Consider the following 52550-nt stretch of genomic DNA (forward strand, 5'->3'; position numbering starts at 1 on the left):
GAGGCGGTTCACACGGCGTCGAAGGACACGGGAGTTCTTCGAGATGGGTGAGGTGGCTCTCGGCATCCGAGGCACGGCACGCTTAACCCGGTTCCGGTCGCACACCGACGGGAATGCAGACGCACGTCGTCCCGGTCGGGTTCGACTACGACCGATTGATAGCGCCGCTGGTCCGCGACCAGTTCGACGTGGACCGCGTCGTGCTGCTGGAGGGCGCGGTGGGCAGCGAGGCCAACGTCGAGTACTCCCGGAACCTCTCGCAGAAGCTGGAGACGGACTTCCGGAACCTGCTGGGCGCCGAGACCGAGCGGGTGCCCGTCGCCGACGTGTACGACTACGACGCCGCCTTCGAGCAGGCGTACGACCTCATCAACGAGGAGCTCGACGCCGGCCGGGAGGTGTGGGTGAACGTCTCCTCGATGCCGCGGCCCGTCTCGTTCGCGTTCGCCACCGCCGCCCACTCGGTCACGCTGGAGCGACAGGCCGACCGCGACCGCATCCACACCTACTACACGGCACCGGAGAAGTACCTCGAAACCGAGCTGGCCGAGGAGCTTCGGAGGGGCCGCGACCTGCTCGGGGACCTGCTCGACGGCGTCGGCGACGAGGTCGACCAGGTGGCCGGCGTCGACGCCGACCGGCTCCGCGAGCGCCTGTCGGCGGCGACCGACTTACTGGGGGAGTTCGACGAGCGCGGGACGACCATCGGCGCCAAGGAGGTCGACGGCCGCCACATCATCGAGCTCCCGGTCGCCTCCTTCTCGAACGTGAAGCCGTTCGAGGAGGTGATCCTCTACAAGCTCGGGGAGGACGGCGAGTTCGAGTCGGTGAGCGAACTCGCGAAGGCGCTGGCCGCGGAGCTGAACGAGGAGTACACCGACTCGTTCCGCTCGAAGGTCATCTACAACGTCGACCGCCTCGGCCCCGGCGGAAAGGGGTACGTCGAGCAGGAGTCCCACGGGAAGTCCTACCGGACGCGCCTGTCGCGGATCGGGGAGCTGTGGGTCCGCGCGCACGCGGCCGAGGACGCGTCGGATTACGAGCGGTAGGTCGCGCGGGCGAGGTCGCCGGGGGCGGGAGCGACGCCGACCTGACACCGACGCCGGCGCGACCCGCCCGGGCGTCGAACTCAGAACTCGAAGCCGCGCGGCGCCGCCGAGGGCGCCAGCGGCGTCGCCGGGAGGCGGTCGGGCACCTCCGGGTCGTTGAACGCTCGCGGCGCCACGTCGTTCGGGCCGTCGGGGTAGCACACCGACGCCAGCGCGTGCAGTTGGTCCCGGCCGACGCCCAACTCGAACTGCCCGCCGCCGTACAGCCTCACGTCGCGTTCGCGCGCCCACTCCAGCGTGTCCGACAGCGCCTCCAGCGTGCCGAACCGCGAGGGCTTGATGTTCAGCCACGCGGGCTCCCACGGCAGGGCCTCGACGCTCTCGATGTCCGTGATCGGGTAGTCCCACGAGACGCGGTGCTCTTGCCCCTCGAAGACGTGACGCGTCTCGTCGGTGATCGCCGGGTCCTCGATGACCGCGTTCGGGAACGACTCCAGCACCCACTCGTAGAACGTGGCGTCCGGCTCCTGGTCGACATCGGTTCCCTCGTACAGGCCTTTCAGATCGAGGACGCGCACCTGCTCGGTCGGCAGGGCCGAGACGACCTCGTCGGTCCAGTCGTCTGTCGGGTCGAGCTTGAACCCGATGCCGGGGACGCGGTCGGCGATGGCGGTCACGCGGTCGGCGCTCGGCGGGTCTCCCAGCCGCGTCGACGCCGCGAACGTGACGGGCTCGCGCTCGCGCCCGAGGATGCTCGCGAGGTCGGTGTCGGACTGCCGGAGCGCCAGATCCATCGCGGCCGACTCGACCGCCCAGCGGCGGTAGGCGTGGCCCGTCTTCCGCTCGGGCGCTCCCATCGGAAACAGGTCCACGTCGTCGAGACGGCGGGAGAACTCTCGGAACGTCCACTCGCCGGCGAACGCGTCCGCGAAGTCGACGCCGTCGGCGGTCGTCCGCGGGTCGCGCTCGGGGGTCGCGAACAGCGCGTCGTGGTCCAGCGCGTCGTAGGTCACGTCCTCGCCGCGACCGAGTTCGCCGTCGCCGCGGAGGCGGACCGTCGTGCTCACGCGCTCGAACCCCGAGGAGGTGTCGCGGGCGCGTCGGCGGAGGGCCACCGACTCGATCGTCAGCGGGAGGTCGGCGATCGCGCGAAAGAGGGTGGGTGTGCTCACGGTCGAACCCTCTCTCCCGCGGGGGATAGTCCTTCCCCGCGGTCGGCGTGGCCTCGCCGAGACCCGACCGTCGGCGGTCAGGGCCGAAGTGCGCCGGCCTCGAACAGCTTCACTCTGGTCGCCAGCGCCAGGAACGTCGCCGTGAGCGTGAGGACGACCGCCCCGGCGGCGGCGATCTCGTGGGTGGGCGACGGATGGGTGAAGCCGACGCCCGACTCCAAGACCACCTGTCCGGGCATGAGCGTGTGGTGGGGCGTCCCGACGATCGGGAGGAGGTAGTCGACCACGTCGTTGAGGCCGTACCACGCGACGGCGACGGCGACCGCCCGCACGGGGAACCCCGAGATGCGGTAGAGGAGGAAGCCCTCGACGGTCATCGCAAGATGGGAGAACAGGAGAAACAGGTACATCGGCAGCGGGGTCGCGGCCGTGAAGCCGTCGGCGAACGCCAGCAGGACGAACGGCGTCCACAGCCCCAGCTTCCAGCAGCCGAAAAAGGCGAGCGCGTTCACGTACTCGTTCGACCGGTCCAGCCTCCACAGGCCGAGCGCGAGCGCGATGAACAGCGTCGCCACCGGGGAATCCGGCACGAAGACCCACATGCTAGGCGGCGTGCCGCCGAGCTGCCACGTGATCAGCGGGTCCGACAGCGGCAGCGGGTGGACGCCGTAGTACCAGAAGCCGAAGGCGGTGCCGACGAGGTTGACCGCCACGACGAGCGTCGCGAGCCGGAGGCCGACGTTCTCCAGGGTCCGGGGGAGCGGCGCGACGTACCACGGGAGGTCCGGACGCTCGGGGAGGCCGTCGTCGTCGGTCAGGTCGGCGAGGGGGCTCATTCGGGTGTGGCGTGTGTGGCGCGTCCGCGGCTTAGCCGTGGCGGTGTGCGGCGGCGGCCCGCGGTCGTCTCGCGGGGATGGCGTGGGGCAGCCGCGGGGGATGCCGCCGAACCACCGCCGATTAAGCCGCAGCCGGCCGACGGTTCGCCAAGCCCGTGGCCGACGACACCGAGGCGCGACGGACCCGCAACCCCGTTCCCGAGACGCTCGCCGAGTTCTACCTCACGACGCCCGCCACGCTCGCGCTGCTGCTCGTCGCCAACGCGCTCGCCTTTCTCGTCGGGGTGCGCTACTACGTCGAGACGATGCCCGCGGTGGCGACGTACCTGTGGCCGCTGTACGCCGACTCGCCGACGGCGATCGCGCTCGGGACGCTCGTGCTCGCGGCGCTGGTGCCGTTCGCCGGCTACCGTCTGTCGGCGGTGCCCCGGACCGCAGTGCTGTCGGCGCTGTCGACGCTCGCGGTCGTCTGGCTGGTCAAGATGGGCCTGTGGACGTTCCTCGCGCTCAACGTCCCGTTCGTCAGGCCGGACCTCCCCGCGGACCTGTACGTCGGCCTCGACGCCGACTCGCTGTGGGCCTACTGGGGCATCCTCGCCACCCACGCCGCGTTCCTCGCGGAGGCGCTCCTCCTCGCCCGCGTCGGTCGGACCTCCCGGCCGATCCTCGGCGGCGTCGCGCTGCTCGCGGTCGCGAACGACCTCTTCGACTACGGCTTCCTGCTCGGCCTCCCGCTCGCGAACCACCCGCCGGTGCGGTACGACCCGGGCTGGACGCTCGCACTCGGGAGCCTCGCGGCGACGGTCACGGCGGTCGCGGTCGCCGCCGCCGTCCTGCCGTCGGGCGATGCCGCCGACCGGCGACGCGGTGCTTAAATACGCCGAGCGGTTACCTCACGTGTATGGACTCCGCGGTGCTGCTCGATCTCTTGGGCAACGAGAACCGCCGGCGCATCCTCCGGCTGCTCTCGCATAAGCCCTGTTACGTCACCGAGATCAGCGAGTACCTCGGCGTGTCGCCGAAGGCGGTCATCGACCACCTGCGGAAGCTGGAGGAGACGGGACTGATCGAGAGCCACACCGACGACCGCCGGCGCAAGTACTTCCACATCGCTCGCGACGTGCGCCTGGAGGTAAACGTCTCGCGCCACGGCTTCGGCACGAAGTCCGCGTACCCCGCGAACCCGAGCCTCGACATCCAGGGTCGGTGCCCGCACATGCACATCGACCTGGAGCTCCGGTCGACCGGGGACGGCGCCGGCGACGACCGTGACACCGACGACGGCGCCGTCCGAAGCGGTCGCGGCGGTCACGCCGACGCCGACGCTGCCGACGCTGCCGACGCTGCCGACGACGCCGAACGCGACGACCGGCGGGAGGACGGCGACGACGATCGACCCGACGAGCTAGCCGCGCTGGCCGCCGAGTTCGACGAGCTTCAGGACCTGGAGAACGAGCTTTCGCTCGCCCAGCGGTGGGTTCACGGCCGGATGGCCGATCTGCTCGACAGGGTGAACGACCGCCTCGGCGTCGACGCCGACTCCCGATTCTACGCGAAGCTGCTCGCGGCGGTCACCTCGACGGACGGCAGTCACCGCGCCGTCGTCGAGGAGGTCGACGCCGACTCGGAGGCCGTCGAAGACGGCCTGCGCCGGCTCGCAGACGCGGACCTGCTCGCGCGCGAGGCCGGTCGCTGGCGGCTCGTCGAGTAACGTCGGCCGACGCGTCTCGCGCGACCAGGAGCTACTCGACGGCGCGAGTCAGACCCGCCCGGAGGTCGCGCCCGAAGTACACGCCCGCGACCGACAGGAGGACGCCGACGGAGACTCCCACGCCCGCGAGGGTCGCGCCGGCGCCTGCGGGCGACAGGCCGTACTCGGCGAGCAGGTTCGCCCTGAGGAGCACGCTCCCGCTCGTGAGCGTCCCGAGGAGGAACGCCCCGCCGGCCGCGAGCGCGCCGGCGACCGCGGTTTCCAGGTACGCCCGCCGCGAGCGCCCCAGTCCGAGGAGGAACGCGGCGGCGAACAGACCGAGGTAGCGGGTGAGCCCGCCGATCAGCGGCACCGCAGAACCGACGACCAGCCCGCCGACGAGGGCGGCGAGCGTGAGGAGGAAGCCCTTCGCCGAGAACGGCGTCCGTCCGAGCAGCGATCGCGAGCCGGTCGACCCGGCGTCGTCGGTCGCGGTCGACTCCGCGACCGCGTCGTCGCTCTCGCCGGTGGAGCCGCTGGCGCCGCCGTCGGCGCCGTCGCGTTCGGCGAGTTCCTGCAGCTCCGCCAGGCGCTTGCCCATGCCCGGGTGTGCGCGGCGCGCGGCCATGGGTCTTGCGCCGGTCGCGCCGCGCCCGCCCAGAGCGGCCGCCATGCTACGGCTACCGGCCGGACGAAATCCCCCGACGCGCCGCCCGCGGGGAACCGCGGACGGGCAGGTTCAAGTTCGCCCCGGCCGCTATCTGCGCGTATGACCCCAAGCCCCGGAGACCGCGTCCGCGTCGAGCGCGCGGGCGTCACCGACGAGGGCGTGTTGATGCCGTCGAGCGACGAGGAGCACCTCGTGCTCAAGCTGGAGGGCGGGTACAACGTCGGCGTCGACCGCGCCGACGCCGCCGTCGAGGTGCTCGAAGGCGGCGCCAGAGACGTGGGCGAGGACGCCGACGAGGAGGGCGACGCGTCGGTGGTCGCGTTCGACGACGATCTCCCGACGGTCGCGCTCATCTCCACCGGCGGGACGATCGCCTCCACCGTCGACTACCGCACCGGCGCCGTCACCGCCCGCTTCGACGCCGAGGACGTGCTGCGCGCCGTCCCCGACCTGGCGGGCCGCGCGAACTACCGCGGCCGCGTCGTCGCCAACATCCTCTCGGAGAACATGGACCCCGAGACGTGGACGGACCTCGCCGAGGCGGTCCGCGAGGAGATCGAGGCGGGCGCCGACGGCGTCGTCGTCATGCACGGAACCGACACGATGCAGTACTCCGCGTCGGCGCTGTCGTTCATGCTCGACACGCCGGTTCCGGTCGTGTTCACCGGCAGCCAGCGCTCGGCCGACCGCCCCTCCTCGGACAACGTGATGAACGCCGTCTGCGCCGTCGAGGCCGCCACATCCGACTGCACAGAGGTGCTGGTCTGCATGCACGGGACGCCGTCGGACGACCACTGCGCGCTCCACCGCGGGACGCGCGTCCGAAAGAACCACACCTCCCGCCGCGACGCCTTCGAGACCGTCGGCGCCGAGCCGCTGGGCCGCGTCGACTACGACCCCCATGAGGACCGCGTCGACGTGTCCTTCCGGGAAAGAAAGGCGTACGCCCGCCGCGGCGACACCGACCTCGCGGTCGCGTCCGACCTCGCGGAGGACGTGGAACTGGTGAAGTTCACGCCCGGGATGGACCCCGCGGCGCTCGACTACCTCAACGGGAAGTCGGGCGTCGTGATCGAGGGCACCGGGCTCGGGCACGTCCACACGGACCTCATCCCGCGGTTCGAGGCGCTCGTCGACGACGGCACGACGGTCGTGATGACGAGCCAGTGTCTAGAGGGTCGCGTCTGCGACCGCGTGTACGACACGGGACGCGACCTGCTGGACGCCGGCGTCGTCGAGGCGGGCGATACGCTGCCGGGCACGGCGAAGGTGAAGCTGATGTGGGCGCTCGCGAACGTCGCCGACTCCGCCGAGGCGATGGGCTGCGATCTCGCGGGCGAGTTGACCGAGGAGTCGAAGCCCTGGGTATGAGCGGGGGCGACTCCCTCGGCCACGAGTTCGCGGTCCGACAGGCGCGGGAGTCGGACGTCGACGCCGTCGTCGAGTTCACGCGGGACACCTGGGGCGACCGCCACGGCGACTACCTCCCGGACGTGTTCGGCGACATGGTCGCCTCCGACGGCCCGACCCAGCGCACGCTGGTCGTCGACGTCGACGACGGCGATGACGTGGCCGGCGTCCTCCAGTGCGTCATGCTCTCGGACACCGAGGCGTGGGCGCAGGCGATGCGCGTCAACCCCGACTACCGCGGCAACGGCCTCTCGCCGACACTCTCGCAGGCGGCGTTCCGGTGGGCGCGCGACCGGGGCGCGGTCGTCGTCCGCAACATGGTGTTCTCGTGGAACATGGCCGGGCTCGGGCAGTCGCGGTCGGTCGGGTTCGCCCCAGCGACGGAGTTCCGCTGGCTCCGGCCCGACCCGGACCCCGACGCCACCCCCGCGCTCGACGTGGTCGCCGACCCCGACGCCGCGTGGGCGTACTGGACGGACAGCGACGCGCGCGATCACCTCCGCGGGCTGGCGATGGACGACGCGGAGTCGTGGGCCTGCTCGGAGCTGACGCGCGCGGACCTCGCGGCGGCGGCCGACCGCGACGGGCTGTTCGCCGTCGTCGACGGCGGGACGCGGGCGATGTCGGCACTGGCGTACACCTACGACCGCGAGAACGACGAGGGCGTCGAACAGACGTGGGGCGTCTACCACGCCGCCGCCTGGGACGACGCCGAGGCGCTCGACGCGCTCGCGGACGCCGTCGCACGCGCCGCCGCCGAGCGCGGGATCGACGAGACGCGGATCCTGATCCCCGAGGGCGCACGCTGGGTGTCGGACGCGGCCACGACGCGCACGCCCGTCTCCGACGAGCCCGACTTCGTACTCGCGGCGGACCTCACTGACGAGTCGCTGTACTGAGCCGCAACCGGTTTCACCCGTCGGCGCGAGTGGACGGCTTATGCGCCACCTCGGCGCGGCCGCTTCGGCGACGCTGCCGCTTCAGCTCGGGCCGCTCGACCCCGGGATCGTCGGCCTGCTGAACGTGATCGTCGCCGTCGTCGTCGGCTACTTCACATATCAGGACGCGAAAGGCCGCCGGACAGACTCCCCGAAACTGTGGGCCGTCGCGTTGGCGCTGGCGTCGCTGCTGTTGAACCTCGTGGGGTTCCTCCTCGCGTTCGCGGTGTACTACGCCGTCGTCATCCGCGAGTGAACGGACGGGCGGGAACGCGACCCGTCGCGCGGCACCGACGCGGTTTTGTCGACCCCGTCACAACGCCGGAGTATGGTCCCCCTCCCACTGTTCGGTGCGCTGCCCGGCGGCGTCGAGTTGCTGATCATCGGCTTCATCTTCCTGTTGATCTTCTCGCTGTTGCTCCCTGTCGGGATGGCCTACTGGGTGTACCAGGACGCCAAGGGGCAGCGCGGCACCGACGAGGCGCTGTGGGCGCTGGCGACGGTGCTCGCCGGCCTGTTCGTCTCCGTCTTCGGCGCCGGCGCGGTGGTGCTTCTGTACCTCCTCATCGAACGCGAGTAGGCCGCGCGGTCCGGTCTCCACCGCCCGACCGCCGCGGCGCCCGCCCGCTCAGATCTGCACGACCCACGCCCGATAGTCCTCGGGCTGGTCGTACACCTCGACGAACGCGCGGTCGAGGAAGCCGGCGAGCCGGTTCGCGTCTGAGCGCGCCGAGATCCGGACGTTCGTCCCCTCAGCCTCGTCGGGCGCCTCCTGCTCGTCGACCCGGAACTCCGGGTACTCATCGAGCACGTCGTGCAGGCGGGACAGCTCCTCGTCGGTGCAGTCGAGGTTGAACGTCTTCTCGGCGAACTGGATCCACGGCGGCGCTTCCTGCTCCCCGTCGTCAGGGTCCGAACGGTCGTCCTCGTCGTCAGGGTCCCCAAACTGAAGCTGCTCGCGCGGCGGTTCGACCTCGATCGTGAGGAAGGCGCTGCCGCGCTCGCGGTGGGCCGTGACGGCGTCAGCGAACAGCTTCCGCCGGTCGGCGGACGTGTTGGCGTCGAAGCGGGTCATACGGTCCGTACGGCGAAGCGCGGTAAAAACCGGGCGCTCCGGGTCGCCCCGAGCGCTCGCGGGCGACGGCGACCGGCGCGCCCGTCCCCGCGAACCGCGCCGGATTCAGCACGCCTTTCACGGTGGCCCCGGAGCGTCCTGCTATGGCCGACCACCGAATCCTGCTGCTCGGTCCGCCGGGGGCCGGAAAGGGCACCCAGGCGACTCGACTCACTGCCGAGTACGACCTCGACCACATCACGACCGGCGACGCGCTCCGGCAGAACAAGGAGATGGAGACGGAGTACGGCACGCCCGGCGAGTACATGGACGCCGGCGAACTCGTCCCCGACCCGGTCGTCAACGAGATCGTCGTCGCCGCGCTGGAGGACGCCGACGGCTTCGTGCTCGACGGCTACCCGCGCAACCTCGACCAGGCGGAGTTCCTGAGCGAGGAGACCGATCTCGACCACGTCGTCTTCCTGGACGTCCCGGAGGATGTGCTCGTCGAGCGGCTCACCGGTCGTCGCGTGTGCGACGACTGCGGCGCCACCTACCACGTCGAGTTCGATCGGCCCGAGGAGGCGGGCGTGTGCGACGAGTGCGGCGGCGAGCTGGTGCAGCGCGAGGACGACACCGAGGACACCGTCCGCGAGCGCCTTCGCGTCTACCGGGAGAACACCGAGCCCGTCGTCGAGCACTACCGCGAGGAGGGGACGCTCGTCGAGGTGTCCGGCGAGGGCGCGCCCGACGACGTGTTCGAGCGGCTCCGCGACGTGATCGAGGGCTGATCCGACCGACGGTCACGGCGGGGGCGCCGCGGCGCGCCGAGAGTACAACCTTCTTACGTGGCTGTCGCTTAGCGGCTGCCAATGGCACGAATCGAGAAGCGCGTTCGGGAGCTCGCCTCCGAGCCCGAGATGCGCGAGGCGATCGAACTCGTCCTCGAACGCGCGGAGGGCGGCGAGGTCCAGTGGGTCGACGTCCGCGAGGACCTCACTAGCGGGCAGTGGGGTCGGCTCATCGAGCGCGGCGTCCTCGAAGACGGCGATGCGGGCTTCGCGCTCGCCGACCGCGACGCGATCGAGGCCGGGCTCGAGTCGCCCGTCGAGTCGGATGCGGGCGGAAGTACCGGCGGAAGCGGCGTCGAGATCCCCGACTCCGACGGCGCGTCGTGGAGCATCTACGACAAGGGGGCGGCCGTCGTGACGCTGCTGTTCTTCGTTGGCTACTCCTACGGCCCGGTCCGAAACGTCGTCGGCAGATCGATCGACGTGATCTTCGGCCCCCTACAGGACCTCCTTCCGCTGTACGCGGTCATCATGGTTATCGCGACGCTCACCGGGCTCTACTCCACCCTCCTGCGCGCGAACCTGATGGACATGGACCGCATGGCCGCCTACCAGGAGCGGATGCAGGATATTCAGGAGCGGCGAAAGGAGGCGAAAGAGCGCGGCGACGACGCGGCGCTTGACGCCATCCAGGAGGAGCAGATGGAGGCGATGGGCGACCAGCTCGGCATGTTCAAAGAGCAGTTCCGCCCGATGGTGTGGATCATGGTCCTGACCATCCCCGCGTTCCTGTGGATGTACTGGGGGATCGGCTTCCGCGGCGCCGAGGGCGTCTGGACTGACCTCCAGCCCGTCGTCCTCCCCATCGCGGGAGAGGTCGGGTGGACCCAGAACATCCTCGTCATGCCCACCTGGATCATCTGGTACTTCCTGTGCTCGATGGCGTTCACCCAGATCATCCAGAAGGGGCTCAACATCTCGATGTCGCCGTCGACATCGTAGATCCGGCGACCTTCCGGTGTCTCCGGTTTCGTTTCCTCGCCTTTCGTAGCGACGTGCTCGGTCGCCTCGAACCCCTTCGGCGACGTGCTCAGGCGACTCGGTTGCAGAGCGGCTCGCCGTCCCTGATCCGCCGGACGTTCTCCTTCACGAGGTTGGCGATGTCGAGATGGTACCGGTTCGTCGCCGACCCTCGGTGAGGGGAGATGATGACCTCCTCGAACCCCCACAGCGGGTGGTCCTCCGAGAGGGGCTCCTCGTCGAACACGTCCAGCGCGGCGCCGGCGATGTCGCCCGACTCAAGCGCCGACACGAGCGCGTCGTCGTCGACGATGGGCCCCCGGGCAACGTTGATGACGTAGGCGTCGTCGCGCATAACCTCGAACTCCGGGCCCGCGAGCAGCCCCTCGGTCTCGGGGGTGAGCGGGACCGTGACCGCGACGAACCGCGCGTCGCCGATCGCGTCGTGGAGGTCGTCCGGGTGGTAGCGCTCGGAGACACCGGGCACCGATTCGTCCGACCGTCGGACGCCGACCACCTCCATCCCCAGCGCGTCCGCACGACGGGCGATACCCTCGCCGATGGTGCCGAGACCGATCACGCAGAGCCGCTCGTTCTCGACGGTGAACGGTCGCTCGTACGGCGGGGCGTACCAGTCGCGCTTGACCTGACGGTCGCGGTAGACGTGCAGCAGGCGCGCGAGCGAGAGCATGTAGCCGATGGCCATCTCGCCGACGGTGGTGTCGTGGATGCCCGTGCTGTTCGTCAGCGGCACGCCCGCGGCCTCGTACGACGCCGTGTCGAACTCATCGTAGCCCGCCCGGATACAGTGGACCCACGCAACGTCGTGGAACTCCGGGCGGGGCCTGAACGACGAGACCGCGTCGGTCGGCCCTAACGACTCCCCGTCACCGACGACCTCCGTGGGGAGATCGAGGTCGTCGAAGGCTGCACGGAACGACTCCGTCGGGAACTTGTTCTCGACCGATCCGTGGATGCAGAGCCGGTCGAGCGTCTCGATGTCCGACATCTCGTCCGGCGGTGTTGATTTCCCCGTGGCGTTCCAATTCGGTTCGTGGTAATAATTGACGATTCCGGTTGACTTCGGCATGGCCTCGTACGACACGCCGTTCCCGGGGAACTACGCCGACCTCGCGGGGGCGCTCGACGGTCACGGCGAACGCGTGGAGGGCCCCGCCGAGGTGGGGCCCGCGCTCGAACGCGCCATCGAGGTCACGGAGGACGGTATCCCCGTGATGGCGGAGGTACCCACCTCGGAGGAGACCGACCGCTCACGGCATTGAATCCTCCGGCTTCCCCGTCGATCGTTCCGTACGCCTACGTCGCCCCCGACCGTCCATCCGTTCGTCGCCCACGCGCGTCCTATCGCGTCGCCGCCTTCCACTCCCTGAGTCCGACGACCGCGCCGCCGTGCTCGTCGGCGTCGGCGTCGGTCGCCGCCCACACGAACATCGACGCCACGTCCTCGGGCTCCCTGCCGCCCTGATTCCCCGTGAGCGCGGTGTCGACCAGTCCGAGATCCAGCGTCATCGCCGTTGCGTCGAGGTCGGCGTACGCCTGTCGGACGACCGCCTCGGCGCCGGCCTTCGAGATGGCATACGCGCCCATCCCCGGCTTCGGGTCGCGGGCGATCGATCCCGAGGGGACGAGGATTCGCGCGCCGTCGCGCAGGAATGGGACTGCCTCTCGGACCGTCGCGAACACGCCGCGGACGTTCGTGCGAAGCGTGTCGTCGAAGCGACTGTACGGCTCGCCGTCGAGGGGCATCTCGCCGGGGGCGCCGTGGTTGACGCCGGCGTTGGCGACGACCACGTCGACCCCGTCGCGCTCGCCCGCGCGATCGGCATGCTCGATGAGGCGTTCGAGGTCGAACTCGTCGCGCACGTCCGCCCGGAGACCAGAGGCGGATCCCGAGCGCGAGAGCGCGTCGACCGTCTCGTCGACCGCATCTCCGTCGCGCGAGCAGACGACGACGTGGGCGCCGGCGTCGACGAACGCCGAGGCGACGGCGCCGCCGACGCCGCGCGTTCCGCCGGTGACGACCGCGGTGGTTCCGTCCATGGGATCGCCAGGGGCCGCCGGGAGGTAGTGGTTGTGGGTCGCGGCGACGTGCGCAATGAGCGCTCGTTTTCCACGGAGTGACTGATCGCGGCGACGCCCGTGCGCCTATATTTATACACCTCCCCGCCGTAAAACGGTTAATGCGCGAACCTCGTGACCGTTCCTCGCTGTCGGGCGAGGAAGTGGTCGTGATCGGCGGCGGCTTCGGCGGGCTGTCGACCGCCTGCTACCTGGCCGACGCCGGCGCTGATGTGACTCTCCTGGAAAAGAACGAACAGCTCGGCGGCCGCGCCTCCGTGTTGGAGGCGGAGGGCTTCCGCTTCGACATGGGGCCGTCGTGGTACCTGATGCCCGACGTGTTCGAGACGTTCTTCGGCCACTTCGACCGCGAGCCGTCGGAGTACTACTCGCTGTCGCGGCTCGACCCGCACTACCGGATCTTCTTCAAGGACGGCGACCAGGTGGACCTGGTCCCGGACTTGGCGGCGAACCGCGAGACGTTCGAGTCGTATGAGGCGGGCGCGGGCGCCGCCTTCGACGACTACCTCCGCAAATCCGAGCGCAACTACGAGATCGGGATGGAGCACTTCGTGTACGAACACCGCGACGACCTCGCGGACTTCATCGACCCCGACGTGCTGCGCTACTCGTGGGGGCTGTCGCTGATCGGATCGATGCAAGATCACGTCGAGAACTACTTCGACCACCCGAAACTCCAGCAGGTTATGCAGTACACGCTGGTGTTCCTCGGCGGGTCGCCGCACAACACGCCGGCGCTGTACAACCTCATGAGCCACGTCGATTTCAACCTCGGCGTCTACTACCCCGACGGCGGCCTCGGCGCCGTCGTTGACGGCATCGTCGAGCTGGGCGCGGAGCTCGGGGTCGAGTACGTCACGAACGCGCCCGTCACCGCGATCAAGGGCCAGCGCGGCGGTTTTAAGCTGGAGACGAGGACCGCGGACCCCGCCGACGGCCTCCGCGGGGCGACCCCGGCCGCCGACGGCGGCGCGTCGGCCGAGGCGGCGATCACGTCCGGGGACGGCCGGAGCTACTTCCCGGATCTCGTCGTCAGCGACGCCGACTACGCCCACACCGAGCAGGAACTGCTCGCGCCGCGCAAGCGCCAGTACGACGCCGACTACTGGGAGTCGCGCACGTACGCGCCCTCCGCGTACCTCCTGTACATGGGCGTCGAAGGCGACGTGGAGGAGTTGGCCCACCACACGCTCGTGCTCCCGACCGACTGGGACGAGCACTTCGAGCAGATCTTCGAGAACCCCGCGTGGCCCGACGACCCCGCCTACTACCTGTGTGTCCCCTCGAAGACCGACGACACCGTCGCTCCCGAGGGGCACTCGAACCTGTTCGTCCTCGTCCCGATCGCGGCGGGACTGGAGGACACGCCCGAACTCCGGAGCCGGTACCGGAGCCTCGTTCTGGAGGATATCGCCGAGAACACCGGCGTCCACCTGCGCGACCGTATCGTCTTCGAGGAGGAGTTCTGCGTCGACGACTTCGCGGGGCGCTACAACTCCATGAAGGGGTCGGCGCTGGGGCTCGCGCACACGCTGCGCCAGACGGCGCCGTTCCGCCCCGGCCACGAGTCCGGCGAGGTCGACGGCCTCTTTTTCACGGGGTCGACGACGACGCCTGGCATCGGCGTTCCGATGTGCCTCATCTCGGGGCTGCTCACGGCCGAGACGATGGCCGGGTCCTCCTGAGCGCGACGATGCCAGCCGCCGCCGACTCCGCCGACTCGTCAGACCACGCCGGCCCTGCCGCGGGCGTCCGCTACCTCCTGAAGCTCTCTCGCCCGCGCTTCTGGCTGTACCTCGCCGGACCGATCGTCGTCGGCGTCGCCTTCGGCGCGACGAGCGTCCCCGAGCTGTTCGCCGCTCCCAACGTCCTGCTGTTCGGCTACTTCCTGCTCCCGGCGAACCTGTTCCTCTACGGCGTCAACGACGTGTTCGACCGTGACATCGACGAGGGGAACCCGAAGAAAACCGGGCGGGAGGTGCGCTACGGGGGCGACCGCCTCGTCCCCGTCGTCGTCGTCGCGTCCCTGCTCGCGGGGGCGGGAACGTTCGCGATCACGCCGCGGGCGGCGTGGCCGTTCCTCGCGGGCTTCTTCCTTCTCGGCGCGCAGTACTCGGCGCCGCCGCTGCGGTTCAAGACGACGCCGCTGCTGGATTCGGTCTCGAACGGGCTGTACGTCCTGCCGGGAGCCGCGGCGTACGCGCTGGTCGCCGGATCGGCCCCCCCGCTCGCGGCGCTCGCGGGCGCGTGGCTGTGGGCGATGGGGATGCACACGTTCTCCGCGATCCCCGACATCGAGCCGGACCGTGCGGCCGGCATCCGGACGACCGCGACCGCACTCGGGGAGTCGCGGACGCTCACGTACTGCGCGGCGTGCTGGCTGGCGGCCGCGGGCGCGTTCGCGCTGGTCGATCCGCGGATCGGCGCGGTGCTGCTCGCGTATCCGGCCCTCGTCGGGGTCGTTCGCGTCGCGGGCGTCGCGATCGACAGAGCGTACTGGTGGTTCCCGGCGATCAACACCGCCGTCGGTGCGGTGCTCACCATGGGCGCGCTCTCCCGGATCGTTCCGCCGGGGGCGGTGCTGCCGTGAGCCCGGAGACGCGACTGGATCGGCTGAGCGAGTTCCGAGAGGCGATGCCGGTGGACCGCCGCGAGGCCGAGGCGAGGCTCGACGCGCTCGTGCGCGAGAACCGCGTCACCATCTCGGTCGTGTTTCCGCTCGTGGGGGCGGTGCTGCTCGTCGCCAGCGCGGAGGGCGTGTTCGCGGGGACGCCGCTTTCGCCGCTGGCGTTCAACGGCGGCATGATCCTGCTCGGAACGCTCGTGATGCGCTCGCCGCTGGTCGTCGGGCTCGCACCGCTGGTCGGCCGGCGAGAGCTGGCGGGGATCGGGCTGCTGTCGGCGTACGCCTACGCGATCGAGTACGTCGGCGTGACCACCGGGTGGCCCTACGGCGAGTTCGAATATCTCGTCGCGCTCGGCCCGGAACTGGGCGGCGTCCCGCTGGGTCTACCGGTCTTCTTCCTTCCGCTGGTGGCGAACGCCTACCTCCTGTGTCTACTCCTGCTCGGCGAGCGCGCCGAACGCGCGGCGGTGCGGCTGCTCGTGGTCATCGCGCTCGTGCTCGTCATGGACGTGGTGCTCGACCCCGGCGCGGTCGCGCTCGGCTTCTGGGCGTACGAGGGCGTCGCCGATGCGGGCGCGCTCGGCGTGTTCTCGGGGGCGGGCTTCTACGGCGTCCCCCTGTCGAACTACGCCGGCTGGGTCGTCTCCGCGACCGTCGCGGTCCTCGTGCTCGACGCGGCGTTCGACCGCGCGGCGCTGTGTGAACGCCTCGCGGACTGCGAGTTCATGCTCGACGACATGGTGAGCTTCGTGCTGCTGTGGGGCGGGGTGAACTGCTGGTTCTGGAACCCCGTCGCGGCCGCGGTCGCGGTCGCCATCGGCGTCGGGCTGGTCCGAGCGGACCGGTTCGACGCGTCGCTGTTCAGACGGGCGTTCTGACGCGTCGAACGCGTGGCGAGGAGCGACCGCGATCGCCGACGGCGGGGCGACCGGCGACGTCAGCGCGCGGGAACCCGGTCGGCGTGGCCGGCGCCCGAGCGGTTCGGTTCGCTGTCGCCGTACGGGATACAGGAGACACGCCGGAACACGGTCTCGGGGTCCTTACACCGGAACCACGCCCAGCGCGTCTTGGCGAACAGCGTCAGCTTGCGAAGCGTACTCAACTCCGGCGTCTCCGAGAGTGTGTCGAATCCCCGCTCGCGGATGAGCGCGTGGTGCTCCGCATACAGCACCGACGCGAGCAGCACGGCGAACTGGCAGTCCTCGGGGAGGTACTTGATCCCAGCGACGCCCTCCTTGTACAGCGACTCCGCGCGACGAAGCTCGTGGCGCATCGCCGCCTCGACGTTCTCGTCGAACTCGAAGCGCTTCAGTTGGACCTCGGTGACGCCGTACTCGCGGAGCGTCTCCTGCGGGAGGTACACCCGGTCCAGCTCGACGATGTCCTCGCGCACGTCGCGCAGGAAGTTCGACAGTTGGAACGCGTCGCCCAGCGCCGTCGCGTGGGGGAGGGCGGCCTCGGGCTCGCCGGGATCCATCACCGCCGTCATCATCCGACCGACGGCGGAGGCGGAGCCGTCCATGTACGCCTCGAGGTCGGCGTAGGTCTCGTAGCGCTCGGTGTCGATGTCCGAGCGCATCGCTTCGACGAACGTCTCGACATCCTCGTCGGCGATGTCGTGCTCATCGCACAGCTCCGCGAAGGCCGCGAGGACGGGGTCGTCCGTCTCCTCGCGGCCGAGAGCGACCTCACGCAGGTGATCCAGCTCTCGGCACTGTTCCTCGGGAGAGCCCGTCTCCGCGCCGTCAACGACCTCATCGGCGACGCGAAAGAAGGCGTACAGCACGTACGTCGGCTCGCGGACCCGTTCGGGGAGCACCCGAGTCGCGAAGTGGAAGGTCTTTCCCGTGCGCTGTTGGATGCGCTTGCTCCGGGCGATCTGGTCGTCGTCTACCATCGCCACCCCGACAACGCCCGTGCGCTGTGTTCACTGTCCCGTCCTCGCATTTGAGTAGAATTTCGTACGGCGGCCGACACCATAACAGTTGGTGCCCGTTCGGGCCTGCGATTTCGCGGGGGTCTCGGGGCGGCCACGGTCCCCACGCGAATCAAGCCGATCAGCCACAGCGCGGGCCGACGCGGCGGCCGTCGCTCAGCCGTAGAAGGGGTCCGAGCAGTCGAAGACGACGCCGTGTTGCGGGCAGACGTACTCGCAGTGGCGGTGAACCATCGAGGCCCCGCAGTACGGACACGGTCGGGTTCGCTTCACCGACCCCTCGCGCTCGCTCACGACCGAGGCGTCGGACCGCGACGACAAAGGCGTTCTGACTGCGCGGCGCGCCTCGGCCCCGGGGGCGACCACCCGGTACGCGTCGCCGCGGAGCGGTCGACGCGCCCGGCACACCCATCGTACGGATTTTACCGCTGGCGGCCCGTAAGGTAGTGAATGAGTGTTCTCCGCCGACGCGTCGCGGTCGCGACCGCCTCCGGCGTCGCGGTCGCCGCGGGCACGTTCCTCGTCGCCGGCTTCTCTCCCCGGTGGGTCGTCGTCGCGATCGCGCAGACCGTGCTGCTCGCGCTCCCCGACGCGGCGTTGGCCGCCGGGATCCAGGGGCTCGGGAGCGCCGCTCAGCCGCTGCTCGTCGTCGGGGCGGCCGGCCTCGCGGTGGCGCTGTTCGGCGGGCTCGCGCTCCTCGCGCTTCGGATCGGTCGCGTCGCCGACAGGGAGCGTTCGGAGGTCGTCTTCCTGGTGGGCGCGCTGCAGGCGCTGGCCGCCTTCCTGCTCGCGGTGACCCCCGCGGCAGCGGTCATCGGCGGCGCGCTCGGGGCCGCCGTCGTCGGGCTGGCGGGCGCGTCCGCGACCGGGACCGGGGAGGTCTCGCGCGCGCGTCGGGGGCTGTTGCGGTCTGTGGGCGCCGCGGCGGCGGCCGTGGGGCTGGCGGGCGCGGGACCGATCGCTCGAGCGATCGACGGCGGTGCGGGCGAAAGCGGCGGTTCGGAGGCGGTCGATCTCGACCCCCTCGTCGAGCGACTGCTCGCCGTCGCCGCGGAGCGCTCGTTCGATCTCGCGGGCGCGGAGCCGCTCGTCTCCGAGTCGTTTTACGTCGTCGACAAGAACGCGGCCGACCCCGAGGTCGACCCGGAGGAGTGGTCGCTGCGGGTCACCGGCGCCGTCAACGACGAGGTCGAGATCGACCTCGACTCGGTGACGGCGAGGCCGGCCGAGCACCGGTTCGTCACGCTCCGGTGCGTCGGCGACCCGGTCAACGGCCGGAAGCTCGACACGGCGGTGTGGACGGGTGTCCCGGTCGCCGACCTGCTCGACGAGGCGGGCGTGCGCCGCGACGGCTGCTGCGTCATGCTGCGCGCGGCCGACGGCTACTACGAGGAGTTTCCGCTGTCGGCGCTCGACGGCGGCCTGCTCGCGTACCGGATGAACGGGCGGCCGCTCCCGCAGGGGCACGGCGCGCCCGTGAGGGCGCTGATCCCGGGCCACTGGGGAGAGATCAACGTGAAGTGGCTCACCGAGATCGAGGTCCTGGAAGAGGAGGCGACGGGCTACTGGGAGGTGCGCGGCTGGCACGGCACGGGCCCCGTGTCGACGGTCGCGAAGCTCCATCACGTCGAGGTCGACGACGGCGCGGTTTCGGTCGGCGGCCACGCGTACGCGGGAACCCGCGGCGTCTCGGCGGTCGAGGTGTCGACCGACGGCGGCGACACGTGGACCGAGGCCGAGCTTACCGAGCGACTCCCGGAGGCGACCCCCGCGGACGCGTCCCCTAACGACCCCGAGGCGGTCGACGGCGAGGCGACCGACGCCTGGCGCGGCTGGCGCCACGAGTACGAGGCGACCGACGAGCACGAGGTCGTCGTCCGGGCCGTCGAGGCCGACGGCACAGTACAGCCGGCCGCGGAGCGAGACCCCTTCCCGAGCGGAGCGTCGGGCCGCGCGAGCCGAACCGTCCGTCCCTGACAACTCGGCTGCGCCCGCGGTCCCCCCGATCGGAGAGGTTATTAACTTTAACGCATAATTTAGTAATATGTCCGATATCAGTACCGGCGGCCCGGGTGTTCATCTCCTCTCCCGGAGTAGACTCCTCGGTGGTGCGAGCACGGCGGTGCTCGCGGGCGCAACCGCGCTCGCGTTCGCGACGGGCCGGACGAAGCTGTTCGGGATCGCGTGGATCGCGTTCGCGTCGATGACCGTCGCCGGCTGGGTCGGGGCGCGGACGGTCGGCGCGAACCCTCGGGCGCTGGTGTGGGGGTACGGGCTCGCCGCCGGCGCGATGATCACAAGCGCGGCGGTGTTCCTCCTCCCACAGGCGATGGGGCAGCACCCCGCGTTCGGCGGCTTCGGCGTCGCGCTCGGCCTGCTCGTCGGCTACGGCGCGCACACGCTCGGGCACCGTCTGTCGCACATGGACCTGCCGCTGGACCGCTCGCTCGCGGAGCTGACCGCCCACGCCGTCAGCGCGGGCGCGATCATCGGCATCATCTACGGCAACATGCCGGAGCTAGGGCTACTGCTCGGGCTCTCGATCGTCTCACACAAGGGTCCGGCGGGGTACGCGGCCGTCAACCGGTTCGCCGGTCGCGGAGGCGACTGGACGGCGATCCTGCTGCCCGCCGCTGGGGTCGGCGTCGCCGCGATCGCCTCGTCGTTCCTCTCGCTGCCCGCCTCGGGGGCGATCCGCGGCGTCGTATTCGGATTCGCGACCGGCGTCTTCCTGCACGTCGCGATGGACTTCCTCCCGGAGTGTGAGATCGGCAGCGAGGTGCACGACTCGCTGAGCCACGGGGGCGACGCGCACGCGCTGCTCGACCGGCTCCGGGTCCACGCCGTCGCGAGCACCGCGCTCGGCGCCGTGGCGGTGTTCCTCGGCTGGACGGTCGTCGCCTGAACACGGGGCCGCACGCGGGGTTCGACGCGGCCGGTTCGATGAGCGACCTACGAGGTGACTCGACGGACCTGCCAGGAGATGCCGGCGCCGGCGATCAACAGCACCGCGAGGTTGAACGCGCCGTGGACCAGCGAGCGGTACTCGTAGACGACCCACTGGTTGATCGTCCGGGAGACGGCGCCGTAGAACTGGATTCCCGCGACGAGCGCGAGCACCACCAGCGCCACGAGCACGAGGTAGTTCACGTATCGGGCGACCCTGTCGCCGAGGCCGGGACCGCCGACACCACCGGCGGAGTCTGCCGCTCCGGCGCCGGCCTCCGGCGCGTCGGGACGCGGGGCCGGCCGGTCGTGGTCGGTCGGTTCTCCGGCCGGTGATCTCGGATTGTCGATAGTGTCGTCGGAGTTGTCGATGGTGTCGTCGGAGTTGTCGATAGTGTCGTCGGTAGTGTCGCTCATTGTCGTGTTCGCCTCCGTGCGAGTAGCGCGGCGCCGGCGAGGGCCGCGACCGCGACCGCCGGACCGAATCCGGGCGTCGCCGTCGCGGTTTCCGTTCGGGCCGCCGCCTCGGTCGCTCGTTCCTCCTGACTCCCGTCGTCGCCGGCGAAGTCGCTCACTTCGAACTCTACCTCCCGGGTGGTCATGTTGGCCGAGATGGTCTCGGTCGGGTCGAGGTTCGCGACCGAACGGGCGGTGTCGACGAGCACGCCGTCACGGTACACCGCGGCGTCGACGTAGTAGTTGTAGTCGCTCGGGACCGTCACCTCGACGGTCGCGTCCGCCGTGCGACCCGGACCGATGCCGCTCACGGTGGTCGACTGGCGGGCCGCGACGATGTTCGACTCCGCCTGCCGGAGGACGACCTCGACGCGGAGCCGGTCGCTGGCAGACTCGCCGCCGTTCGTCAGCGACGCCGCGACCGTCAGCGTCGTTCGGTTCGCCTCCTCGTCGACCGAGGCCACCGACACCGAAAGCGGCGGCACCGCCTCGCTCTCGGTGAAGTGGACCTCTGTGCCGAGCGCCGCGAGCCCGGAGACCCGCGTCCGGTCGCGGTCGACGACCCGGCCGTCGCGGAAGACGACCGTCTCGATCACGTAGCCGCCCTCGCGGGGCACCTCGATCGTCGCGTTCACCGGCACGCTTCGGTCGCCGGTCAGTTCCTCCAGTTCGACCGTTCGTTCGGCCGTCAACAGCCCGGACTCCGCGTCGTACGCGCGAAAGCGCACGGAGACGTTGTCCGTGGGGTTGCCCGCGTGACCGATGCGTGTGTGCAGCCTCAGCGTCGCCGTCGCGCCGTCGACCTCTTCGGGTGCGATCGCCGGCGACTCGGCGATGGAAACCCGACCGGGACGGACCGGACCGTCGGCGGACGGGTCAGCGAGGACGCCAGGAACCACGGCGACCCCGAGGAGGGCGACGAGCAGGACGGCGACCGCGCCCGCGGTCAGCCGCCGTTCTCGTGACATGCGACCGGCTGTGCACGGTCGCGCGGTAAACCCTTTGTGTCGTGACGTGTCGCCGAGTTGATCACGTGACCTGCGACCGCTCGTCGGCCGCGAAGTCGTCTTCGGCGGCGTCGCTCAGGAGCTCTTCCTTGGAGTGAACCTCCCGGGAGGTAGCACCGCGCGAGCGGATCCGACGGCACTCTGGGGGCGGACGGCGGAGGGCAGACGCCTGTGCGATCGGTTTACAGGCCGCCGGGCGATTGAAGCACCGTGCGGGTGACCGCCCGAGTATGCCCGGTTCGGTGTTCAGACGCGGCGAGACGGTCGAACTGCGCACGATCGAGGAGGCGGACGCGGAGTTCCTCCGAGACCTCATCAACGAGCCGCGGGTCCGCGCCGGCATCGCCAACCGGACGCCGATGAACCTTGCAGACGAACGCGAGTGGGTCGACTCGCTGGGCGGCGACGACGAGGCGAACTTCCTCGTGTGCGTCGACGGCGACGCCGTCGGAACCATCGGCCTCCGCCGTCGCCACGAGCCCTCGTGGGGCGTCTGGGGCGTCGGCTACATGCTCGTGCCAGACGCGTGGGGGAACGGCTACGCGACCGACGCGCTTCGCGAGACGGCGGCGTACGCGTTCGACGAGCGCCGCGCCGCAAAACTGTTCGCGACCGTCTACAAGACGAACCCCGCGTCGGCGCGCGTGCTGGAGAAGGCCGGCTTCGTCGAGGAGGGAGTCCTCCGCGGGGAGGCGTTCGTCGACGGCGAGCGCGTGGATATAGTCCGGTACGGCCTGCCGGCCGACGAGTGGGAGGATCGCCCATAACTGGGGAGGGGGGCCTACTCCAGCAGCTCCTCCGCGAGCATCGGCACGAACGTCCCCACATCGGTCACCATCCCCACCGCCTGCGCGGAGCCGCGGTCGAGCAGCTGCGTGACGGTGGCGGGGTTGATATCGACGCAGACGGTGCGCGTCGTCGACGGGAGGCAGTTCCCCACGGCCACGGAGTGCAGCAGCGACGACAGCATGAGCACGAGGTCCGCCTCCCTGGCCTGCCCGCGGATGGCGTTCTGCGCCTCGACGGCGTCTGTGATCGTGTCCGGCAGCGGGCCGTCGTCGCGGATGGAGCCTGCGAGCACGAAGTCGCGGTCGTTCTCGACGCACTCGTGCATGACGCCCTCGGTGATCAGTCCCTCCTCGACGGCGGCCTCGATGCCGCCCGCCCGGATCACCTCGCTGATCGTGTAGATGTGGTGCTTGTGGCCCTTCCGGGGGTGTTCCATCGTCTCCACGTCCATCCCCAGGCTGGTGCCGTACATCGACCGCTCCATGTCGTGGACGGCGAAGCCGTTGCCCGCGGAGATCGCGTCGACGTACCCCTCGCGCACGAGGCGCGCGAGACCGGGGCCGCCGCCCGAGTGGATGACCGCGGGGCCGGCGACGCACAGGACCGTACCGCCTTGGGCTTTCGTCTCGGCGATCGCCTCGGCGATGTCGCGGATCAGCGACTCGGAGGGGCGCTCGGCGGAGACGCCGCCCTGCATGAAGCCGAACGGCCCCGATGCGTCGCGGGGGCGCTCGGGCGGCTTCACCCGGATCCCGGCGTCGCCGGTGACGACCAGGTCGCCCGCTTCGATGCCGTTGAGCACCTTCGTCTCGGCGGAAACCTCGCCGTCGCGATCCACGACGATCGCGCAGTCCATCTCGATGTTCCCCACCGGCACCCACTCGTCGTCGACGCGCACGTCAGTCGGGTGGTTCGTCGTCGAGTAGAAGCCGTCCGGGACGACGTTGTCCGCGGGCGCGGGCGTTAGCGTCGCGTCCGTCGGCGCCGCCAGCGTCGCGCCCGACTGGTGCAGCTCGTGGAGGATCGGGTGCAGCGCACCCTCGTCGTCTGCGATGACGCGCATCCGACAGTACGACTCCTCGTCCTTGCTGGTGCCCACGCGGAACTCCTCGATGTCGAACTCGCCGCCCAGCTCCATCACGACGGTGAAGGCCCGCTCCATCAGGCCGGAGTCGATGATGTGGCCCTCCAGTTCGACCACGTCGCTAACTGTCATACCGTCACTCTGCTCCGCGGCGGTGAAAAGCTACCCGAGACCGCGGTATCGGCCGCGACCGACGGCCGCTGCGCCCGGCCGTCCCGGGATCCGTCTTCGCTCCGCCTACAAGAGGAACCCCTTGAGCGCGTTCAAGACGCCCCACGTGACCTGCGCGACGAGGTTCCCCCGCTCGCCTCTGATGACGATGTCGTCGTTCTGCACGGCGTCCGCGAAGCGGTTCGCGGCCTGCTCGCCGCTGGCGGAGTCGGCGATGTGCGACATCGTGGTGCGGTCCGTCTCCATCCGGAGCGTCGCGTCGTCGTGCGCCGACTCGCGGAGGTCGACGACTCGGCCGTCGCCGGTCATGCGGAAGGAGTAGACGGCGGTTTCCCCGCCGTCACTGACGTACAGGTTCACGCGCTTGTTCTCGATCTGTCCCGACAGCGGGCCGAGGTCGACGCCGCCGCTGGCCCCGTTGTACAGCTCGAACCCCGCCTCCAACTGCGCGAACACCTCGCCGGACCACGCCGGTCGGTCCGACTGTGCGGCGACGGGCGCGACTGCGACCGACGCGACGAGGAGCGATGCGACTGCGAGGACGAGCACTCTCTGAGACATGGCCTCTAGAGGCTGGCTGACGGCTTAAATACATACTGTGGACCCTGCCGTCTCCGGATCGTCGGTCGAGGTCTGCGGCCGGCTCCGGACGCCGTCGTCGCGACCGACGGTCAGGGCTCGTCGAAGACGGCGTCGAGGAACGCGACCTCGTGGGCGAGCACCTCCGTGAAGCGGTCGTCCCAGGCGTCGAAGTGGCCCATCGGAAGCGCGACGAGCGAGGAGTCGGGAAGCTCCGCGGCCAGTCGCTCGGCGTACCTGTACGGGGCGATCCGATCGTCCGTGCCGGCGACGACGAGGGCGGGACACGTCACCGCCGACGCGTCGGTGACCGGGCGGTACCGTGGGAGCGCCAGCAGCGTCCGCGCGCGAGTGCCGTTCTGCCACGTGGAGTCCCGTGGGATCAACGCCGCGTACCCGTCGAGCGCCCCCGGCTCGTTCAGCGCCGCGAACTCGTCGGGCCGGCCGTACACCTTCACCTCGTGGCTCCGACCGACGAGCCCCGCAAGCCGGTCGCGCAGCCCCGCGGTCGTCGCGCGCGCCAGGTATCGCAGGGACTTGCTCCGCAGCAGCGCTCGCCCGTCCGCGAACGGCGTGCGCGCGATCACCGCGTCCACGCCGTCGCGCTCGGCGGCGAGGCTCACGACGTGCCCGCCGCCCAGCGAGACGCCCCACAGCGCGATCCCGTCGCCGAGCGTGTCGACGCCGCGGACGCGGTCGACGGCCGCCTCCCAGTCGGCGACCTGTCGGCTCGGGAGCACCAGCGGCTCGCCCTCGGAGGGCCCGAAGCCGCGGTAGTCGAACGCGAACGCCGCGTACCCAACCTCCGCGAGGTGTTCGGCCACCCGGTCGAGCCCGAAGGCGGCTTCGGCGGCGAAGCCGTGCCCGAGCACGACCACGTCGGGGTCGTCCACGTCCCGCGGGCGATACAGCGTCCCGACGCAGTCGTCACCCTCGACGGAGAACGTGAGCCGGCGCGTCGAAAACCGCTCGCGGGAGGGTCGCTCCCCGCGCACGCGCCGCGCGGGCGACCGCTCGGGCGTCGCCAGCGGCGCGCTCACTGCGAGCCCCCGTCGTCGGCCGCGCGCTGGGGCTCGTCGTCGCAATCGACGGCCGCGTGTGGGGTGTCGGCGTCGCCATCGTCACCGACCTCGGTCTCGACGGTGTCGAGCACGCCCGCGGAGAACTCCTCCTCGGAGATCCGGTAGCTGGTCACGGCAGCGAGCCAGTCGGCCTCGACGTGCCACGTCGCCTGCACGTCGTCTTCGAACCGCAGCGCGGTCGCGTCCACGCGCCGGGGGTCGAGGTCGCCGTCCTCGACGAGGTCGATCACCGTGTTGCAGACGCGGCCCATCTCCCCGTGATCCGGGTGCGCGCCCGGCAGCGTCGTCGTGTAGGCGACGGCGATGCGCTCCGGCGAGACGCGCACGTCCGCGACATCGATGCCGTCGGCCCGCAGTTCCCGGGCGAGCGCCGACTCGTCGGTTGTCATACCGGCGGCTACACTCGCGGGCGACTTACTGGTTGCGGGCACCGGACGACCGTCAACTCGGCGCCGTAGAACGGGACGGCTGGGGCGGAGGGTGGGAGTCCATGTCAGAGGCACTGTGTCCCGCCGCCCCAACGCGATGTATTGACTGACGTACACCGACTTAACCATTTAGTGAACCACTGTTCACCACGTGTGTGACGCCGGACAAGAGGTGAATCGCAGTACATTCTGCACTCATAACATGTCTGGCCGGAATACATATCAGTCACCGTACGAGAGTACGGACGGATGATCGACGACGAGTCGTCGCGGCGGACGTTCGAGCTGTTGGCGAACGAGACGCGCCTCGGCATCATCTCGGCGCTTGGCGAGGTGAGCGGCGAGGGCGGCTACGCGACGCTCGCGTTTTCGGAGCTACCTAAATCAAGGAGAGAGTCCCGCCGTTTACGGCGGGCGTGAATCCGACAACTGCCGAACAACCACCGACGCCGTTCAGTCCGGGGTATCCAAGTTCTCTGCCGCGTGGAGTAACATCCCTTTCCACGTTAGCCCGTTATGCCGCTTAATCGCCCGGAGGCGTTCGTACTGGTCGTCGTCCTCAATCTCAATCTGGACCGTGGTTGCCATACCACCATTCACAAACCATAGTTTTATCAATGTACCGACCCAAACAGTAGTTGATGAAGCGGACCAACACGTTCGACGTGGTTCCTCAGTCCAAGAAGGACGAGGAGTTGCTTCGACACCTGTTGGACGCTTCTGCCGCTCTCTGGAACGAAATCAACTACGAGCGCCGCGAGAACTACGCTGACCCCGACGCCGACGTGTGGGACATCAGCGAGTATCGCGGGCGGTACGGCGGCACGCTCGGGGCTTCGACCGTTCAGCAAATCGAACGGAAGAACCGCGAAGCGTGGCGGTCGTTCTTCGCGCTCCAAAAGAAGGGCGAAGCCAACGGCAAACCCGGATACTGGGGCAACGCCGAGGATGGCCGCGACCTTCAGACGTACATCCGCAACACGTCGTACTCCGTCGAGTGGGGCGAATACTCCCGGCTCGAAATCCTCGTCGGCAAAGACCTGAAAGACGAGTATGGACTGGGACACCGCGAACGTCTCCGGCTCAAAGTCCGGGGCGACCCCAACTGGAACGAGTACGACAAGCAGGGCCGGTTAGAGTTGTTCTGGGACGAGAACGCACAGACATTCAGGGCCTTTCAGCCAGTCACTATCGACAATTCTCGGCTGGCACAACCACTGGCGGACGAAACCGCCGCGCTGGATATTGGTGCGAACAACCTCGTAGCCTGCACGACCACGACCGGCCAACAACTCCTGTACGAAGGACGCGACCTGTTCGACCGCTTCCGCGAGACGACGCGAGAAATCGCTCGGTTGCGGTCGCTCTTGGACGACGAGCAGTACAGCAGTCACCGGATACGCTCGCTGTACCGACGCCGAACGAGACGCCGCGACCACGCCCAAGACGCGCTCGCGCGCGACTTGGTGGAACGGTTGTACGACGAAGGCGTCGCCACGGTGTACGTCGGTGCGTTGACGGACGTGTTGGAGACGCACTGGTCGGTCGAAGCGAACGCCAAGACGCACAACTTCTGGGCGTTCCGGCAGTTCATCGACCGACTCGCCTGCACCGCCGAGGAGTTGGGCATAGCGGTCGAAGTCCGTTCGGAAGCGTGGACAAGCCAAGAGTGTCCGCAGTGCGGTTCGACCGACCGGACGACGCGCCACCGCGACACGCTGACGTGTCCGTGCGGCTTCGAGGGGCACGCAGACCTCACGGCGTCCGAGACGTTCCTGAGACGGCAGACGACGGTAACACGGTCGATGGCACGGCCTGTGCGCCTCAAGTGGAACGACCACGAATGGTCAGAGTCACCACGCTCTTGTTCCAACGAGGAGCGCACGAACCCGCAAGTTGCCTCCGTGGGTCGGTAAGCGATACCCCAACGCGAGGAAACCCCGGCGTTCACGCCGGGGAAGATGTCATCACCTGAAGCGGCTCCTCGGCGAGTTCGTCGAGAAGCGGGACGGCGGGTACGCGCTGACGCTCGCGGGGATCCGGGCGTACCAAGCGATCGTGGCGCGCGTCCAGCCAAACACGATTTCGGTCGACCCGTTCGACATCGACGGCACATGTTCGAGCTGTGGTGCAACGCGAAGGGCGTGGTACGAAGATTCGAGGGGGCATATCGGCTGCCGGTCGTGTAGCGACTTGGAGCTCAGGTATCCCGTTGCACCCGATACGATCGATCCCACTGAGCCGACGACGCTCCTTGATGCGCTGGACCGACAACTGACCCGGGACTATTTTTTGATGTTCAACGACGTCTGTCCGTACTGCGCCGGCAATTCGACCGTCCAGCTGGCAGAGTCCGAAGAGTATTACGACGAGCTTGCAATGGTGTCACACCCCGTCAACGTCCACGCGGCGTGCGACGATTGCGCGTGGTTCCTGTATGCCAATGTCGGCGCGTTGCTGGTCTTCGAACCGCCGGTGTACGCGTTTATCAAAGAACGCGGTGTCGACGTGTGGGACAAATACGTCTGGGCTGCGGCGGTGGACCACGAGGTGACTTCTGTCAGGTGGGATCCACAGCGTGTAGATGGTGTTTTCCGCCTCTCGGGAGACGAGCTGAGGTACGTGCTTGACGAAAATCTCCGAATGCTTGAGTACGAGATCCACCCCGGAGACTGACTGTCAGCTATCTCGATTCCGGATCAATCCCCATCCGCTCGAACACGAACCCCCACCGCTCGCTGTTCTCGCGCACCTGCATCGACGTGGGCTTGCCGACGCCGTGGCCGGCGTCGTCCTCGACGCGGAGGACGATCGACTCGTCGCCGGTGTTCCGTTCCTGGACGAGCGCGGTCATCTTCCGCGCGTGGCTCGGGTGGACGCGCGTGTCGCCCAGCGCGGTCGTGAACATCGTCGGCGGGTAGTCGGCCTCGGGGGCGTTGTGGTACGGCGAGTACTTCCGGAGGTACGCGAACGCCTCGGGGTCCTCCTCGGGGTGGCCGTACTCCGTGGTCCACGACGCCCCGAGCAGGAAGCGGTGGAACCGGAGCATGTCGAGCAGCGGAACGTGACACAGCGCGACCGCGAAGCGCTCGGGCTGCCGGGTGATCAGCGCGCCGACGAGCAGCCCGCCGTTGGAGCCGCCGGTGACGCCGATGCGGTCGGGGTCGGCCCACCCGGTCTCGGCGAGGCCGTCGGCGACCGCGAGCGCGTCGTCGAACACGCGCTGTTTGTTCCCCCGGCGTCCGGCCTCATGCCACGGCTCGCCGTACTCGGTTCCCCCGCGCAGCGTCGCGAGGACGAACACGCCGCCGGCGGCGAGAAACGGCAGGCGGAACCGGTCGAACGTCGGCGTACGGTTCACCCGGAAGCCACCGTAGCCGGTGAGCAGCGCGGGGTTGTCACCGTCTGGCTCCACGTCGCTCCGGCGGACGACAAACGCCGGCACTTCGGTGCCGTCGGCCGACTCGAAGCGCTCCTGGCTCACCTCGATATCGACCTCGACCGCGGTCGACTGCCGGCACAGCGTCTCGGTCGTCCCGTCGCCGAGGTCGACCCGTCGCACCGACGGCGGGTCGGCGAACGACTGGACGGTCAGGTACGCCTCGGGGTCGTCGCTCGCGCCGTGGACGCCCGCGACCGACGGGAACGCCGGCAGGTCGACGGTCTGCTCGCGCTCGCCGTCGGCGTCGAGGACGGCGAGTTCGCTGCTGGCGTCGCGGTGGTAGTGCGCAAGGATCCGGTCGCCCGCGAGTTCGACGCTCCGCAGGACGGCGTCCGTCTCGGGGACGAGTTCATCGTACGCCGCTGGGTCGGCCGCCTCGCCCGCGAGCGCGTCCGCGAGCGGCGCGGCGAGCACGCGCGAGAAGTCGGCGCCGTGGTCGGTCGCGAGCAGCAGCCGGCCGCGGTCGCCGTCGATCGTCGGCGTGAACACGGCGTCGTAGCCCGTGAGGACGGGCTCCAGATCCGCCGCGGCCGGGTCGCCTCGGTAGCCGTACACGTCGGAGCGCTCCCACCCCTCGACGTAGCCGGCGATCAGCGCGTCGCCGTCGGTCACGAGCGTCGGCCACGTGGTCTCCCCGACATCGTCCGCGACGACGCGGTCGTCGGCGGGGACCGAGTCGGACCCGAACTCGTGATAGCGGATCGCCTTGTCGAGCTGGCCGTCCGCGCCCTCGTCGCCGTCGGCGCCGCCGGTGGTGACGTAGTAGAAGCCGCGCGGGTCGGTCGCGTCGCCCGTGGTGTCGCTGCCGTCGGTCGGATCGCCCTCTACCCACGCGAACCCGCCCTCTTGGGTCCGCCCGGCACCCTCGACTGTCTCCACGACCTCCGCGGTCGCCACGTCGACGATCCGCACGTCGTACTGCTCGTCGCCGCCCTCGGCGACGCCGTACGCCAGGTACGCGCCCTCGGGGCCGGGAACGAACCAGTCCATCGAGACCGTCCCGTCGCCCGCCCACCCGTTCGGGTCGACCAGCGCGGTCCCCTCGTCGGTGCCGATCGCTTCGGGGTCGTCGTAGGCGTACAGCCCCGGCTGTTCGTCGTCGGGGCGCTTCACCTCCTGGAACAGGCGGTCGCCGGCGGGCGTGACGGGGCCGTACTGGCCGACGCGCCCGAGCGACTCGAAGCGCTCGGCGAGCGCCTCGCGGTGGGACGTGTCGAGGACGGCTTCGGCGTACCGGTTTTGCGCGTCGGTCCACTCGCTGACCTCGGCGTCGTCGCCCTCCAGCCAGCGGTACGGGTCCGTGATCGACTCGCCGTGGAGGTCGTCGGTGACGGGTCGCCGCGGCGTCTCGGGCGGCGTCGCTTGTCCTCGGCCGTCGCCCCCGTCGCCGGTTCCGGCCGCGGCTTCGGCTCCCGAGTCGTTGTCGGTCATCGATCCGTACTCCGACGCCCGCGGGAAGTAGCTGCTGTTCGGCGGTCGAGTTGCCGCCTTCGCACCGTCCGGGACGGGAGGGCGACCGATCCCGGACCGGACTACCGGCCGAACAGCCGGTCGCGAAGGCTCCGGCCGGTCGGTCGCTCGGCCAGCAGCACCGAGCAGTCGACGTCGTTGATGACGTCGAGCGCGAGCGCCCCGCCGACGAGTCGCGAGAGCATCCCGCGCTCGCTCGCGCCGATCACGACCAGCGAGGCGTTCTCGGCGTGGTGCGCGATCGCCTCCTCGACGTCGCCCGATTCGACCAGCAGCTCGGCGTCGCCGAGGCCGTGGTCGTTGGCCCACGCGGCCAGAAAGTCCTTGCCGTCGCCGACGTCGTCAGCGACGTGGAGCAGCCGGATCGCCGAGCCGAAGGAGTCCCGGAGGGCGACGGCGATCTCCGCCGAGAGGTCCGAGTCCGGCCCGCCGGCGGTGGGGACGAGCACGCGCTCGGGGTCGAGCCCGCGATCCTTCAGGACGAGGAAGTCACACGGGAGGTTTCGCGTGAGTTCGTCGATGCGTCCCTCGACACGGCCGGGAGCGCCGTGGCCCTCCGGCCCCCAGCCCATGACGACGAGGTCGGCTTCGTGGGTTCGGGCCGCGTCGAACACCTCCTCGAACGAGCGGTGAGAGACGATTGTGCTCGTCTCGACCGGGACGCCGAGTTCCTCGGCGTCGAGGCGCGCACGTTCGAGGAGTTCGCCGCTTCCCTCGTCGAACTTGCGGACGTTGTCCGCGGCGTACTCGAGGGAGGTCTGATCGGGGACGGAAACGATGTGGACGGCGTCGACGGTCCCGCCGCGCTCGCGCGCGATGTTCGCGGCGAGTTCGATGAGCGTCCCTTCCGTCGCGGGGTTCGCCAGCGGTACCATCACGCGGTACTCCCCGCCGTCAGGGGCGACCGCGTCCGCCGCGTCGACGGCGGCGTCGGGCATCATCTCCGAGCGCGATCGGATGTACTCCGCGAGCGCGCCCTCGCTTTCCGTGCGCGAGCGGGCGTACCCGAAGTACCACACCAGCGCGAACGCGACGAACGCGCCGCCGATGAGGACGACCATCGGCTCGATGAAGACGATGAGCGCGAGCGAGACGACCGCGCCCAACACCGGAACGACGGGGTACAGCGGGACGGTGTAACTCGGTTCGTACCCGTCGACGTTCGCCTCGCGGAACACGATCAGCGCGACGTTGAGCAGCGCGTAGATGACGAGGTGGAGCACCGATCCCAGTGTCGCGAGGGTGTTCACGTCCGCGAGGACGATGAACAGGAGGATGAGCGCGCCCGTGACGGCGATCGAGCGATACGGCGTCCCGAACCGAGGGTGGATCTCGTTGAGGTTCGGGGAGACGATCCGGTCCCGACCCATCGCGAAGTTGATCCGGGAGGACGCGAGGATCGAAGCGTTCGCACTGGAGGCAGTCGCCAACAACCCGCCGATCAGCATCGCGATCGCCCCGGCGGGGCCGAGGACGATCCGCGCCACCTCGACGACCGCGATCTGGCCGTCCGGAATCTTCGCGATGAACCCCTGCTCGACGGCGGCAGTCATCACGATCAACACGAGCGCGTAGATGACGGTCACGATGACGACCGAGCCGATCACCGCCCGCGGGAGGTTCCTCCCGGGGTCTTTGATCTCCTCGGCGACGGAGGTGATCTGGACGAACCCGAGATAGGAGACGAAGATGAGCCCGGTCGTCGTGAGCATCGGTCCGAAGCCGGTCCCCTCGGCGATGTTCGCCGGGTCCGCACGCAGCGTGCCCGCGATCGTGAACACCGTGAGAATGATGACCAGGAGCACCACGATCACGTTCTGGAGCCGGCCGGTCTCCTTTGCGCCCACGTAGTTGATGAGGACGAACAGCGCCGCACCCGAGAGCGCGACGGCCTTCACCCTGACGGGGATCGCGATCCCGACGAACGGGATCCCGATCGACCCGCCGGAGATGTTGACGACGTACTCGCCGAACCCGACCATGTAGAACGCCGAGGCGAACGCCAGCCCCATCCAGTTGGCCCAGCCGGCGACGGAGCCGAACATCGGGCCCAACGCCTGGTTCACGTAGTAGTACGCGCCGCCAGACACCGGCATCGCCGTGCCCAGTTCGGAGGCGGAAAACGCCGTGAGGATCGCGATGGCGCCGCCGAGCACGAACGAGATCACGGCGAACGACCCGGCCTCGCTGATCGCAACGCCCGGGAGGACGAAGATCCCGGCGCCGATCATGGTTCCGACGCCGATGGTCAGCGCCGCAAGCGGGCCCAGGTCTTTCGCGAGTTCCTCGTCGCCGCTCATTCCTCTTCCGTCGACTCGTCGTCGTCGGCCGGACGCGGCAGGCTCACGACGGGCCGGTCGGCGCCCGTCACCAGTCGGAGCGCGAGGTCGCCGGTGAGCATCCGGACGAAGCGGCCGCCGTCGCGCGGCGTGAACGCGATCGCGGTCGCGTCCACGCCGCGGGCGACCGACAGAATGCCGTCGAGGATGTCGGTGTCGTAGACGACCTCCCGATCGACGGTCACGTCCGGCAGCGCGGCGTCGAAGGTGTCGAACGCCTCGCGGGCGGCCTCCTCGCGCTGCTCGACGCCGGCCTTGTCGGGGGCGCCGCCGGCCTTCTCGACGACGTACACGAGTGTCACCTCGCCCACCTCGGCGTCGTAGCGCTTCAGCGCCGCGGCCGTGTCCGCTGCGTCGTCCGCGGACGCCACGGGAACGACGACCCGCGAGAGGAGTCCGGTCACCGGACTTCACCTCGCCGGCCCCGTCTCCGACAGCGCTGTCTCGCGGCGGCAGTGGTCGCACCGCTGATACGTGATTCGTTCATACTCCGCCCGTCGAACCGAGCGGGATTAAACGCTCTCCCTCGCGCGCGGGCAGTTCGGGTGCGGCTGCAGGGTCACTGAAGGTCGTCCAGCGAGACGGCCGCATCCGCGTCGACCGTGATCCACGTCGTCTCCAGCGTCTCGGGGTCGTAGACGGTCACCGAGCTCGGGTCCGACCCGTCGTCGAAGAGATACCGGAGCTCGAACTCGGGAAGGTCGTCGAGGACGGCCGCGTCCCGGAGCTTCGGCAGGTCGTCGCTCGCGTGCATGCCCGTACGTCGGGCGTTCGGGTATATGAGGATGCGGTTCGGATTATCGGGGACGAGATTCGGAGCTGATCATCGGAGGGGTGCGCCGTGCTCGGCGCCGGAGGCCGACCCGCCCACTGCCCGACTCGCGGCCGCGACGGAACCGACGGGTCCGGGAACGTGCCGCATGGGGCGACGACCGGCGCCGACTCGCTCGTCGCTCGCCACCCGGCCGTCGCCGGCACGGATCCGGTGGGGCGTCCGATAGCTTCGATGCGACCGCGAACGAGGGGACGAAGCGAACCGCGCGATCTCCCCCCAGGGTACCACCGGTTGTTCGGTGAACCGGTCGCGACGGCGGTCGATTACTCGGCTTCTTCGCCCTCCCCGCTTCCGCCGTTTCCGCCGCCTTCGCCGGCGTTGCTTCCCTCACCTTCCCCTTCGACACCCGCTCCGTCCTCGCTTCCGTTTCCGTCGCCCGCTCCGTCCTCGGTCCCCTCGCTGTCCCCGCTTTTCCCGTCGTCAGCGTCGTAGACGATGAGCGGGTCGACGGCGGCAAGCACGTCGGGCCGGGCGGCCGGAGCGTCGATCGCGTCCGGGTACGGATCGCTGTTGCCGGCGGCGGTCACGACGGCCGCGTGTCGGGCCTCGACGCTGTGGACGCCGAGCGCAGTGCGCAGGAGGTCCGGGCTCTCGACCGCGGGAGCGGCGCCCGCGTACGCGGCGACGCCCGTGTTCTCGAGCGTCGACGCGAGCGACATGAACCCGGCGACGTCCTCCAGCCTGAAGTCGTACTTCGCCTCCTCGACGGGCGTCCCGCCGAGCAACTCGACCGCCCGCCTCAGGAGGTCGACGTGGGCCACCTCGTGTTCGCCGATCGTCTCCAAGTTCTCGTACAGCACCGCCGCGTCCGCCTCGGTGGAGACGATCGTCGCCTTAGACTCGACGAAGTCCGCCGGGTCGAAGGTCTCGAGTCCGGTCCGGTAGAACGCGTTTTCCAAGTGTTTGAGCGTGAGCGCGTAGTTCAGCACGTCCACGTCCGTCCCCTCCTCGTCGTCGAACAGCGGGCCTTCTTGGGCCTCGGCGTCGTCGTCCTCCTGCGCCAGCAAGAGGCCGGCACCGCCGCCCAGCGCCAGCAGCACGCTGCCGGCTATCGCCGACCGACTGAGGAACCGCCTCCGGGAGCCGCCGCTGTCGTTGTCAGCCGCGTCGATACCGCCCGATCGTTCGTCATTGCTGTGTTCGTTCACTGTCATCGTGGTACGTCAGAAGCGTCCGACAGACGAGACGTTCGGGTGCCGACGGTTTGTTACGCGCAGCGGTCGCGTGCGTAGTCCCAGCGTACGAATCGGGCTTGAACCTTCCCGAATGGAATGCCAATTATACACCGAGTACAGTGGGCTTACACCGAATTACGCGACGAATGCGGTGTCGACACGCCGCTGCACGCCACCGGACCACTGCGACGGCGGTCCCGAACAGGACACCACTGGCTCCGGGGCGACGTATCGAACTCGCGGCGGTCTGCCGCGCCCGCAAAACTAGTCTCCGGTCCGCGCTGCGTCTGCGCTCTCGCGTCCCGAACGGCGTCAGTCCGAGCCGAACATCTGGCGCATCATGGGGTGCATCTCCATGAGCTGCTCCTCGGCGATCTCCTCGTACAGCTTGTAGGTGATCGACACCGTCAGCAGCAGCCCGGTCCCGGAGACGCCCCCGAGCGTGCCGAGCATGTTCGCTAGCACCGCGAGCGCGCCCACTAGCGCGCCGCCGATGACGGTCACCTGCGGGATGTACCGCTCCATTACCTTCTCGATGACCTGCGGGTTCTTCCGGAAGCCGGGGATCTGCATCCCCGAGTTCTGGATCTGCTGGGCGGTCGACTCCGGTCCCATCCCAGTCGTCTCGACCCAGAACACGGCGAAGATGGCGCCGCCGATGATCATGAACGTGAGGTCGACGAGCACCCGGATGATTATCTGCCACGGCTCGGCGCTCACGGTGAACGCTCCGGAGAACCACATCCAATCGGCGCGCGACTGGATCGGCGCGAGGTAGTAGAACAGCCCGCTCACGGGCTGTCCCTGCGAGTAGACGCCGATGAACGCCGGGAGGTTCACGTAGTTGTTGAGGATCTGCCCGAGGAACTGGATGTTCGCCTGCAGCGCGCGAACGAGGATCATCGGCAGGACGGACGCGTAGATGAGCTTCACGGGGAATCGACCGCGGGCGCCCTTCACGCGGGCGTGGCTCAGCGGGATCTCCACGCGGACGGACTCGGTGTACACGACGATGGAGAAGATGAGCACCGTCGTGAACAGCGCCAGGATGTTCCCCGGGTCAAACAACAGCGACTGGATGAACGGGTCGAGCTGGATGCCCCCCGTGATGATACCGTACCAGGCGGGGAAGAATCCGGTCACCTGGGTGCCGAGCGCGGGGACGGCGAACAGGCCGGCGACGAGCTGCTGGCTCACGCCCGCGATGATGAACAGCCCGATCCCGGAGCCGACGCCCCACTTGGAGATGACCTCGTCCATGAACAGGATGAGGACGGCGCCGACGAACATCTGCGCGAACAGGACCGTCTTCAGGCCGAAGACGCCGATCCCGAGCTGGCTCGCAAGCTGGCTGTTCACCGGCAGGTAGTTTCCGGCGAACACCATCGGTAGCCCCGTCAGACAGATCATCACGACGACGAGCAGCTTCTGGAGCCCCTGGTACAGGACCTGGTCGCGGGGGTCATCGGTGTCCAGCCCGAGCAGGTCGGCGCCGCCGAGCAGTTGGAGGACGATGGACGCCGTCACGATCGGTCCGATACCAAGCTGCAGGATCGAGCCGGACGACCCGGCGAGTATCGACCGGAAGCGACCGTAGAAGTCGCCGCCGGCGCCGCCGGTCGCGAGTCCGAACATCGTGATGTTGGTGAGGAAGAAGTACATCACGAGGATACCGGCCGTCCAGGCGAGCTTCCGCTTGAAGGGGACGTGCCCCTCCGGACGCTCGACCGACGGCATCCGCGTGAGTACGGGTTCCGCGGTCTCTTTCCAACCCATATATCCTCCACCTGGTTGGCCGGCACACCTTAACGCTTCGATTGGGTCCGCGGGCGCGACGGGCCACGAGACGCCGGCGAGGGCCGATAACGGCCGCTCCGTCGCGGACGACGATCCCGACCGACGGCGGTCGCGGCCGACCTGCCTGCGCCGGCCGCAACCGTCCCATCAAGTGCGAACGGCGCCGCGGCTGGGCGGGGAGTCGTCTCAGCGGGCGACGCGCGAAGAAGTGAACCGCAGACTGCGGGCTCGGTCGGGGAACCGTCGACTACTCGTCGTCGCTGTCCTCGTCCGACTGCTCCGCAGACGCCTCCTTGTCCGCCTGCGCCTGCTCGGCGCGTTCGGTCAGTTCCGCGGAGCCGCCGGCCTCCTCGATGAGGCGACGGGCCTCGGCGGTGAACGCGTCGGCCGTGACGTGCAGTTCCCCGCGGACCTGTCCGCCGCCGAGCACCTTCACCACGTCGGCCTCGTGGCCGTCCTCGGCCACGTCGCGGGCGTCGAGGGCGTAGCCGTCGCCCTCCGCCTCCGCGAGGTCCTCCGCCGCCAGCAGGGCGGCGTCCTCGTCCAACTTCTGGACGGAGACCTCGACGACCTCGTCTTGGACGCCCTGCGGGCGCTTGAAGCCGTACTTACCCAGCGGACCGTACAGCTGCCGTTCGTGCTTCTTGCGGCCGGCCGCACCGCGACCGCCCCGGTGACCGGCGCCGCGCCGGTTCTTGTGGGAGCCGCCGCCGTGCGTGCGCGAACCGCGCTGGCGTCGCTTCTTGTTCGACATTATCGCATCGCCTCCAGCAGGGTGTCGATGTCGTCGTGACGACCGAGCGCACCGCCGTTCTTCACGGCGTGCTTGATGCCGTCGTGGCCGCCGCGCGGGGCGTGCAGGCGGAGGACCGGCGAGAGGCCCTGCTCGCGCAGGGTCGTCTCCTCCTCGACCAGCGCCGCCGCGAGCGCGGACACGTCGTCGTAGTCGGTGTTGTCGGCGACCCACTCATCGTCGATGTCGGCATCGCCCTCGAGGGGCTCGCCGCGGCGCGAGAGCAGCAGCTCGACCGTCTCGGTTTCGGGCTCGCCGAACGCCACGAAGTCGTTCACCTTCGCGATCATTCCGCGGTAGGTGTCCTCCTCGGGCACCAGCGCGCAGTGGTTGATCGCGTGGATGTTGAGCATCTGCAGGGTGTCGCGCTGGGCGGCGGACATGTCGATCTCGCCGCGCAGTTGGACGACCGCCTGCATCAGCGCTCACCCTCCGCTTCGCGCTGGACGCGCCGCGCCCGATCGGGCGTGCGCGCCTGCGATGCGTTCTTCAGGGCGTTGAACGTCGCCTTCGCGAGGTTGACCGTCGTCCGCGTATTCCCCGTCGACGAGGTCCAAGCGTCCTGGACGCCCGCCAGCTCGAGGATGTTGCGGACGGTCGGCGCCGCCGCGAGGCCCAGCCCCTGCGGGGCGGGCTTGATTTCGACCTCGACGGAGCCGGCCTTGCCGGTGGCCGTCCGGGTGAGGGAGTTGACCCCGCCGGCGGAGTCCTCCCACGAGCCCGAGCCGCGGTCGACCTTGATCATGTTCAGCTTGGCCACTTCGATGGCTTTCTCGATCGCGCCGCCGACCTGGTCGTCGCGGCCCTCGGCGTAGCCGAGGTAGCCGTCGCCGTTGCCGATGGCGACGACGCAGCGGAACTTCACCCGGCGTCCGGAGTCGGTCATGCGCTGGACCATGTTGATGTCCAGTACTTCGTCCTCCAGGTCGGGGATGAGCTGGTCGACCAACTGGTACTCCTTCAGCGGGAGCCCCGAGTTGAGCGCTTGCTCCATCGAGGTGATGTCGCCCTCCTGTACCTTCCGGCCGAGCCGCGTGCGCGGCTCCCATCCGCCGTTTCTACTCATTGTCGAATTCCTCCGTCAGGGTCGCCCGAAGCTCGTCGAAGTGCTCGGGCAGGTCCGCCGCGTCGAACTCCCCGCTGTACAGCGGTTCGTCGAGCTGCTCGTCGTACTCGGCGATGTGCTCGCCGCGAGTACGCGACCAGTCCGCGAGGACGCTGTCGTTGTGGGGGATCTCGAGCCCGGCGTCGATCGCTCCTTCCTGCACCGCGAACGCCTTGTTTCCGGGCGTGGCGGTGTTCAGGCCGATGTCGAGGACGGCCTCTTCGAGGCCCGCCTCGACCGCCCGCAGTCCCGCGAGGTAGCCCGTCAGGTACGCGCTGGGGAGATTGGCCGTCGGGGCCTCCCAGCCGTAGTCTTCGAGGTCCTCGCTGGACGCGGCCGCGTGTGTCTCGTCGCCGTCGGAGCCGGGGGAAACCAGCTGCGCCCTGACGTGCTTGTTCGACAGGCGCGCGACGAGGCGCGGCTTGCCGGATTTCAGCAGGCGCAACCTCTGGTGGTAGTCCGTCCGGACTTCCCGGCGGCGACGCATCGGTACCTTGTAGCGTGGTCCGGTCGCCATCAGTCGTCCTCCAGTGTTACGTCGTAGTTGTTCACGATGTACGAGTCGAGTCGTCGCACGTCCTCGAAGGACCCGCCCGAGGCCTTGTTGTACAGCTCGCGGTACTGCGAACTGTCGAGGGGCCCGTCGTCGCGGAGCTCCTTGAGGCGCGCGCGCTGGGCGCGGATCCGCGCGATCCAGTCGTCCTTGGAGCTCTGCCGGCCGCCGGCTTTCCCTTTGCGGGAGCCGGCGCCCGTGCGGTGGCCGTACGAGCGCTTCTCGTCGCGCTCGCGGGCACGGCCACGCGAGTTCCCCTTGGCGTCCTTCTCGCGGATGTTGCCCTGTTCGATCTGCTCGCGGATGTCCTCACGCGTGATTGCATCCGCGAGCTCGTCCTGTGCTTCCGGGTTGAGCCAGACGCGGCTCTTGCCGATGTCGAGTTCGTCGGCGGCGAGCCGGCGCTGTGCTGCCAGGTCGCTCATTCTTCCACCTCCACTTCGACGTAGGTCGGATTGAGGACGCGGATCTCGCGGTCCTCGCACACGTCCTCGATCGCCTCGCGCTTGCGCCCGCCGACCGAGGACGCGATGCGCACGGCCTCGGTCGCCGGGTCGACGCCTTCGAGATCGTCCGTGTTGAACACGCGGACCTCCTCGAAGCCGCTCGGGTGCAGGCCGCGGGCGGCCGTCGGCGAGCGGTAGCCGGCCTCGACCTTCGGGCCCTTGCCCTTGATGCTGCGGCGCTGCTTCGACAGCTGGCCGCGCGGGCGCCGCCACGAGGTCGGGATCCGCTTCTTTTTGTGGTAGTCCTGCCGGTTGAACTGCGGCGTGGACTCCCGGTGCTTCTTGGCGAGCGCGCGGGCGCGCTCGTCGTCGAGGTCGGGCGTCTTGTCCGCGTGACCGCGCGGACGCAGCTCCGTCTCGACGTCCTCTTCCTCGGCCGCCTCGGCCTCGGCTTCGGACTCGTCTTCTTCGATCTCTGCGTCGGTCTCGGACTCGACCTCGAGTCCGCCCACGTCGGCCTTGATGCGGGCCGCGAGGGCGTTCCCGACGCCGTCGACCTCCGCGAGCTCGGACTGCGAGGCCGCCTTCACGTCCTCGACGGTCTCGTAGCTGGCCTCGCGCAGCGCGTCGGCCTTCGACGGACCGACCCCGGAGATGTCCTCGAGCGAGTCGATGTCGTCGCTCATTTACACATCACCCGTGGGGGTTCGCGTGATGTACACGCCGTCCTGGAAGACGCGCGTGTCCTTGTCCGTCACGCGGGTGAGCTGTTCGATGCTGGCGGCCGTCTGGCCGACGTCCTCCTTGGACGGGCCGGTCAAGACGAGCTCCTCGCCGTCGATCTGTACGTCGGTGTCGCCGCGGATCTCCGCGCGGCGGGGTGCTGTCTCCCCGAGGAAGTTCGTAATGACGACCTCGTCGCCCTCCACGTCAACGTCCATCGGGAAGTGGGCGTAGAAGACCTCCATCTCGTACTCCCATCCCTCCGTGACGCCGTGGACCATGTTGTCCACGTGGCTCTCGAAGGTGCCGACGGTCGCGCGGGTCTGGCGGTCGGCGTCGTCCGGGTACGCGATGACGACGGCGTCGTCCTCCGTGGAGACGCTCACGTCCGGGTACCACAGGCGACGCGTCACCGACCCGTTCGGCCCCTCGATCGTGAGATCGAGATGGTCGAGGTCGGCGGAGACGTCCTCGGGTAGTTCGATGTCTCGTTCCATATCAGTAGACGTATGCGATTACCTGGCCACCGATGCCCGCCTCGCGGGCCTCGTAGTGGCTCATGACGCCGTGGCTCGTGGTCACGATGAGTGCGCCGTAGTCGCGGGCGGGGAGGAACCGCTTCTCCCACTTCTCGTAGCCGTCTGCGGCCACGGAGTAGCGCGGCTTGACGGCGCCGCACTCGTTGATGGCGCCCTTCAGTTCGACCTCGAACGTTCCGGCTCTGCCGTCGTCTACGAACTCGAAGCCGCCGACGTAGCCGCTGTCGTACAGCACTTCGAGCGTGGAGCCGATGATGTTCGAGGCGGGCTGGACCGTGTATTCCAGATGACCGACGTCCTCGGCGTTGTCGAGGCCTGCGAGGGCGTCGGAGAGTGGGTCGTTTCCTGCCATTGTTATCGGTACTTCCGGAACCCCATGTCCCGGGCGACCTCGCGGAAACACTGGCGGCAGAGGTTGATGTCGTACTTGCCGACAAGGCCCTGCTTGCGCTCGCAGCGTCGGCACTCGACCTCCTGGCCGGTGCGCTTGGCTGCGTGCTCGCCCGTCTCCTCGGGTCCGCTCGTTTCGATGTCTGCGTCGCTCATTCGTTGACCTCCACGTCGAACTCGCGTTCGAGGAACGCGACGGCGTCGTCGACGCTCATCCGGTGCTTGCTCGGGATCGATCGGGTGACCTTGTCTCGCTTCGAGACGCGGTAGCCCGGCCGCGTGAGCGTCACGGTGACGTCGAGTCCGTAGATGCCGATCTGCGGGTCGTACTCCTGACTCGGGAACTCGGTGTGCTCGGCGACGCCGAAGCTCACGTTGCCCGTGTCGTCGAACTGTGAAGTCGAGAGGTCGGCCAGTTCCAGCGCGGTCGCGAGGAACTCGTCGGCGTCCTCGCCGCGGAGCGTGACCTTCGCCCCGATGGGGTCGCCGGGTCGGATGTCGAACTCGCCGATGGCGCGCTTCGCCGTCGTGCGAACCGTCTCCTGTCCGGTGATCTCCTCGAGGATCTCCTCGCCGTTTGCGAGTTCGCGGCCGCCCTGACCGACGCCCATGTGGACGACGACCTTCTCGATGCGCGGTTCGCGCATCTCGTGGAAGTCCGCCTTAGCCTCGCTCATTCGTCATCACCCACGAAGTTCTCGTCGATGACGACGACGTACTCTTCGATCGTCTCGAAGCCGGCGTCGTCTCCGTCCTCCTGTGCGACGCTCACGGCGTTGTCGCCGGAGCCGGCGGTGACGGTGATCTCGTCGATCGTCCCGATCTCGCCGGCGTGCGCGCCGGCGACCGCGGTGACGAGCGCGCCCTCCTCGTACGGGAAGTGCGCGACGACTTCCTTGGTCTCGTTGTCGACGACCAGCGAGTCGCCCCCGGCGTAGCTCCCGTCTTCGCTCACGAGGGTTGTCCCGTCGTGGAGCGTGTACTGGAAGTCGCCGCCGGCGACCTGCGTCTTGCCCGCGACCTTCCCCAGGCGCGAGGAGGCGGCCTCCTCGTCGATGGGCGTCAGCGAGAGCCGACCGCCCTCGCCGGGGAACACGCGGTAGTACTCCTCGCGCTCGGCGAACGCCAGGATGTCGAACATCCCGACCGGGCGGGCCTCATCGGAGACCGCCTTGCCGTTGACGAGCACGGAGCCGTGATCGAGCGCGTAGCGCGCTTCCTTCCGGGAGTCGACGTAGCCCAGCACGTCCCGAAGGACGATGAGCAGGGGCACGCCCGACTCGCCGTGCGGGCCCGCGCCCGCCTTCACGGTGAACGTCTCTTCTTTTCGCTCGATCGGCCACGAGTTCGGGGCCGACAGTCGCTTCTGGTGGTTACTCATGTTATGCAGCCTCCTCGTCGGACTCCAGACGCGCCTCCCGGCGGTCGTCCTCGAGGTCGAGGTCGACGACGCGCACGTTCGAGGCGTCGAGCGGGCGCGGGGTCTCCTCCCCGTCGGCCTTCTCGACGACGATGTCCTCGACGTGGATCACCGACTCGCGGAGATCCACCTCGAGCACCTCGCCCTCCTCGCCCGCGAAGTCGCCGCGCATGACCTCGACGGTGTCGCCCGCGTTGACGCGGACGTTCCGCTGGCCGTACTCCTCACGGAGATCCTCCGAGAGGGTGGCGCGAACGAGCTTCTGCCGCTCGTGGAGCGGCGCGTCTCGGGTCCGGGTGCGCTGTTTGTGCGGTTGTTCGCTCATACGATCTGAGTCGCGGTGGATGCGATGCTCCCGAAGCGTTCGGCGACCTCGCGCGCGACGGGACCTTTGATCTCGGTCCCGCGCGGCTCCTCCATGTCGTCGATCACGACGGCGGCGTTGTCCGCGAACTTCACGCGGGTGCCGTCGGGTCGACGGATGGGCTTGCGCTGGCGGACCACGACGGCCTCCAGCACCTGGCGCCGCATCTCTGGCGTCCCCTTGGTCACCGAGACGGTGACCTTGTCGGCGACGCCCGCTTTGGGGTGGCGATTCTTCGTGCCCGAGTAGCCCGACACGGAGATGACCTTCAGCTCACGGGCGCCGGTGTTGTCGGCGCACGCAATCAGCGAGCCCTTTTCCAGGCCCTGCGTGACATCGGCCTTGAGGGCCTCCATCAGGCATCACCGTCCGTGTCGAGCTGTTCGACCACGACGTGGCTCTTCGTCTTCGACAGCGGCCGCGTCTCGGCGATGCGGACCTGATCGCCCTCCTCGACGTCGAGGCAGGGAGACAGGTGCGCCGGAACGCGGCTTCGTCGTTTCATGTACCGGTCGTACTTCGGCACGAATACGTCGTATTCGCGCTCGACGACGACCGTCTTGTCCATCGATGTGGAGGCGACCGTTCCTTCGAGCGTCTGTCCGCGCACGGAAAGTGATCCGTGAAACGGGCAGTTCTCGTCGGAGCAGGCTTCCTCCGGTTCTGTTACGTTCAGTCCGATTGCCATTAGTGATCACCCGCACGTTCCGTGCGGAAGGCGGGTCGTGAGAGCAGTCTGGCCCCATCCACCGTAACGGAGACCGCGTCCTCGCAACCGTCCGACTGACCGGCTGTGACCCCGGTAGTATCGTACTGTCCGCGCGCTCCGGCCAGTGTGGAGCGCGCCGACGACGGAAGTTCGAACGCGGACCCGGGGGCCTTGCGGTCCCCCGCGGCTTCATCTGTGTCGAGCGGAGACTCGCGTCCGCGAGACTCATCTGTGTCGAGCGGAGACTCGCGTCCGCGAGGCGCGCCCGTGCTGGGCTCGGTGTGACGGCGGCCCACGCCGTCTCCCGATTCCTGCGCGGAGAGGACGAACCGGAACGTCGTCCCCTCCTTCGGCACCTGCTTGTCTCCCCGAGACGTGCGCACCGTGAGGGTGCGCATGCTCTCGGACACGACGACGCCAGCCAGCCCGACGTGGGCGTCGCTGGCGGCGGCGGCCACCCGTACGGGGAGGCCGCGAAGTTCGTGTCGCGTGAGCGTCTCGGGGGTCAGTGCCATGTTATTCGTCGGTGTCGTCCAGGTCGCCTTCCTCGCGCTGGATCGTCTTGATCCGCGCGATGGTGCGCTTCAGCTCGCCGACGCGCCCCGGGTTCTCCGGGGCGCCGCCGGCCGCCTGCACGGCCTTCGCGTTGAGCAGTTCGGTCTCGAACTCCTCCAGTTCGGCCTCGCGCTCGGCGGGCGTCATGTCGCGGATCTCCTGGGTGTGGAGGATCGCCATCGGTTACTCCTCCTCCTCGTCGTCCGCGTCGGTTTCGTCGTCCGCTTCCATCTCCGCGACGAGGTCCTCGGCCTCGGACTCGACCTCCTCGTCGAGTTCGTCGAGCTCGGGCTCTTCGGCTTCCTCCTCGGGCTCGGCGGTCTCGGCGGCGTCGCCGTCGGCCGTCTCGTCGGCCTCGATGACCTCCTCGACGACCTCCTCGTCGATGACGTCCTCGTCGTCGCCGGCGACCTCCGACTCGTCGAAGTCGGGCTCGTCGCCGGGGATCTCCGGCTCCGTCTCCGGGACCTCCTCGTCGTCCACGTCGGCCAGCAGGTCCTCGACGCCCTCGCCGGACGCGGACGCCTGCTCGACCTCGGGCGCGTCCGCGTCCTCGGCGATCTCGAAGTCGTCGGGCAGCACCGCGCCCGGCGGGATGATCTTCACGGTGACGCCGATGGTGCCGAGCTTCATGACCGCGACGCCCTGGCCCTCGTCGACGACCTCCTCGGCGGGCTCGCCGTTGTGCTTGATGTAGCCGCGGTTGAACTTCTCCACGCGCGAGCGGGCGCCCGTGACCTTCCCGGAGAGTACGATCTCGGCGCCCAGCGCGCCCGCGTCCATGATCCGGTCGATCGTGGTGTGGCCCGCGCGGCGGAAGTACCAGCCGCGCTCGAGAGCGTTCGCGAGACGGTCCGCGACGATCTTCGCGTTGAGGTCGGGTTCGTCGACCTCCTGCACGTCGATCTGCGGGTCGTCCATGTCGAAGCGCTCCTCGAGCTCGGTGGTCACCTTGCGGATGTTCTTCCCGCCCTTGCCGATCACCATGCCGGGCTTCTCGGCCTTGAGCACGATCTGGGTGCCCATGGGCGTCTTCGCGACTTCCATCCCGCCGTAGCCGGCGCGACCGAGCTCGTCCTCGAAGAACTCGTTGATCTGGCTCCGCTGGAGCCCGTCCTCGATGAACTGGTGCTCGTCCGCCATGTTATGCGTCCTCCTCGATGATCATTTCGACGTCTACTTGCGGGGTGTTCCAGGCGCTCGCGCGACCCATCGCGCGTGGCTTGCGGCCCTGCTGCTCGCCGACCTTGTGGGCGGCGACGTGTTTGATCGTCATCGACTCGCCGTCGAACCCCTGCTCGTCGGCGTTGTGCTTGACGTTCTCAAGGAGCTTCAGGAAGTCCTTGGAGGCCTTCTCGGGGTACCGGCCGGCGTCCCAGCCGTCGATGTCCGAGCGGTGACCGACGCCGGAGTTGTGCTTGCGGAACGGGACGGAGCGCTCCCCGTCGATGACCGCCTGCAGGTACTCTTCGGCGTCGGTGACTGTCTCGCCGTTCAGTTCGCGGGCGATGGCCTTGCTGTGCTTGAAGCTGATCTGCCGCTCGCGGAGCATCCCCTTGGCGGTGGTCTCCGGGTCGGCGTCGACGCTGTAGCTGATTCCCATTGTTACTTGAGGGGCACGAACTTCGAGGACCGGGTCGCGCCGATACCGGCCTGACCGTGCTCCACGGAGTTGCGGGTCAGGTTGAACTCGCCCAGGTAGTGCCCGATCATCTCGGGCTCCACCTTGACGCGCTCGAAGTGACTTCCGTCGTACACCTCGAACGTGAGGCCGACGAACGACGGGAGGATCGGCATGTCCCGGACGTGCGTCCGGATCGGGTCGTTGGCCGTCTCCTCCTCCGTGGCGTCCTCTGCGCTCTCCAGCAGCTTCTGCTGCTGGATCCCGAGTCCTCGGTCGATGGTTCGCCGCGCGCGGGCGGGAAGCAGTGCTTTGACCTCGTCGAGCTCCATTGCCTGCAGCTCGTCGAGCGTGTGGCCGCGGTAGGTGAACTCACCCTCGCGGCCGGTGCGGTATTCCGAACTCATGATTTAGTTGTTCCCTCCGCGGCCCGTCCGCTTGGAGGCGATGTCGCCGACCTTCCGGCCCGGCGGAGCGTTCCGCGAGACGGACTTCGGCTGTCCGGGGTGCTGGCGGCCGCCGCCACCGAACGGGTGGTCGACGGCGTTCATCGCGACCCCGCGCACGCGCGGATACTTCGTCCCGCGCGAGCGCATTTTGTGGTACTTCTTTCCGGCCTTCACGAACGGCTTCTCCGTCCGGCCGCCGCCGGCGACGACGCCGACGGTGGCGCGGCAGTCGGGGTTGAGCCGCTTGACCTCCCCGGAGGGGAGCTGGACGACCGCGACATCGCGGTCGTGGGTCAGCAGCGTCGCGTTGACGCCCGAGGCGCGGGCGAACTTGCCGCCGTCGCCGGGCTTGGACTCGACGTTGCACACCGGCACGCCCTCAGGAATCTCCGAGATGGGAAGCGTGTTTCCGGGCTTGATCTCTGCGGAGACGCCGACCGACAGCGTCTCGCCGACCGTGACGCCCTCGGGCGCGAGCACGAGGCGGCGGTCGCCGTCCTCGAACTTCACGTCCGCGATGGGCGCCGACCGCGCGGGATCGTGTTCGATGCCGACGATCTCGCCGTGGACGGTGTCCGCCTCGTCCTCCGCGATCTTCTTGTGCTGTTTGTCCGATTTGTACCGGTGCGACGGCGCTCGGAACGTCGAGCCGCCGCGACCGCGTCGTTGTCCCTGAATTCTGCGTCCCATTATCAGAACACCCCGATCCGGGAAGCGACTTCCTGCGCGTCGCTGTCCTCGTCGAGTTCGACGGTCGCCTTCTTTTTCCCCTGCGGCGTGATCTGCGTCCGGACCGACTCGACGCCAACGTCGAACTGCGCGCCGACGGCGTCTGCGATCTCGGGCTTGGCCGCGTCGATGTCGACGATGAACTGGAGCTTGTTCTGGAAGTCCATCTCGTCCATCGCCTTCTCGGTGACGAGCGGGTGGTGGATGACAGAGCTCATCGCTCGGCCACCTCCTCCAGCGCGCTCTCGGTGAAGACGGTCAGGCGGCCGGCGTGCGTGCCGGGCGCCAGGTCCTCGACGTTGACCTCGCGGCCGGTGGCCACGTCGGCACCGGCGAGGTTGCGCGCCGCCTTCGACGGCTCCTCGCTGGTGACGAACAGGACCGATTTCGGCTCCTGCGTCTTGCGACCGCGGGTCGTCCCGCGGCCGGCGCGGATCGAGCGCCCCTCGTCGGCGCGCTCGATGTCGTCGGCGACGCCGACTGCCTCGAGGAAGGAGACGACCTCCTTCGTCTTCACGAGGTCCTCGAACTCGTCGGAGACGACGAGCGGCAGCTCGGTGTCCTCGTCGAAGGCGTGGCCGCGCTCGGCGACCAGCTCGGTGTCGGCGGTGGCCGCGATGGCCGACCGCGTCGCGAGCTTGCGCTCCTTGTCGTTCACCTTCTTGGTCTGGTCCTTCTCGGCTTTCGGCGGGTGGGCCTTGCGGCCCTTGACGGTCTGCGGGACGCGGCGACCCTGCCCGTTCTGTCGGGGGACGTGGGCCATGCCGCGGCCGGAGCCGAACGACTCCGCGGGAGTGCGGAGGCCGGCGAACTCGTCAGCGCCGTACGCCTGTTTCCGGTTTGCCTGCGCGGCGACGACTGCCCGCTGGATCAGGTCCGAGCGGAACTCCGTCTCGAAGACGTCGGGGAGGTCGATTTCCCCGCTCTCGTCGCCGTTCAGGTCGCGTACTGTTGCCTTCATTATCCTTGGTTCGATTCGGTGGAAACGTAGCGCACCTCGGGGTCGAGGCGCGGCTGGTCGTTCGGCCGGATGGCCGGTCGGAACCGCAGGAGGCGCTGGGAGGGACCTGGCAGCGAGCCCTTCACGAGCGCGTAGTGACCGTCCACCTCGCCGTAGCCCTTGAAGCCGCCCTCGACGGAGGCGTCGTCGCCCTCGCCGAAGTCGATGAGCCGCTTGTTGAGCTCCGTGCGCTGGTGGTAGCCGGTCTGCCCCTGCTGAGGGACGGTCGAGCGCACGCGCGAGGGGTTCCACGGGCCGAGGTTACCGATCCGGCGCCGCCAGCCCTGGCGGGCGTGCTTGCCCTTCCGCTTCTGGACGCCCCAGCGCTTGACGGGGCCCTGGGTGCCCTTGCCCTTCGTGACGCCCGAGACATCCGTGTACTCGCCGGCGCGGAAGACGTCGCCGAACTCGTGTTCGCCGCCGTCCTCGACCAGGTCGAGTGCGTAGTCGAGGCGCTCGTCCATCGAGGCGCCACCGACGCGCGTCTCCATCACGTCGGGCTTCTTCTTGGGGATGTTCGAGAGCGCGGCCGGCTCGGTGTGGGTGATGAACCGGAGGTCGTCAACGACGCCGTCGTCGACCAGTTCGCGCAGCTCCGCGGCGTCCTCCTCGAAGGTGTTCTCCGCCGGCAGGTCGAGGGTGCGGTCGAGTTCCTCGTGGAACTCGGTGGCCCAGACCTCGGTGACCGGCTTCTGTCCGTACGGCGTGTCCTCGTAGGCTCGCAGGGCGACCGCGCGCATCGGCGGCACCTCCACGACCGTCACGGGAACGGACTCCTCCATCCCCTCGCGCGGGGAGTCGGATTCGTCGTTCACCATGACGACGTGGGTCATGCCCGCCTTGTAGCCCGCGAAGCCCTGGACTGCGGCCGCGCCGTCGTCCTCGGGCCACGAGCGGATGCGGGGGACTTCACTGCTCGCGCGCTTGCGCGGGCCGAAGCCCAGCGAACCCTTGCGTGGTCTGCTTGGTTGTGGCATTGTGTTTGGCTTACTCCGTGAGTGTGAGCGGCGAGAGCGCGGCGAAGATCGCTTCTTCGGTCCGCACCACCTCGCTGCCCTGTCGCGGAATCGCGTTCAGCCAGAGATCGAACCCCGAGCCGTCCGTGGCGTCGGGGTCGACCGGGACATCCTCGGTGTCCACGCCGAGGATGGCCGGGAGCCCCCTGCCGGGCGAACCGAACGCGACGGCGACGTGTGTGTCGCGCATGCGTGCACGCACGTCCGCCAGGCCGGACACGGACAGTTCGCGTCCGTGTCGCGACGTGGCGATCGCGGTTTCGGCGTCGGCGAGGGCGTCCTCCAAGGCCGCGCCCGTCACCCGAAACCCCGGTGCGGGGTCGTCGGTGAGGCGGGCACGGACCGGTTCTCTCGAAGAGACCCTGACGGTGACGCGCTCCCCCTCCACGTACTCCCGTCCGGGAGACGCGTGCAGGGAGATCGGGTGTTGCGTTCCGCAATTGACCCGAACGCGGCCTTCAGGTCCGACCTCGGTCACGATTCCCTCTCGTAGTTCCGACCCGTCGGGGCCGGAGCGAGCGGGCCGCATCGGCGGGAGCACGCCGACGTGCCGGAGTTCCTCGCGTTTCCCCCACACCTCCCGACGGAGGTAGGAGGGGGTCGCACAGTACTCCAGCACGGTTCGAACGTACTCGCCGCCTCTGCGGCGTTCGCCTTCCCGGTCTGGGAAGACGACCAACCGGTCCGCCCGGAAGATCGTCGCCGCGCGGGCGACGTAGCCGAGTTTTCGCGTGGCCTCGCGGCCGTCCTCGGCCTCCCGGACGAGCGACGACGGAACGATCACGTCGAGTGTCGTTCCGTTCATTGTCGCTGCACCGGACTGTACTCCGATGATCCTCAGCCGCGGCGTAAAAGGGTGTTGAATCGCGCCCCCCGGCGTCACGGCTTCACACACCCGTCAACCGGCGTTTCACGTGTGAACCACTCACGTGCCACGTGGCGTCATCCGGTGTGCGGTCGAGTCACACGAGATGGTTCCGCACGGCGCCGCCGGAGGAACGGATTTATATACAACCCTGCCGTTAGTGGTGAATGCGCACCGGGAGAAAGCCGGAGACGGCGCCCGGATGCAGGTACGCACTGGTAGTGTAGTGGTATCACGTGACCTTGCCATGGTCACAACCGGGGTTCAAATCCCCGCCAGTGCAGTTCTGTCGCGACCACTCGACGAGCGAGACGCAGTCTCGCGGGTCGACCGTACCTTCACGCCACGCGGTCGCTCGCGACACCAACCCTTTTCTCACGCCCCGCGTACCCCGCTACCATGGACGATTTAGACGACGTGTTCGTCGCCCAGGTGATGTCCGAGAGTCTCTACACCGTGACGCCCGACACGCTGGTCGAGGAAGCGGCCAACGAGATGATGCAGCGGCAGATCGGCTCGGTGATCGTCGTCGACGACGACGGTACGCTCCGCGGCATCCTCACCAACACCGACTTCGTGCAGATCGTCGCGGAGCGACAGCCCAAGGATCAGACGCCCGTCTCGGAGTACATGAGCACGGACCTCGTCACCGCCGCCCCCGGCGACTCGCTGGCGAGCGTCGCCGCGACCATGCTCGATCACGGCTTCCACCACATGCCCGTCACCGACGGCGACGACGGCGTCGTCGGCGTCGTCTCCACGACCGACCTCACCGCGTACCTCTCGAACATCCGCGCCTGAGTCGCTTGGCGCCGAGTTCGGTCCGCGTGGTGCGCCGAAGTGAGTGCGTTGACTGAGTGCGTTGAGTGTCGTCGGGTGGCCGGATTGGCGACCCACATTTCCCTGAATCTCCCCGGACTACTCGAACTGTCGCCACACCGCCCCCGCGACGGCGCAACCGATTTGCCGACCGCGGTCGTGAGTCCGGTATGACGGTTATCGCGCTGTTGAGCGTCGCGCCGGTCGTTGAGGGAAGCATGGCGGGAGAAGTCGCGAAGGCCGTCGCCGCGCTTGACGACTTCGACGTGGCGTACGAGACGAACCCGATGGGCACGGTGATCGAAGCCGAGGAGTTCGAGGAGCTGATGGCGGCCGCAACAGCCGCGCACAACGCGGTCGACGGCGACCGCGTCTCCACGTTCTTGAAGATCGACGACAAGCGGACGCGCAGCCAGCGCGCCGACGAGAAGGTCGACGCCGTCGAACGCGAACTCGGCCGACCGGCTCGGAGCGGGCTGGAATAATATCTCAGTCAGAGTTCGTTATTAAGTATAACCATAAAAGTGCCCCAGATTGGCAGGAGAATTAATAATCGGTCGGCGACTACCGTCGAGTACGAATATGACGCACGATGACGCTGCGGGCGATACCGTCTCTCACAGCGATCGGTCTCGCTCGGCGGCCGTCGACGAGGATCGCGGCGGCGACGAGCACCACCACGATTCCGACGACGGGGATCATGAGTACGACGACGGGGACGACGAACGCGCGCACGGCGGCTCCGACGGGGAGTCCGCCGACGCGGATATTTCGTTGTCGGTCCCGGACATGGACTGCGCCTCCTGTGCCGCAAAAGTCGAGCGGAGCGTCTCCGGGGTCGACGGCGTCACCCACATCGACCCGTACCCGACCACGGGGACGCTGTCGGTCGCGACCGACGGGTCGACCGACCGGGAGTCGGTGGCCGCGGCCGTCGAGTCGGCCGGCTACACCGTCGAGGAGGATCTGGAGTCGGTGGCGCTGTCGGTCCCGGACATGGACTGCGCCTCCTGCGCGCGGAAGGTCTCGGGCGCGCTGGAGGCCGTCAACGGGGTGCGTGACTTTGACACGCTCCCCACGACGGGGACGGTGCGCCTCCGGTTCGACCCCGACGCCACGACGCTCGCGGCGCTCACCGACGCCGTCGAGTCCGCCGGCTACGAGGTCGTCTCCACGTCGCTCGACGAGGACGGCGGTGACGGCGACGGCGACGACGAGCGTTCGGTGTGGCGAAGCCGACGAGCGTACGCGACGTACCTCGCGGCGGTGTTGACGGGGATCGGCTTGGTGCTCGCGAACCCGCTGGCGCCCGCGGGCGCGGGCCCCGCTGTCGACCTGTTCGGGCGGACCGTCCGCGTCGGCGACCTCGCGTACATCGCGGCGGTCGCCGTCGGCGGCGGCGGCGTCTTCCGCAACGGCTACTACTCGCTGCGCCAGCGCAGCCTCGACATCGATCTATTGATGACCGTCGCCATCCTCGGCGCCGTCGCCGCTGGGGTCGGATTCGACGAGCCGCTGTTCTTCGAGGCGGCGACGCTGACGACGCTGTTCTCCGTCTCAGA

General features: G+C 69.1%; 67 protein-coding genes and 1 tRNA gene (1 of these 68 running past the window's edge). 23 read left to right on the plus strand and 45 right to left on the minus strand.

Annotated features, from left to right (window positions below; genetic code table 11):
• Positions 1-113: 113 nt before the first annotated feature.
• Positions 114-1049 carry an HFX_2341 family transcriptional regulator gene (locus tag BUE16_RS03235; RefSeq protein WP_073306944.1) on the plus strand — a complete coding sequence of 312 codons (936 nt, stop codon included), beginning with the start codon at positions 114-116 and terminating at the stop codon, positions 1047-1049.
• Between the two features lie 80 nt (positions 1050-1129).
• Here BUE16_RS03235 and BUE16_RS03240 read toward each other — a convergent pair whose 3' ends face one another.
• Positions 1130-2221: an enolase-like domain-containing protein gene (locus tag BUE16_RS03240; RefSeq protein ID WP_073306945.1), complete on the minus strand. Its 1092-nt coding sequence runs from the start codon at positions 2219-2221 to the stop codon at positions 1130-1132.
• 77 nt (positions 2222-2298) lie between these two features.
• The gene (locus BUE16_RS03245) at positions 2299-3057 is read right to left on the minus strand and encodes a DUF1405 domain-containing protein (RefSeq protein WP_073306946.1); all 759 of its coding nucleotides are present in this window, start codon (positions 3055-3057) and stop codon (positions 2299-2301) included.
• Between the two features lie 155 nt (positions 3058-3212).
• Here BUE16_RS03245 and BUE16_RS03250 point away from each other — a divergent pair, with 155 nt between their 5' ends.
• Together BUE16_RS03250 and BUE16_RS03255 are read left to right on the plus strand one after the other, a co-directional pair.
• Positions 3213-3932: a DUF1405 domain-containing protein gene (locus BUE16_RS03250; RefSeq protein ID WP_073306947.1), complete on the plus strand. Its 720-nt coding sequence runs from the start codon at positions 3213-3215 to the stop codon at positions 3930-3932.
• A 26-nt stretch (positions 3933-3958) separates the two neighbouring features.
• On the plus strand, positions 3959-4768 hold the full coding sequence (locus tag BUE16_RS03255) for an ArsR/SmtB family transcription factor (protein WP_073306948.1): 810 nt from the start codon (positions 3959-3961) through the stop codon (positions 4766-4768).
• A gap of 31 nt (positions 4769-4799) precedes the next feature.
• Here BUE16_RS03255 and BUE16_RS03260 read toward each other — a convergent pair whose 3' ends face one another.
• Positions 4800-5348 (minus strand): hypothetical protein, encoded by a 549-nt coding sequence (locus BUE16_RS03260; protein WP_143165347.1) that lies wholly within the window; start codon positions 5346-5348, stop codon positions 4800-4802.
• 168 nt (positions 5349-5516) lie between these two features.
• On the opposite strand from BUE16_RS03260, the gene gatD reads away from it, so the two are divergent.
• From gatD to BUE16_RS03280, 4 genes are all read left to right on the plus strand, one after another.
• Entirely contained in the window at positions 5517-6788 is a 1272-nt protein-coding gene (gatD, locus tag BUE16_RS03265) for a Glu-tRNA(Gln) amidotransferase subunit GatD (RefSeq protein ID WP_073306949.1), read from the plus strand.
• On the plus strand, positions 6785-7726 hold the full coding sequence (locus BUE16_RS03270; RefSeq protein ID WP_073306950.1) for a GNAT family N-acetyltransferase: 942 nt from the start codon (positions 6785-6787) through the stop codon (positions 7724-7726). Before gatD ends, BUE16_RS03270 begins: the two co-directional genes overlap by 4 nt.
• A gap of 40 nt (positions 7727-7766) precedes the next feature.
• Complete coding sequence (locus tag BUE16_RS03275) at positions 7767-8021, plus strand: hypothetical protein (RefSeq protein WP_073306951.1); 255 nt, start codon at positions 7767-7769, stop codon at positions 8019-8021.
• Between the two features lie 72 nt (positions 8022-8093).
• Entirely contained in the window at positions 8094-8345 is a 252-nt protein-coding gene (locus tag BUE16_RS03280) for a hypothetical protein (protein WP_073306952.1), read from the plus strand.
• A gap of 48 nt (positions 8346-8393) precedes the next feature.
• Here BUE16_RS03280 and BUE16_RS03285 read toward each other — a convergent pair whose 3' ends face one another.
• The gene (locus BUE16_RS03285; RefSeq protein WP_073306953.1) at positions 8394-8840 is read right to left on the minus strand and encodes a hypothetical protein; all 447 of its coding nucleotides are present in this window, start codon (positions 8838-8840) and stop codon (positions 8394-8396) included.
• A 143-nt stretch (positions 8841-8983) separates the two neighbouring features.
• Between BUE16_RS03285 and BUE16_RS03290 the strand changes: the two genes are divergently transcribed.
• Positions 8984-9610 (plus strand): adenylate kinase, encoded by a 627-nt coding sequence (locus BUE16_RS03290; RefSeq protein ID WP_073306954.1) that lies wholly within the window; start codon positions 8984-8986, stop codon positions 9608-9610.
• An 81-nt stretch (positions 9611-9691) separates the two neighbouring features.
• Entirely contained in the window at positions 9692-10612 is a 921-nt protein-coding gene (locus BUE16_RS03295) for a DUF106 domain-containing protein (protein ID WP_073306955.1), read from the plus strand.
• Positions 10613-10700: 88 nt separating this feature from the next.
• Here BUE16_RS03295 and ddh read toward each other — a convergent pair whose 3' ends face one another.
• Complete coding sequence (gene ddh, locus BUE16_RS03300) at positions 10701-11639, minus strand: D-2-hydroxyacid dehydrogenase (RefSeq protein ID WP_073306956.1); 939 nt, start codon at positions 11637-11639, stop codon at positions 10701-10703.
• A 79-nt stretch (positions 11640-11718) separates the two neighbouring features.
• Between ddh and BUE16_RS03305 the strand changes: the two genes are divergently transcribed.
• Positions 11719-11913, plus strand: a complete 195-nt coding sequence (locus BUE16_RS03305; protein WP_073306957.1) for a hypothetical protein — start codon at positions 11719-11721, stop codon at positions 11911-11913.
• A 79-nt stretch (positions 11914-11992) separates the two neighbouring features.
• On the opposite strand, the gene BUE16_RS03310 is transcribed toward BUE16_RS03305, so the two are convergent.
• Positions 11993-12691: an SDR family oxidoreductase gene (locus BUE16_RS03310; protein ID WP_073306958.1), complete on the minus strand. Its 699-nt coding sequence runs from the start codon at positions 12689-12691 to the stop codon at positions 11993-11995.
• A 140-nt stretch (positions 12692-12831) separates the two neighbouring features.
• Between BUE16_RS03310 and BUE16_RS03315 the strand changes: the two genes are divergently transcribed.
• The 3 genes from BUE16_RS03315 to cruF are packed head-to-tail and all read left to right on the plus strand — an operon-like array spanning position 12832 to position 16234.
• On the plus strand, positions 12832-14415 hold the full coding sequence (locus BUE16_RS03315) for a phytoene desaturase family protein (RefSeq protein WP_073306959.1): 1584 nt from the start codon (positions 12832-12834) through the stop codon (positions 14413-14415).
• Positions 14416-14423: 8 nt separating this feature from the next.
• Positions 14424-15320 (plus strand): prenyltransferase, encoded by an 897-nt coding sequence (locus BUE16_RS03320; protein WP_073306960.1) that lies wholly within the window; start codon positions 14424-14426, stop codon positions 15318-15320.
• A 44-nt stretch (positions 15321-15364) separates the two neighbouring features.
• A complete protein-coding gene (cruF, locus tag BUE16_RS03325; RefSeq protein WP_073307073.1) occupies positions 15365-16234 on the plus strand; it encodes a bisanhydrobacterioruberin hydratase in 870 nt (289 codons plus the stop codon).
• Positions 16235-16293: 59 nt separating this feature from the next.
• Here cruF and BUE16_RS03330 read toward each other — a convergent pair whose 3' ends face one another.
• Both BUE16_RS03330 and BUE16_RS16825 read right to left on the minus strand, forming a co-directional pair.
• Positions 16294-17253, minus strand: coding sequence for a phytoene/squalene synthase family protein (locus BUE16_RS03330; protein ID WP_073306961.1), 960 nt, complete (start codon positions 17251-17253; stop codon positions 16294-16296).
• 195 nt (positions 17254-17448) lie between these two features.
• On the minus strand, positions 17449-17586 hold the full coding sequence (locus BUE16_RS16825; RefSeq protein ID WP_200778353.1) for an HVO_2523 family zinc finger protein: 138 nt from the start codon (positions 17584-17586) through the stop codon (positions 17449-17451).
• A 156-nt stretch (positions 17587-17742) separates the two neighbouring features.
• Here BUE16_RS16825 and BUE16_RS03340 point away from each other — a divergent pair, with 156 nt between their 5' ends.
• Positions 17743-19269, plus strand: a complete 1527-nt coding sequence (locus BUE16_RS03340; protein ID WP_073306963.1) for a molybdopterin-dependent oxidoreductase — start codon at positions 17743-17745, stop codon at positions 19267-19269.
• Positions 19270-19336: 67 nt separating this feature from the next.
• On the plus strand, positions 19337-20197 hold the full coding sequence (locus BUE16_RS03345) for a ZIP family metal transporter (RefSeq protein ID WP_073306964.1): 861 nt from the start codon (positions 19337-19339) through the stop codon (positions 20195-20197).
• 47 nt (positions 20198-20244) lie between these two features.
• On the opposite strand, the gene BUE16_RS03350 is transcribed toward BUE16_RS03345, so the two are convergent.
• Complete coding sequence (locus BUE16_RS03350) at positions 20245-20655, minus strand: hypothetical protein (RefSeq protein WP_073306965.1); 411 nt, start codon at positions 20653-20655, stop codon at positions 20245-20247.
• Positions 20652-21662 (minus strand): DUF7490 domain-containing protein, encoded by a 1011-nt coding sequence (locus tag BUE16_RS03355; RefSeq protein WP_073306966.1) that lies wholly within the window; start codon positions 21660-21662, stop codon positions 20652-20654. The genes BUE16_RS03350 and BUE16_RS03355 overlap by 4 nt, the downstream gene beginning before the upstream one ends.
• A gap of 269 nt (positions 21663-21931) precedes the next feature.
• Between BUE16_RS03355 and BUE16_RS03360 the strand changes: the two genes are divergently transcribed.
• On the plus strand, positions 21932-22468 hold the full coding sequence (locus tag BUE16_RS03360) for a GNAT family N-acetyltransferase (protein WP_073306967.1): 537 nt from the start codon (positions 21932-21934) through the stop codon (positions 22466-22468).
• A 14-nt stretch (positions 22469-22482) separates the two neighbouring features.
• On the opposite strand, the gene BUE16_RS03365 is transcribed toward BUE16_RS03360, so the two are convergent.
• The 4 genes from BUE16_RS03365 to BUE16_RS03380 all read right to left on the minus strand — a co-directional run bounded on the left by BUE16_RS03365 (position 22483) and on the right by BUE16_RS03380 (position 25795).
• The gene (locus BUE16_RS03365; protein ID WP_073306968.1) at positions 22483-23706 is read right to left on the minus strand and encodes an ornithine cyclodeaminase; all 1224 of its coding nucleotides are present in this window, start codon (positions 23704-23706) and stop codon (positions 22483-22485) included.
• Between the two features lie 105 nt (positions 23707-23811).
• Complete coding sequence (locus tag BUE16_RS03370) at positions 23812-24306, minus strand: hypothetical protein (RefSeq protein ID WP_073306969.1); 495 nt, start codon at positions 24304-24306, stop codon at positions 23812-23814.
• A 110-nt stretch (positions 24307-24416) separates the two neighbouring features.
• Positions 24417-25364 (minus strand): alpha/beta hydrolase, encoded by a 948-nt coding sequence (locus tag BUE16_RS03375; RefSeq protein WP_079991463.1) that lies wholly within the window; start codon positions 25362-25364, stop codon positions 24417-24419.
• Positions 25361-25795: a hypothetical protein gene (locus tag BUE16_RS03380; RefSeq protein ID WP_073306970.1), complete on the minus strand. Its 435-nt coding sequence runs from the start codon at positions 25793-25795 to the stop codon at positions 25361-25363. Before BUE16_RS03380 ends, BUE16_RS03375 begins: the two co-directional genes overlap by 4 nt.
• Positions 25796-26083: 288 nt before the next feature.
• On the opposite strand from BUE16_RS03380, the gene BUE16_RS16575 reads away from it, so the two are divergent.
• Complete coding sequence (locus BUE16_RS16575) at positions 26084-26254, plus strand: hypothetical protein (protein ID WP_159435714.1); 171 nt, start codon at positions 26084-26086, stop codon at positions 26252-26254.
• A gap of 33 nt (positions 26255-26287) precedes the next feature.
• Here the strand turns inward: BUE16_RS16575 and BUE16_RS17310 are convergent, their stop codons facing one another.
• The gene (locus tag BUE16_RS17310; protein ID WP_268762475.1) at positions 26288-26422 is read right to left on the minus strand and encodes a hypothetical protein; all 135 of its coding nucleotides are present in this window, start codon (positions 26420-26422) and stop codon (positions 26288-26290) included.
• A gap of 53 nt (positions 26423-26475) precedes the next feature.
• On the opposite strand from BUE16_RS17310, the gene BUE16_RS03385 reads away from it, so the two are divergent.
• Positions 26476-27750 (plus strand): IS200/IS605 family transposase, encoded by a 1275-nt coding sequence (locus BUE16_RS03385; RefSeq protein WP_073306971.1) that lies wholly within the window; start codon positions 26476-26478, stop codon positions 27748-27750.
• Entirely contained in the window at positions 27731-28510 is a 780-nt protein-coding gene (locus tag BUE16_RS16205; protein WP_143165348.1) for a DUF7351 domain-containing protein, read from the plus strand. Before BUE16_RS03385 ends, BUE16_RS16205 begins: the two co-directional genes overlap by 20 nt.
• Before the next feature lie 7 nt (positions 28511-28517).
• Here the strand turns inward: BUE16_RS16205 and BUE16_RS03395 are convergent, their stop codons facing one another.
• The 30 genes from BUE16_RS03395 to BUE16_RS03540 form a co-directional block, all read right to left on the minus strand.
• Complete coding sequence (locus tag BUE16_RS03395; protein ID WP_079991464.1) at positions 28518-30707, minus strand: prolyl oligopeptidase family serine peptidase; 2190 nt, start codon at positions 30705-30707, stop codon at positions 28518-28520.
• A gap of 101 nt (positions 30708-30808) precedes the next feature.
• Positions 30809-33046: an amino acid permease gene (locus BUE16_RS03400; protein ID WP_073306973.1), complete on the minus strand. Its 2238-nt coding sequence runs from the start codon at positions 33044-33046 to the stop codon at positions 30809-30811.
• Positions 33043-33489, minus strand: a complete 447-nt coding sequence (locus BUE16_RS03405; RefSeq protein ID WP_073306974.1) for a universal stress protein — start codon at positions 33487-33489, stop codon at positions 33043-33045. Before BUE16_RS03405 ends, BUE16_RS03400 begins: the two co-directional genes overlap by 4 nt.
• A 155-nt stretch (positions 33490-33644) precedes the next feature.
• On the minus strand, positions 33645-33839 hold the full coding sequence (locus BUE16_RS03410; RefSeq protein ID WP_073306975.1) for a hypothetical protein: 195 nt from the start codon (positions 33837-33839) through the stop codon (positions 33645-33647).
• Between the two features lie 344 nt (positions 33840-34183).
• The gene (locus BUE16_RS03415; protein ID WP_079991465.1) at positions 34184-35074 is read right to left on the minus strand and encodes a ferritin-like domain-containing protein; all 891 of its coding nucleotides are present in this window, start codon (positions 35072-35074) and stop codon (positions 34184-34186) included.
• Between the two features lie 333 nt (positions 35075-35407).
• Entirely contained in the window at positions 35408-36871 is a 1464-nt protein-coding gene (gene secY / locus BUE16_RS03420) for a preprotein translocase subunit SecY (RefSeq protein WP_073306976.1), read from the minus strand.
• A gap of 268 nt (positions 36872-37139) precedes the next feature.
• Positions 37140-37646: an uL15m family ribosomal protein gene (locus BUE16_RS03425; protein ID WP_073306977.1), complete on the minus strand. Its 507-nt coding sequence runs from the start codon at positions 37644-37646 to the stop codon at positions 37140-37142.
• Complete coding sequence (rpmD, locus tag BUE16_RS03430) at positions 37646-38104, minus strand: 50S ribosomal protein L30 (RefSeq protein WP_073306978.1); 459 nt, start codon at positions 38102-38104, stop codon at positions 37646-37648. Before rpmD ends, BUE16_RS03425 begins: the two co-directional genes overlap by 1 nt.
• Positions 38104-38751, minus strand: coding sequence for a 30S ribosomal protein S5 (locus tag BUE16_RS03435; protein ID WP_073306979.1), 648 nt, complete (start codon positions 38749-38751; stop codon positions 38104-38106). Before BUE16_RS03435 ends, rpmD begins: the two co-directional genes overlap by 1 nt.
• Positions 38744-39307, minus strand: coding sequence for a 50S ribosomal protein L18 (locus tag BUE16_RS03440; protein WP_073306980.1), 564 nt, complete (start codon positions 39305-39307; stop codon positions 38744-38746). Before BUE16_RS03440 ends, BUE16_RS03435 begins: the two co-directional genes overlap by 8 nt.
• Positions 39307-39768 carry a 50S ribosomal protein L19e gene (locus BUE16_RS03445; RefSeq protein ID WP_073306981.1) on the minus strand — a complete coding sequence of 154 codons (462 nt, stop codon included), beginning with the start codon at positions 39766-39768 and terminating at the stop codon, positions 39307-39309. Before BUE16_RS03445 ends, BUE16_RS03440 begins: the two co-directional genes overlap by 1 nt.
• The gene (locus BUE16_RS03450) at positions 39765-40475 is read right to left on the minus strand and encodes a 50S ribosomal protein L32e (protein ID WP_073306982.1); all 711 of its coding nucleotides are present in this window, start codon (positions 40473-40475) and stop codon (positions 39765-39767) included. Before BUE16_RS03450 ends, BUE16_RS03445 begins: the two co-directional genes overlap by 4 nt.
• A complete protein-coding gene (locus BUE16_RS03455) occupies positions 40476-41009 on the minus strand; it encodes a 50S ribosomal protein L6 (protein ID WP_073306983.1) in 534 nt (177 codons plus the stop codon).
• Position 41010: 1 nt separating this feature from the next.
• Entirely contained in the window at positions 41011-41403 is a 393-nt protein-coding gene (locus BUE16_RS03460; RefSeq protein WP_073306984.1) for a 30S ribosomal protein S8, read from the minus strand.
• Between the two features lie 2 nt (positions 41404-41405).
• Positions 41406-41597 carry a 30S ribosomal protein S14 gene (locus tag BUE16_RS03465; protein ID WP_073306985.1) on the minus strand — a complete coding sequence of 64 codons (192 nt, stop codon included), beginning with the start codon at positions 41595-41597 and terminating at the stop codon, positions 41406-41408.
• Positions 41594-42118 (minus strand): 50S ribosomal protein L5, encoded by a 525-nt coding sequence (locus BUE16_RS03470; protein ID WP_073306986.1) that lies wholly within the window; start codon positions 42116-42118, stop codon positions 41594-41596. Before BUE16_RS03470 ends, BUE16_RS03465 begins: the two co-directional genes overlap by 4 nt.
• Positions 42115-42822 carry a 30S ribosomal protein S4e gene (locus BUE16_RS03475; RefSeq protein WP_073306987.1) on the minus strand — a complete coding sequence of 236 codons (708 nt, stop codon included), beginning with the start codon at positions 42820-42822 and terminating at the stop codon, positions 42115-42117. Before BUE16_RS03475 ends, BUE16_RS03470 begins: the two co-directional genes overlap by 4 nt.
• Before the next feature lies 1 nt (position 42823).
• A complete protein-coding gene (gene rplX, locus BUE16_RS03480) occupies positions 42824-43186 on the minus strand; it encodes a 50S ribosomal protein L24 (protein WP_073306988.1) in 363 nt (120 codons plus the stop codon).
• Positions 43183-43581, minus strand: coding sequence for a 50S ribosomal protein L14 (locus BUE16_RS03485; RefSeq protein ID WP_073306989.1), 399 nt, complete (start codon positions 43579-43581; stop codon positions 43183-43185). The genes rplX and BUE16_RS03485 overlap by 4 nt, the downstream gene beginning before the upstream one ends.
• Entirely contained in the window at positions 43581-43913 is a 333-nt protein-coding gene (locus BUE16_RS03490; protein WP_073306990.1) for a 30S ribosomal protein S17, read from the minus strand. The genes BUE16_RS03485 and BUE16_RS03490 overlap by 1 nt, the downstream gene beginning before the upstream one ends.
• The gene (locus BUE16_RS03495) at positions 43913-44449 is read right to left on the minus strand and encodes a ribonuclease P protein subunit (RefSeq protein WP_073306991.1); all 537 of its coding nucleotides are present in this window, start codon (positions 44447-44449) and stop codon (positions 43913-43915) included. The genes BUE16_RS03490 and BUE16_RS03495 overlap by 1 nt, the downstream gene beginning before the upstream one ends.
• A 1-nt stretch (position 44450) precedes the next feature.
• A complete protein-coding gene (gene rpmC / locus BUE16_RS03500; protein WP_073306992.1) occupies positions 44451-44669 on the minus strand; it encodes a 50S ribosomal protein L29 in 219 nt (72 codons plus the stop codon).
• A gap of 3 nt (positions 44670-44672) precedes the next feature.
• The gene (locus BUE16_RS03505; RefSeq protein ID WP_073306993.1) at positions 44673-45632 is read right to left on the minus strand and encodes a 30S ribosomal protein S3; all 960 of its coding nucleotides are present in this window, start codon (positions 45630-45632) and stop codon (positions 44673-44675) included.
• 1 nt (position 45633) lies between these two features.
• The gene (locus tag BUE16_RS03510) at positions 45634-46092 is read right to left on the minus strand and encodes a 50S ribosomal protein L22 (RefSeq protein ID WP_073306994.1); all 459 of its coding nucleotides are present in this window, start codon (positions 46090-46092) and stop codon (positions 45634-45636) included.
• 2 nt (positions 46093-46094) lie between these two features.
• The gene (locus tag BUE16_RS03515) at positions 46095-46517 is read right to left on the minus strand and encodes a 30S ribosomal protein S19 (RefSeq protein ID WP_073306995.1); all 423 of its coding nucleotides are present in this window, start codon (positions 46515-46517) and stop codon (positions 46095-46097) included.
• A 3-nt stretch (positions 46518-46520) separates the two neighbouring features.
• Entirely contained in the window at positions 46521-47249 is a 729-nt protein-coding gene (locus BUE16_RS03520; protein ID WP_073306996.1) for a 50S ribosomal protein L2, read from the minus strand.
• A gap of 2 nt (positions 47250-47251) precedes the next feature.
• Positions 47252-47506 carry a 50S ribosomal protein L23 gene (locus BUE16_RS03525; protein ID WP_073306997.1) on the minus strand — a complete coding sequence of 85 codons (255 nt, stop codon included), beginning with the start codon at positions 47504-47506 and terminating at the stop codon, positions 47252-47254.
• On the minus strand, positions 47503-48249 hold the full coding sequence (gene rpl4p, locus BUE16_RS03530) for a 50S ribosomal protein L4 (protein ID WP_073306998.1): 747 nt from the start codon (positions 48247-48249) through the stop codon (positions 47503-47505). The genes BUE16_RS03525 and rpl4p overlap by 4 nt, the downstream gene beginning before the upstream one ends.
• Positions 48249-49265, minus strand: coding sequence for a 50S ribosomal protein L3 (locus BUE16_RS03535; RefSeq protein ID WP_073306999.1), 1017 nt, complete (start codon positions 49263-49265; stop codon positions 48249-48251). The genes rpl4p and BUE16_RS03535 overlap by 1 nt, the downstream gene beginning before the upstream one ends.
• Positions 49266-49275: 10 nt before the next feature.
• Positions 49276-50109, minus strand: a complete 834-nt coding sequence (locus BUE16_RS03540) for a putative RNA uridine N3 methyltransferase (protein ID WP_073307000.1) — start codon at positions 50107-50109, stop codon at positions 49276-49278.
• A gap of 272 nt (positions 50110-50381) precedes the next feature.
• Between BUE16_RS03540 and BUE16_RS03545 the strand changes: the two genes are divergently transcribed.
• The 4 genes from BUE16_RS03545 to BUE16_RS03560 all read left to right on the plus strand — a co-directional run.
• Positions 50382-50452 (plus strand) — tRNA-Gly (locus BUE16_RS03545).
• A 116-nt stretch (positions 50453-50568) separates the two neighbouring features.
• Positions 50569-50970 carry a CBS domain-containing protein gene (locus BUE16_RS03550; protein WP_073307001.1) on the plus strand — a complete coding sequence of 134 codons (402 nt, stop codon included), beginning with the start codon at positions 50569-50571 and terminating at the stop codon, positions 50968-50970.
• A gap of 188 nt (positions 50971-51158) precedes the next feature.
• Entirely contained in the window at positions 51159-51473 is a 315-nt protein-coding gene (locus tag BUE16_RS03555) for an MTH1187 family thiamine-binding protein (RefSeq protein ID WP_073307002.1), read from the plus strand.
• 97 nt (positions 51474-51570) lie between these two features.
• Positions 51571-52550: the 5' end (the start) of a heavy metal translocating P-type ATPase gene (locus tag BUE16_RS03560; RefSeq protein ID WP_073307003.1), read on the plus strand. 1798 nt of this gene lie beyond the right edge of the window; the window shows 980 of its 2778 coding nt (coding positions 1-980); it begins with the start codon at positions 51571-51573; the stop codon falls past the right edge of the window.

The sequence above is a fragment of the Halobaculum gomorrense genome (genome assembly GCF_900129775.1).
Taxonomy (GTDB): Archaea; Halobacteriota; Halobacteria; order Halobacteriales; family Haloferacaceae; genus Halobaculum; species Halobaculum gomorrense.

Coding starts and splice junctions, on each gene's coding strand:
- BUE16_RS03550 (WP_073307001.1), top strand. CDS start 50,569: ATGGACGATTTAGACGACGTGTTCGTCGCCCAGGTGATGTCCGAGAGT.
- BUE16_RS03505 (WP_073306993.1), bottom strand. CDS start 45,632: ATGGCGGACGAGCACCAGTTCATCGAGGACGGGCTCCAGCGGAGCCAG.
- BUE16_RS03555 (WP_073307002.1), top strand. CDS start 51,159: ATGACGGTTATCGCGCTGTTGAGCGTCGCGCCGGTCGTTGAGGGAAGC.
- BUE16_RS03450 (WP_073306982.1), bottom strand. CDS start 40,475: ATGAGCGACGACATCGACTCGCTCGAGGACATCTCCGGGGTCGGTCCG.
- BUE16_RS03475 (WP_073306987.1), bottom strand. CDS start 42,822: ATGAGTAACCACCAGAAGCGACTGTCGGCCCCGAACTCGTGGCCGATC.
- BUE16_RS03495 (WP_073306991.1), bottom strand. CDS start 44,449: ATGGCACTGACCCCCGAGACGCTCACGCGACACGAACTTCGCGGCCTC.
- BUE16_RS03350 (WP_073306965.1), bottom strand. CDS start 20,655: ATGAGCGACACTACCGACGACACTATCGACAACTCCGACGACACCATC.
- BUE16_RS03510 (WP_073306994.1), bottom strand. CDS start 46,092: ATGGGAATCAGCTACAGCGTCGACGCCGACCCGGAGACCACCGCCAAG.
- BUE16_RS03320 (WP_073306960.1), top strand. CDS start 14,424: ATGCCAGCCGCCGCCGACTCCGCCGACTCGTCAGACCACGCCGGCCCT.
- BUE16_RS03425 (WP_073306977.1), bottom strand. CDS start 37,646: ATGTCGAACAAGAAGCGACGCCAGCGCGGTTCGCGCACGCACGGCGGC.
- BUE16_RS03410 (WP_073306975.1), bottom strand. CDS start 33,839: ATGCACGCGAGCGACGACCTGCCGAAGCTCCGGGACGCGGCCGTCCTC.
- BUE16_RS03285 (WP_073306953.1), bottom strand. CDS start 8,840: ATGACCCGCTTCGACGCCAACACGTCCGCCGACCGGCGGAAGCTGTTC.
- BUE16_RS03280 (WP_073306952.1), top strand. CDS start 8,094: ATGGTCCCCCTCCCACTGTTCGGTGCGCTGCCCGGCGGCGTCGAGTTG.
- BUE16_RS03485 (WP_073306989.1), bottom strand. CDS start 43,581: ATGGAGGCCCTCAAGGCCGATGTCACGCAGGGCCTGGAAAAGGGCTCG.
- BUE16_RS03365 (WP_073306968.1), bottom strand. CDS start 23,706: ATGACAGTTAGCGACGTGGTCGAACTGGAGGGCCACATCATCGACTCC.
- BUE16_RS03385 (WP_073306971.1), top strand. CDS start 26,476: ATGAAGCGGACCAACACGTTCGACGTGGTTCCTCAGTCCAAGAAGGAC.
- BUE16_RS03400 (WP_073306973.1), bottom strand. CDS start 33,046: ATGAGCGGCGACGAGGAACTCGCGAAAGACCTGGGCCCGCTTGCGGCG.
- BUE16_RS03255 (WP_073306948.1), top strand. CDS start 3,959: ATGGACTCCGCGGTGCTGCTCGATCTCTTGGGCAACGAGAACCGCCGG.
- gatD (WP_073306949.1), top strand. CDS start 5,517: ATGACCCCAAGCCCCGGAGACCGCGTCCGCGTCGAGCGCGCGGGCGTC.
- BUE16_RS03380 (WP_073306970.1), bottom strand. CDS start 25,795: ATGACAACCGACGAGTCGGCGCTCGCCCGGGAACTGCGGGCCGACGGC.
- BUE16_RS03520 (WP_073306996.1), bottom strand. CDS start 47,249: ATGGGACGCAGAATTCAGGGACAACGACGCGGTCGCGGCGGCTCGACG.
- BUE16_RS03455 (WP_073306983.1), bottom strand. CDS start 41,009: ATGGAACGAGACATCGAACTACCCGAGGACGTCTCCGCCGACCTCGAC.
- BUE16_RS03395 (WP_079991464.1), bottom strand. CDS start 30,707: ATGACCGACAACGACTCGGGAGCCGAAGCCGCGGCCGGAACCGGCGAC.
- rplX (WP_073306988.1), bottom strand. CDS start 43,186: ATGAGCGAACAACCGCACAAACAGCGCACCCGGACCCGAGACGCGCCG.
- BUE16_RS03315 (WP_073306959.1), top strand. CDS start 12,832: ATGCGCGAACCTCGTGACCGTTCCTCGCTGTCGGGCGAGGAAGTGGTC.
- BUE16_RS03345 (WP_073306964.1), top strand. CDS start 19,337: ATGTCCGATATCAGTACCGGCGGCCCGGGTGTTCATCTCCTCTCCCGG.
- BUE16_RS03360 (WP_073306967.1), top strand. CDS start 21,932: ATGCCCGGTTCGGTGTTCAGACGCGGCGAGACGGTCGAACTGCGCACG.
- BUE16_RS03310 (WP_073306958.1), bottom strand. CDS start 12,691: ATGGACGGAACCACCGCGGTCGTCACCGGCGGAACGCGCGGCGTCGGC.
- BUE16_RS03235 (WP_073306944.1), top strand. CDS start 114: ATGCAGACGCACGTCGTCCCGGTCGGGTTCGACTACGACCGATTGATA.
- BUE16_RS03290 (WP_073306954.1), top strand. CDS start 8,984: ATGGCCGACCACCGAATCCTGCTGCTCGGTCCGCCGGGGGCCGGAAAG.
- BUE16_RS03535 (WP_073306999.1), bottom strand. CDS start 49,265: ATGCCACAACCAAGCAGACCACGCAAGGGTTCGCTGGGCTTCGGCCCG.
- BUE16_RS03460 (WP_073306984.1), bottom strand. CDS start 41,403: ATGGCAGGAAACGACCCACTCTCCGACGCCCTCGCAGGCCTCGACAAC.
- ddh (WP_073306956.1), bottom strand. CDS start 11,639: ATGTCGGACATCGAGACGCTCGACCGGCTCTGCATCCACGGATCGGTC.
- BUE16_RS03305 (WP_073306957.1), top strand. CDS start 11,719: ATGGCCTCGTACGACACGCCGTTCCCGGGGAACTACGCCGACCTCGCG.
- BUE16_RS03435 (WP_073306979.1), bottom strand. CDS start 38,751: ATGAGTAGAAACGGCGGATGGGAGCCGCGCACGCGGCTCGGCCGGAAG.
- BUE16_RS03540 (WP_073307000.1), bottom strand. CDS start 50,109: ATGAACGGAACGACACTCGACGTGATCGTTCCGTCGTCGCTCGTCCGG.
- BUE16_RS03370 (WP_073306969.1), bottom strand. CDS start 24,306: ATGTCTCAGAGAGTGCTCGTCCTCGCAGTCGCATCGCTCCTCGTCGCG.
- rpmD (WP_073306978.1), bottom strand. CDS start 38,104: ATGCAGGCGGTCGTCCAACTGCGCGGCGAGATCGACATGTCCGCCGCC.
- rpmC (WP_073306992.1), bottom strand. CDS start 44,669: ATGGCGATCCTCCACACCCAGGAGATCCGCGACATGACGCCCGCCGAG.
- rpl4p (WP_073306998.1), bottom strand. CDS start 48,249: ATGAAGGCAACAGTACGCGACCTGAACGGCGACGAGAGCGGGGAAATC.
- BUE16_RS03245 (WP_073306946.1), bottom strand. CDS start 3,057: ATGAGCCCCCTCGCCGACCTGACCGACGACGACGGCCTCCCCGAGCGT.
- BUE16_RS03440 (WP_073306980.1), bottom strand. CDS start 39,307: ATGGCGACCGGACCACGCTACAAGGTACCGATGCGTCGCCGCCGGGAA.
- BUE16_RS17310 (WP_268762475.1), bottom strand. CDS start 26,422: ATGGCAACCACGGTCCAGATTGAGATTGAGGACGACGACCAGTACGAA.
- BUE16_RS03470 (WP_073306986.1), bottom strand. CDS start 42,118: ATGAGCGAGGCTAAGGCGGACTTCCACGAGATGCGCGAACCGCGCATC.
- BUE16_RS03465 (WP_073306985.1), bottom strand. CDS start 41,597: ATGAGCGACGCAGACATCGAAACGAGCGGACCCGAGGAGACGGGCGAG.
- BUE16_RS03355 (WP_073306966.1), bottom strand. CDS start 21,662: ATGTCACGAGAACGGCGGCTGACCGCGGGCGCGGTCGCCGTCCTGCTC.
- BUE16_RS03415 (WP_079991465.1), bottom strand. CDS start 35,074: ATGACAGTGAACGAACACAGCAATGACGAACGATCGGGCGGTATCGAC.
- BUE16_RS03330 (WP_073306961.1), bottom strand. CDS start 17,253: ATGGTAGACGACGACCAGATCGCCCGGAGCAAGCGCATCCAACAGCGC.
- BUE16_RS03490 (WP_073306990.1), bottom strand. CDS start 43,913: ATGGCAATCGGACTGAACGTAACAGAACCGGAGGAAGCCTGCTCCGAC.
- BUE16_RS03260 (WP_143165347.1), bottom strand. CDS start 5,348: ATGGGCAAGCGCCTGGCGGAGCTGCAGGAACTCGCCGAACGCGACGGC.
- BUE16_RS03295 (WP_073306955.1), top strand. CDS start 9,692: ATGGCACGAATCGAGAAGCGCGTTCGGGAGCTCGCCTCCGAGCCCGAG.
- BUE16_RS03275 (WP_073306951.1), top strand. CDS start 7,767: ATGCGCCACCTCGGCGCGGCCGCTTCGGCGACGCTGCCGCTTCAGCTC.
- BUE16_RS03525 (WP_073306997.1), bottom strand. CDS start 47,506: ATGAGCTCTGTCATCCACCACCCGCTCGTCACCGAGAAGGCGATGGAC.
- BUE16_RS03445 (WP_073306981.1), bottom strand. CDS start 39,768: ATGAGCGACCTGGCAGCACAGCGCCGGCTCGCCGCCGACGAACTCGAC.
- secY (WP_073306976.1), bottom strand. CDS start 36,871: ATGGGTTGGAAAGAGACCGCGGAACCCGTACTCACGCGGATGCCGTCG.
- BUE16_RS03340 (WP_073306963.1), top strand. CDS start 17,743: ATGAGTGTTCTCCGCCGACGCGTCGCGGTCGCGACCGCCTCCGGCGTC.
- cruF (WP_073307073.1), top strand. CDS start 15,365: ATGCCGGTGGACCGCCGCGAGGCCGAGGCGAGGCTCGACGCGCTCGTG.
- BUE16_RS16575 (WP_159435714.1), top strand. CDS start 26,084: ATGATCGACGACGAGTCGTCGCGGCGGACGTTCGAGCTGTTGGCGAAC.
- BUE16_RS03270 (WP_073306950.1), top strand. CDS start 6,785: ATGAGCGGGGGCGACTCCCTCGGCCACGAGTTCGCGGTCCGACAGGCG.
- BUE16_RS03515 (WP_073306995.1), bottom strand. CDS start 46,517: ATGAGTTCGGAATACCGCACCGGCCGCGAGGGTGAGTTCACCTACCGC.